The organism is Bacillus sp. YKCMOAS1, assembly GCF_030268125.1.
GTDB lineage: Bacteria > Bacillota > Bacilli > Bacillales > Bacillaceae > Bacillus > Bacillus safensis.
On record NZ_BSEI01000003.1, the window covers coordinates 114,310 to 171,449 of the forward strand.

The window sequence follows — 57,140 nt, forward strand, 5'->3', positions numbered from 1 at the left end:
GATTATTAGACAAAGAAACAGCTGTTCCGCCTAAGACAACGAGAACTGTACTTCCCGACGTATTGGACGCGTACATTGAGTTAGCCGTTACACTTGTTCCGGTTGGACCGGTTACTCCCGTCGAGCCGGTGGCTCCGGTTGGACCGGTTACTCCCGTTGAGCCTGTTACTCCCGTTGGGCCGGTTACTCCCGTTGAACCGGTTATTCCCGTCGAGCCGGTTACTCCCGTTGGGCCGGTTACTCCCGTTGGACCGGTTATTCCCGTTGGACCCGTTGCTCCCGTTGGGCCGGTTACTCCCGTTGGACCGGTTATTCCCGTCGAGCCGGTTACTCCCGTTGGACCGGTTATTCCCGTCGAGCCGGTGGCTCCGGTTGGACCCGTTGCTCCCGTTGGGCCTGTGGCTCCCGTTGAACCGGTTATTCCCGTCGAGCCGGTTACTCCCGTTGGACCGGTTATTCCCGTCGAGCCGGTTACTCCCGTTGGACCCGTTACTCCCGTTGGACCCGTTGCTCCCGTTGGGCCGGTTACTCCCGTTGGACCGGTTATTCCCGTTGGACCGGTTACTCCCGTTGGACCGGTTATTCCCGTCGAGCCGGTGGATCCGGTTGGACCCGTTGCTCCCGTTGGACCCGTTATACCTCCACACATATTAAGTTGGGCGCACATGTCTCTCACTACTTTCAATCTGTGGAATCTTCAAGACATACACACTAATACTGATAATTGAGAGAAAAAGAAACGACAATACTTCCAGTCGAGGTCCCGCCAGTAGCTACAATCCCAATGGAGTTCAGGTCATTAAGCGTAATGGATTGACTCTCCCCTGGAGGTACTGTGAAATCTGGAACAGCCGCACCGTTTACCTCTAATGTCACAGTAGGTGCTACAGCTGCGATCCCATTGTTTTCCACCATAATGGTCCCGTTTATGACAAATGGTGTTCCGTCTGTCCAGACAACAACTGCATCAGCAGCAGCTGCTAAATCGACCGTGAAGCATACTGCATCATTCACAAAGCCTGTTTGCTCATTACTACACCCGCCTAAAATAGCCATTATAACCCTCCTTCAACCTATTCTTGATAGACTATGATCTAGTGATCTACGAAGATTGTGCGATTATCCCAAACTTAAAGCCTTATTTTCTTCCTTTGTACCATGTTTAATTGTATTTCTAATCGCGCTTGCACGTTTTCAGCAGCTTGATTCTTTAAAATCAACATCATATCTTTCACCGTAACCGCCCGGCTTTCTCCCTTTTGGACATAGATGTCATGACATGTTTTTTTTGTTTGAATGGTGATAGAAACTGGCACATTTTGATCATCATGATGATGCAAAACCACTGTTGCTGTATTCAGTAATTTTGTTCCATTACGCCATATTTCAACCGAACTGGACGATGCTGAAAAATAAAGAAGGATGTGATGAGATTCAATGTTCTTTAATATGAGCGCATCATATACAGGCAGCTTCACTTTCATCAATCCGCATAAAAAAGACAGGTCGACAAGGATTTTTGAGCTAGATCGATACAAGACTTTCTGACAGCACGACGATCTCATGCAACACGGAACAAGAAGCTCTAACACCACACAATTCTGTTCTTCATTGATGGAAATCAAAGAAAAATAACAAGTCTTAAATATACTTCTCTCAAAGAACACCCATGAGTAGAAAGGTTCCCCATCTTCCATGATGAGCAAAAAAGGAGAACTCAATGAACGTTTGTGAGTAAAGCCATCATTTTTTTTTTGATTGTTTATCTCTTTCAGTTTACTCATCAACAGTTTTGTCACTTTCCATCAGCCCAATTCAATGCTGTATACAAATCCATATGGTCTTTTATCATATGTGCCTTTGACTATTTTGTGCGATTGCCTAAGGACCATCGGCACCAGTCATCAGCGCAGCTTTTCATTTATCCAGTTTCTTTATATAATATGATCAATCACTTACACGCCTCAGTAGCTCTAGAAGGGAAGAGCGCCGTAAAACAAATTGTAGCTGGCGGGTCGCAAGGCAAGGGTTTCAGAAGCACCGAAAAGCACATGAGCTGAGACAGGTGAGATTCCTGTCGGTGAAATTCCGTAGGGAAGCGTGTTGCCCCCTAGCCTATGCTTACGAAAGGAGTGCGGGTTCGAATCCCGTCTGAGGCTTATGAGGTCGATGGAAATGGAGGATAAACATCATGCATGTGTTTGAAGAATATATCAGCAACATCGGTAACCCCGAGCTGAAGCAGCGCACTCAAGACATCTTACAATGGGTAGAAGACACATTCCCTCAATTAGAGCCAAGAATTGCTTGGAATCAGCCTATGTTCACAGATCACGGCACATTTATTATTGGGTTTAGCGTGGCAAAACATCACATTTCTGTCGCACCAGAAGGAAAAGGAATTGATCAATTTTCAGCTGACATTGTACGAGCTGGGTACGATCATGGAAAAAAGATGTTTCGCATGAAAGAAAGCTTGCCAGTTGATTATCCTCTACTGAAAAAAATGATCGAATTTAATATCGAAGACAAAGCGGATTGTTCAACGTTTTGGCGAAAATAAACAGTACCCCGATCTCAGCCGTTAACAGATCGGGGTATTTTACTGCTTCATGTTATTTTGTTCTCTTCCCTACCAATTTCTGTTCAAGCCACTCATAACATGACAAGATGGAATTAACACTTTTTTGAAATATCGGCAAATATACAACAGCGGCTGCTGTTAAACACGCTATAGCAGCTCCTGCGAAGACATCAAATGGATAATGAACCCCTACCCAAATCCTTGAAAATCCAACAGCAAACGCAATGATCAGCCAATAAAAATGGTGTTTATGAAACAGCCAAAAGATCAGGCAAATCGAAAAAATAAAGATGGTATGATCACTCGGAAACGAGTTATTCACTTCCTTTTGAATCAAAAGATTGACGTGGCTCATTTCTGCAAAGGGCTGCTGATTGAAATAAAAGAGCCCTGCGATTTTTCCAAGTAACTCTGCCAATATGAAGGTCAGTCCAGCAGATACGACCATCGCCCTATTGTACCTGCTGCGATTTTGAAACCATACAAACAAACACATGAGCGCTGCTAGCAGCACTGTATATTCAGCTAGTCCAATAAATATCGGATTCAAGGAACCATAATCAATACTGAGCTGATTCACCCACCTAAATAAATCTTCATTAAATTCCCGCATCTCATTTCATCCCTTTTTACATGATTTATGATAAGGATAATTGAAATGAGATGTCTGCCTCCATCGATCGAACGAACAAACTATGGAATCATATAACAGGTTTGTCACTTCGCTGTCACTTGAACATCATGTACTAACTTGTTTAACGAGAGTGATGTTGCGCCCATTCTTTTTTTAGCAAAGCATATTGATATGTGTTTTCATATTTAGGTGTGCCGTCTTCATGGTTCGTAAATGAAATAAACTCAAGAAAAAGGCCTTCTTTCCGCATGCCTAATCGCTCACATAATGCCTGTGAACGGACATTATCATCCTCTACATAGGCATAAAGACGCCTTGCTCTCTTTTCTAAAAATAAATAGGATAAGAATGCTTCAGCACTCTCACGCGCATACCCTTTCCCTTCATATGCTGCATTAAAATTCCATCCAATTGCATACGTATCAGGCTCCTCTTTTAAATGAAACAATTCACCAATAACCTGCCCACTTTCTTTTAAACAAACCGCTACATATGAGTGATCTTCTTTTCTCTTTTGCACCTTAGCAGCCGCTTCCTCCAATGTAGAGATTCGATCATCAAGAAAACAATTGACTCTTGGATGAGCCAAGTACTCTAACATTCCTGCCGCATCTTCATCGCAAAACGGTCTAATCATTAACCGATTCGTTTCTAATAGATTCATATGTTACCCCTCACTGTTTCTGCTTGATTTCGCGTTTGTAGTCTCTCCATATTCTAGATGACATGTATCAACTTTGACAATCAGATTCATATTGAATTGTCTTCAAATAAACCCATCAAAAGCATTTTGGCTATTAAATAACATGATGACAACTGTTATAATAGAACATAGGTTTGCATTTTATCAAAAAGGGGTTACATCATATGATCAATACGGTGGATGGCAACATTTTAGAGGCAAGCGAAGACATCATCTGTCACCAGGTGAACTGTAAAGGAGTCATGGGCGCTGGATTAGCGAAACAGATCAAAAGCAAATATCCGAATGTGTACAAAGATTATAAACAGTTATGTACAGAACAAGGAGATGACTTGTTAAGCTCCGTTCAACTTATCACAACAAAAGACGGAAAAACAATTGCCAACCTATTTGCCCAAACTGGGTATGGAAGAACAAGAAAGCAAACCGACTACGATGCATTACGCAGCTGCTTTCAACACCTAAAGGATACAGTGACACATTCACCTGAAGAGAAAAACCAAACGTCCATCGCCATTCCATACGGGATTGGCTGCGGCTTGGCCGGCGGAGATTGGACGATTGTTGAAGAGATGATGGAAGAAGTATTGGGTGATTGTGAGGTGACGGTTTATCGGTTTAGATAATGGAAATGAGTTTCTTATAAAAAATATATAACAAATACCCTCCTTAATTCGGAGGGTATTCTGAGTTAGTTATCGTCTTTATTTTTTATATAATTTAATACGGCTTCTTTATCTTCTTCATCGTCGGGTAAAAATCCGAACGTTTCATATTCCCAAACTGCTATTCTTTGTACATTGTCTATGCCTAATGAATAAACATCATCATATCCATACTCAATAGAGAATTTCCCTTTATAATCTAATTGGAGGGTAGCTGTTGTCCAAGCACCTAAATCATTTTGTATATATGCCTTTTTCAATGCTTCAAAAATTTCACTAAGTTCGTATAATAAGTGGATGTATGTTGACTTACTTACACTATATTTATGAGGAATTTGATGTCCATTAACATATTCATTTCCATTTTGTTCTTTAAAATAAAACACTATCTCAGCCGAATCATCAAGTATTTCTGCATACATCCAAACTTTATCCCAATCACATGGTATTAATTCATTAATTGATTCTGCTATTTTTTTATAATTTATTTCTAATTCTTCCATTGGGTTTTAACCTCCAGGTTGATTCTTAATAAATACTTGAGAATAACGTTCTCCAATTTTATACTCCACAGAGAAACTAACAGGTCGTAATGAATCTCCCTTATAGATAGGTTCAATGCTCACTGCTACTTGTTTAGGTGGATTTGAATTCAAGGCTTTCAACCACCGTTGCTCCATGGTGTACCATTTCCCGCCGCTTCGATTAATCTGTGAATTCATTGGAAGTAGGTTATCAACATCGCCTGATCCTTTAAAAATAGACGCAATTAAATGACCTCCATCATCATCCAGTAATCGATCTGGCTTTCCTGAATTGGATTGGGCATATTGGTTTCTTTTGACCTCTCCGTATTTTAAATCACTTGCTTCGACTTTGACAATACGTCCGTAGTGATCGGTTGTGTAGGTGTAGCCTTGCTTTGTTGAATAAACAACATTTGGTTTTAACACTTTTTTACGTTTCCATCTCACATAGTGATCTCCGTAACTAACAACGGCTGGTGGCGATTTTGGTGCTGGTAATCGTCTGCCTGTTTTAGAGATTCCATATACAGGTTGATTGTCCAGGCGTTTTGCCATAGAGAGGAGTTTATTTTTGAGATTTTCTCCGTCAAACACGTTATACGGCAGCTTTGGGCCGCCAGCCAGTTGAAACTTTGGTGAGTATGGCAATAGATTCGGAATAGAAACTCTGTCTAATGATTTTGCTCCTTGCTCAAGGCCTTTCTTCACCGTCGTTTTGGCTGCTGTTGTCCCCGTTTTTGTAATGGCACCTGCCCCTTTAGAACCAAAGACGATTTCTGCTAGAGAACCAGTTGCATAGGCAAACCAGTGTGATCGAGAATATGCATCACCATCGATGACTTCTTTTTGGAATGAGTCTGAAATCGCCTTTCCAATCGCTTTCGACGTTTCAATTGGATGTGAAACAGCCGTTACGACCGATTCAACGGCACCTCCAGGATCTGTCACAAGATCATAGATGCCAACTACTGTATCTTTGGCCACATCATATAGACCAACTGCTGCACCTTTTACAACTTCAACGAACCCCTCTGATGCTTCTTCCTGCGCTTTGATCTGGAGAAGCTGGCTGTAATACATTTTTTGATCGTAAGAAAGATTTTCATATCCAATTTCGTCTACAATCTCAAAGTATTTCTCTTCTGATATACACGAAGGATCGTTGAGCTTTTCTTTCAATTCTTTGATTCTTCGTTTCTCTTTTTCTTCTTTTTTCACTTTTAAATATGTTTTCACCTGTGCATCGATTTTATCATGGTTCTTGTACACATCTGTCTCATGAAATGCTTTTGCATCGTAATACATGGGCTGCGCATTTTTTCCTTTTCCTGTAGCAGCCATCATTTTTGCATAAAAAGTTGAGAGGTGTTTTTCAATCGCTTCTGATTTTGCGTATTCTGTTTTTAGCTCATGATCTATTTTATGTACAGCATCAATTGCCTCTTTTCTTTTTTTGTTCGCATCATCTAAATGTTCATTGACCTCTTTACTTGAAAATACATTCAGTTCTATGAGATCACTGATGTCATCAAAAATAGTGGATAGAGCTTCTTTTTGTTCCTTAACCATATCTTTATTATTCTGAATGCCTTGTTTCAGTTGAGCGTCTAAAAAGTGCTCATCAATAAATGTAGTTCCGCCTAATGATTCGTCATCAAGCTTTCCTTTCACCCCATCTAAAAACGCTTTTTGCATATCGATAAAGTCAAGATAAGTGTCTGTGTAAAGCGCAAGATCCTCATAAAAGGCTTTGATATTGTCTGCACCTTTACCAGTAAATTCATCACCTAATCCTGACACACTTTTTAATGCTTTTTTCACATGCTGCATTTCGTCTCGAAGCTCCTGATAGACTTTTGACCTTTGTTCGACAGCTGACAGTAAAGATGGAGCATCTAATATTTTCATATAAAAAAGACTCCTTTTATGGAATATTCTTTTACTAGAATACCATAAGGAGTCTGACACTTTAATCCACTTTATCGTTTTTTAACCAATTATCCTCCGTAGTGTGGATTCCCTTTTATGATCCTGCACCTCTAGAGAAAAGCAACACTACCTCATTTTTAGCATCTGCCTGAGTTTGTTGTCCAGCAGGCATTCCAAGAATTGCACATAATAGCAAAGCAGTAGTAATCATCATCATTATTTTTTTCATGATCATATGACCTCCTTTCCTATTAGCGTACAAGATTTTAAAGCCAATTCCAAGAAGTAGTTACTTTCTTCATAAAGATTTAACTTCTTATAAATGGAGGCAACATCAGGAGCTAAAGCCTCTATATCAACATATGCTTTTCTTTCTTCCAAAAGACATAGCCCTTTCTTGATATCTTCATAGCTTTCCTGTGGTGTTGTATAACATTTCTCAAGGATATTGAATTTCAACATAAAGTTTGTGTTCTGCTGTTCTTTAGAAAAGTTTTTCCCCTCAGCAACCCAACTTATTGCCTGATCGAACTGATTTGATTTGTAGCTTGATCTTGCAAATTCATACGCACATTGTAAGTATGAAACAGGAGCTGACTGTTTTAGATCATCTGCCGAAATTGATTTGTTAAAATATTCAATTGCTTCTATATGGTGGTCATCTTGAATTTTGAGAAATCCCAAATCATAATAAGCCAACGCTAACAATCTCTTATCATTCTTTTCAATCAGTCTATCGACACAATCCAAAAGTATCCGTTCAGCTTTGTCTAGTCTACCGTCATCAATCAAATTCAGTGCCAACAACATATTACAGTTTATGGTCTGTATGCTGTAACCTTCATGACCTTTGTAGATGTCCTTTGCTGTTTGTAGATGATGGTGAGAAAGAAGCGTGACTTTATTGAAATAGTAGAGTGTGCCAATTTTATAATGGAACTCAGCCTTTTCAATTTCATCATGTACCTTGTCCAACTGTCTCTCAGCTACTCTGAATAGGACTAGGGCTTCTGAATAGTTATTCTTTGCACTCTCATACATACCTTTGAAAAGATAAAAGTAAAACCTTAGCATGTCATCTGTTTTGACTCTTTCATTTTCTGTTATTGTTGGTTGCCCCACTAAATCTTCCATCAGTACCTTAAATCTGTAATCAAGAATATTGAAATAGAGTAACACATCTTGATTTTCTTCCATTTCGCCTAACATTTCTTGAATCTCATCCCTCAGCTCTACTGCTTGTGAAACTTCCCTCTTTTTAATATGTAAATACCATTTGTTGAGCGTGTTTGCTACATCTACAGAAGAAATCAAATTCGACATCCCATTACCCCCTTGCTATCATTTCCTTTGTATAATTTTAACATGACATTTACAACATATGTAAAGACAAGGTGTTCATTTTAAAAGTTTTCGGTATCCCGCAAAATGCAAACATACTTATCTATAAAAGATATGTTTTATGTAGAGTGCTTTAAAGAGGAACGACATGCCAGTAGAGAATTAAACATAGGTATCCTGTAACACAAGAAGTAACAGAGTTTTCTAAAGGATATAATACAAAGAAGAAATGTTATTGAAGTTAGTAGCGTAGAAACAAATTTAAAACATTTTCTTTAGAATTCTCTTTTTGAACATAGATTTACATCTCGTTTTCTTCTTTGTGAATATAATTTGACCAAATTATCCCCCTGAAATCAATGGCCCTAAGGGGGTTGCTTTGTTATTACTGAGACAGATACTGATCGCGTTCCCATGGGTATTTTGCGTTCAATATTTTTTGATGCCCTTCTAAATCTTCCACTAGTATGACCTGTCTTTATATATTCTAGACATTCACTAATTCCACACTTACATTTGAATTCAGGAACTCAGCTCCTCTACTTTCATAGCAAGATGCTCCGAAACATTCACAACTTCGGGCATTTCGTGGTTTCCTAAAAATTTAATAATTTGTTGTAAAATTTCTATTAGCTCTACACTTTTTGGCATTCGTTTTTGATTTTGCAAGAGAAGAGAATCAATACTCGAAGCTATTTCATGTAGAGTAAGTTCATCTTTAACACTTGGAATATAGTCCCTTAGCTTTTTGAAAAACCACTCAATATCTTTTATTTCTAACATCGGATAACATTCAAGTTTATAAATGTCATATGTATGAGGCTCATCCATTTTTAAAATGGCTTCGAATTCCTCTTTACTCAAATAAACCTCAGGAAGCTCATATTCAACCTCTGTTGCTTCCTCATCAACAGCGTACTCAACTGTATAAAGCCCCTCAATGAATTCATCAAAGGAATCTGCTAATTTAAAGTCTTCTTCCATCTCAACATCAAAATAATGAATTGCAGGATTCTCTTTCGTTTTTCTATAATCCATCGCTACCCAAGTATGGCCATCCCCGTTAATCAAAACAAGCCCTTCTGGCAGCTCCCACTCTTTTATTAAATAGGCACTATCCATAATCCCCTCATCTTCTGCAATTCCCAAAAGATGATTAAATTGAATATGATCCTCAGCCCATGAATTAGAGTGAGTCGTTGGAAAAGCATTATGAATGGTATAACCACCATTCTGTTCTAATATGAGCTTTTTATATGTATCTGGCAAAGTGACTCCAAGTTTCTTTTCAGCTTTAGCTATTTCTTCTGCATTGATCTTTTTTAACGTATGGTAACCTTCTTCGTCTATTTCCCAAAAAGATTTCAAAATTTATTTCCTCCTAGTGTCATTTAACAAAACTCCCTTACGAACATATATTCTGTTAAACTATTTTTGGTGGTGATTGTATGTCTGATCTCGAAAGAAAGATCTATCGAATTATTTATAATATGAGTCGCTTCCGTAAGAATCCAACAATTGATGATCTGAAAAGAAAAACAGGTAAAGACGAGAAAACTGTAAGGCAAGTAGTCAAAAACCTCCTAGCAAATGAAGAATTGAAATGGGATAACAAGAAAAGAGAATGGCGGTTTTAACTTTAAGTTAGCCGTTCGTTTTTTATCAAATTACTAAAAGAAGCAATCTACAAGCCAGAAGCTGCCCTTTTTCTTAATCTTCAGGGTCCTCAAAGATACCGAGAATTTCATTCACATCGTACTGATAAAGTTCATACAGACTGTGATCTGTAATCTCGCCTCTTTTTATTCTTTGATTAAGAACAAACATCAGATCGATTGGTTCTCTTTCATAAGATATCATGTCATCATCTGCATCATTAAAATATAATACTGGCTTGTTTAAAAAGGAATGTGATTTAGGCTTAGTAAAGTATGTCCACTTCACTTGCGGATAGTTTCTCCTAATGGTTTCCCCATAATATATACCAATATCCATTGCTATTGCATAGTCCACTTTTGCAATTTCAACTGGATTAGCCAATAAACTCTTTTTTTCATCTTCATAAATAAAATCAGGATATTGCCTTAATTCTTCTAATTCTCTACCAATCTCTTCTTCTGATAATTTATAAATTTCAATCTGAGATAAAAACCAACTATAGATATCTATAAGTGATTCGGGAGTGAAATTAAAGTCCACCTCTTCATTAGTAACATTTTTCAAAACTTCAATCCGTAGTGGTATCTGATTAACAAACCAATCAAACAGAATTTTAGCCTCTTTTTTTGATAAAGTTTCAAAGGATTCCATTATAATTGGTGGTTCCATTAATACATACTCCATTAAATTTCTCCCTCATATTTTAATTATTTTCGAATATTGGCTATACTGCTCTAACTCAGTTGTATTTTATGATTTGCTTGCTCAATTCTACCAGTATTTGTACTTATAATGAAGTACTACTTTACTTTATCAATCATTTCAATTTTTTAATCGGAAATCTTTAACCACTTGTTTCCTTAAAAGAATGAGAAGTTCGTATAGCCTATATTTGATACATCGATACAATTCTGTTGCTCAATCAACCGCTGAATATCGATCCAAATTATTTGCAACTTGTGACCTAGACATCCCTAAAGCTGCGGCCATTTCTTTTTGCGATAGCTTCATCAATTTGTTTTTCTTGCGGATCAGGCTGACCTTTGCCTTCTCCTTTTTCAAGGTCATCCAGACGCTTTACAACCGGTGCAATTGTGTCATCTAGCATCTTTTGCAAATCTTCTTTGCTCACGTCTTCTTCCTCTTTCTTCTCTTCCGCTTGACTCAACAGATTGTCGATAGCGGCTCTTGCATTTTTTAGCTCATTCAGATTAGCTGCTGAAAACTTTTTACCTGCTTTTGCGACAGCTTCAGGTGGATCAGTTTGGATCCCAGCCAAGTCATCAGTAAGCAGAATCTCTTGGGTGATTTCAACAAAGTCTTCCAGTGCACCCCTCACCTTTTCAGTCTCCAAGTCTTCATCGGCGTAAGAATCCCATTTAAACAAAACGGAATTCAGTGCATCTTGTGCAGCCCAAAACTCACGACGCATGCGGCCTTTGTCGTATCGGTTCTTTACTTCTCCTTTTGATAAAAAGAAGTTTTTGAGCAAAGAAAAAAGCCCCATCTCTTCAGAAGCTGGCTCACGCTCTTGTTTTCCTATGTCTGCTGTTCCGGCCATTGAATATCCGGTGATCTCGCCCTTTTGAATCTGTTCCCAGATTTCATCTGATGCTTTTGTCACAAGGACCCACGATCCTTTCTTGATAACTTCACCGCCCATTTCAAATTCAGACCTAGCAATGTACGATTCAACGACTTCTCCGACATCGCCTTGGAAATCATGCTGCTTGTCGATCTCACGTGCATCCTTCAGGTACCCATGAGCGGCTTTTTCAATTTCTTCTGGTGTCATGAAATCTCCATGTGCATCTTCCACATGTGGCTCATATACAATACCGTACACAAGACGCTGTGCATCATCAGCCTTTGCAATGACCTTGATCTCTTTTTGAAAGTCATTTTCTTTTTCTGATTTCATAAAAAAGAACTGCTTTTGATTAGCAGCCTTGTCTACGTATGAAACGTGTGTGATTTTTGCATTTATCAATTCGCGTGGCAATTCATTCACCTCCTTCCAAAAGAAAAAACACCACTATTTAAATGGTGTTTTAAAAATTAATTTTCAGCGATTTCAATTTCCTTAATAAATTGTAAAGTTGAAAGAGTATATAATAGTCTGAGAGCATCTTCTTTCTTCCAAGCTAAAGGATCATCTCTACCATGTAAAATCCAATTTCTATTTAATAAAGGTAACCTTGCATGGGTAAAATCATGGGACTTAAATAAGTGTTCATCAAAGAAAAAATACGCAGAATAGGCCGCTATAGTTAGAAATTTCATCTTGTCATCCAATTTATTATGAAATTCGTCCACTAATCTTTTTCCATATTTACTACTTCCTATAATTGAGCTTAATTCCCCTTCTATTACTGATATAAGTGCAGGTATTGTTATCTTGTAACGCCCTTCCAAGTACAAATCTAGAGATTGATCTAGTATTTCACTCCATTTTTTACTCAATCCATTTTTCACATTTTTTATTAGAGTTTTTAATTGTACATACTCATCCTCTTCATAAAAGGCTATGAAAATCTTGTCTATCTCATCATGCTCCATGTCTAGATACTCGTCTCTTAGATAAAGGTTTATTGGCATATCACCAGTTAAAGTCCACCCTACACTGACATTATGACGTGTAATTCTTTCGAGCCTTTGTTCGTCAAATTCCAAGTAATCAAATTTCGGAAAACTCGGTAAATGTAAATCAAGTTTTATAGATGAAATAGTATCGAATGCCTTCTGAATTGAGTCGCTATTAATTATTTTTAATTGTCTAGTTAAGTTTTCAGTTGCCTTTGCCATCCTGAATGCTTCATCAGGGATATAGTTGCTAATCATTGCTACTCGAGATGCTTCCCTCAATATTTGCGAATTCTGTTGTTGAAACTTTTGGATTGAATTTAAAATCGGCTGTAAACTATCCATTTCTTCTCCTCACTTTTGAAGTATAGTGAGGATATTATACTATTTCATTCCATGTTTTGTAAGTGTCTATCTCAACTCTTTTATTAATCCCATCTGGGTACAATATTATTTAGCTTTACCCTCAGAGGATGTATCATTACTTATATTTAGAGCTAAGTTTGCCAAAGTTTCTTGTCTTTTGTTTTCATCACTTATTTGAGAGATTAGAAAGTTGCTCAAATAGAAATGATGTGTATTAACAATTCTATTATGAAACTCGGTTAAAGAGTTTATCGAATTAGTATGCATGTTCAAGTAAATAGCTCCAATAAAATTGGAGAGGATTCCTGCAAGAGCACCAGTTGCAGCTACTATTATTTTGTTTTGAGGATCACCCAATATATTGCCTGAAATTAAATACATTGTTAATCCTATAAATCCAAAACCTAAAACAATACAGCTAATCCCAACCCAAAACACAAAAGAGTTTTGCCTTAGATTAAGGTCATAATATCTTTTCAATTGTAGATCGTGTTGTTTGAATAGAGTCTCACTTATATTTTTTTGAGAAACCTCGCTTTGCAACAATTCTATTTCCCTTTCAATATCGAATATAAGTGCTCTTAATCTTTCTGGCTCCATAAGTGATGTTAAAATCAAACCCATGCCCACTAAAAGTAAAAATATTGCTGTCATATTGAATTGCCCTCTAATAAATATAAAAAGGCATAAAGCAATAATTAAATGCAATGCTCCTAATACAATTGAAAAAAATTTTCTCTTTTTTTCCCTAGATTCTAATAAGGATTTTCTCCTCTCAAGGTATTTAAGGTTTGATGTTAAATGCCTATCTATTGCCTCAGTAGAAATTATTGAACTATTCATTTTGATAACCTCTTTACTTTTAATATAAAGTAAAGATATCACAAAACAGAATGATTACATAATAATTTTTAGCATTTTATACATTAATTTCATGTTAGGTAATCCTCTCTTCTAATCTCTTCTTTTTCCTCAGCTGACAACTCAAGAATAACAGGATCAACCACAGGACCAACCGCACAATGACAATTTACTCGCTCTTTTGGCGTGAGCTGTGTATCTCTTGGAAACATGCACCGCTCTCCGCTGCCTGGTATCTCACAAATTCTTCATCCAAAGGGATAATAGTTCCATCCAGCTGCACATGACTTTCTCTCGACTGATTCTTTTTCCCGCCGCTATGCTTCCACTTCTTCCCCGTTACTGCCGTGGATTGGACATAGGATTCATGTTGAGCAACAGAAGAAGCGGTCAACACTTCAGTTACGGCTGTTACACGTGCACGCTTGCGACTAAATTCAGGAAGGTCCTTCAGTTCCAGTTCAATCTCCTGGATAGAGCGACCTTCTTTTATACCTTCTTTCAGCGTTTGTTCAATAGCCTCATGAGTATTCAGCTTCATCAGCTGTGCCAACTCCTGTGACCATGATTCAATCCACTCAGCGGTTCTTTCAGATAAAACCTTGAATGGAATATCTGCATCGATGGAATGCATGATCTTCTCAGCCAGCTGCGTGACGGTAAGTGTTAGAAAGACAGCCGTTTCTTTTCCGAACAGCTCTGCAAACTCATCTGAAATGAATAAATCATTATTAAAAAACGCTAAAATTGCTTCTAACGTCTCCGAATCGTCCTTGGATATAAAAACCATTCAGTGCATTCAAAAACGTCCTGCGTTGCAATCTGAGAAGTTTTGCGGTGGTTTTCTCGTACTCTTCCACTAAAGATGGAATGTCTTTCAGTTCAGGAAAATCAGTTACAGCTGCTTCTAGTTCCTCGACCTCATCCGATTCCGCTTTTTTGCACAAAGGCATTGATGTTTTTTATCAGCTGATCGATTCTGCTCATTTGCGGATCTCCTCTAGTTCATCCCTAAGGTCTTTGAGGATAGATACCAATTCATTGTTAGTACCCGCAGACTTTTGAAGAACCGTATCAAGTAAGCTAGTTGATGCCTTTGGCTTCGCCTCAATTGGATTGAAACTCGTATTCTTCTTCCTCAATATCGGTAGAATCTGAAACGACTGATTTTTTCTTTTTCAGCTCTTTGCTCATTTCGTCTTTGTTTTTTCTGTGCCCTCACAATGGCTGTGAATTGAATTTGTATCTGCTCCCAAAGTAAATCAACTGGCGAAAACTTCTGAATATCCTGCATGATTTCAAACGCTTCAGCTGGCATGTGCTTTGAGTATAAGCCGTGTGTCTTTGCGTTTTGATTACGTAGTGGTGCTACGCCCCCGCTATTACCTAGCGCATTAACATTACCGGGTTGACCACCTTTTTTTGTGTGCACCCTTTTTTCTTTCTCAACCATGCCGCTTTTTCCACGATTTTATGGTGTTGATCGACACCCCGTATTTCTTTGGCAAGGTCCTTGTATTTCATGCCTTTGACTTAATCTTTCTCCACCTGAATGAGTTTGGATTCCATCTACATTCATCTGCCGCCTTCTTCTGATTCGTGTTTTTGGGAATTTTTATTTCCTCTAAACTGCTGCCGCACTCTACCTTTAAGCCGATGCTTGGTGTAAAGAATTATCGGGAGCAGTTTACAGGGAACAAAAAAAAACCTTCATTCAGAAGAGTTCTTTTCTTTGTTCGTATTCAAATTAAGATAGTTCCATCCCATATTCTTATTTTTTGAACTTTGTGTTTTCCAGTAGAATAATCGAAATTTTTTTACACTATGACTATCTCTAATCGTTGTCTCATTGCCTGCACGAAATGTCCTTATACTTTTAAATTTCATCCGCTGTCCTGTTTGCAATTGGTATGAAATATCTATTCTTTTGATTCCATATTTGCGCCCGTGTACATCACCATAATTTATATCCAATGGTATGTACACCTCATCATTAGGGCTCATAAATGGCAAAGATGTCTCAATTATACTCTTATCAGAGTTATCTAATTATACTTTTTCCAATAGTCTTTATCTGTAAATAGTTAAATCTCGAAGCACCAGTGAAATCGCTGTCTAAATGGAGCCTATTATCTGTTATAAATTTCTCTAAACCATCGTAGCTTTTTGGAAGTAATAATTTTGCACCTCTTTTTACCAATGGATGATTCCTAAGTTGATAACCTCCAGTTATTTCATCTAACACTACATAAGTTCTGTATTCAAATTTAACTTTAAGATCTTCATTGATTCTACCTAAAATAAATGTAATAAATGGGACTATAATAGCTGCCGCTGCTGTTAATGCAGTGGGCAGCACACCAAAAGTTTTTATAATTTCATCCAAACTCATGCTCGTTCACCTCCTATCTTTATATATCGGCAGAAAGTGAGCATATGGAACTACCCGCAGAATTTGTCGAATGAAATTTACTCGTTTTCTTTCTGTTTCCTAGCGTGGACTTGCTCAAATGTTCTTAACATTGAGACAGCCACACTTCTAGCTCTTTTTTCTTTAATTATTATTCTTATAATGAAAATAAGTGATATGGCTGTGCCAATGAATGCTAAAATTTTACTTGTATTAATATTAAATGCCATAGTGAAATATACAGCCAATAAAGGGACAAATGCTGGATAGTACTTAGAGACATCTCTTATGTTCTCAATATGCGCAAACCTCGATATAGCAAACTCTAGACATTCAATATCTAAATTATAGAGAGTTGCTACACTTTTTTTATAATGTTCCTTCTTTTGACCATATATAAATTCTTTTAAAAAGTACGCAAGTAACTCTTTTTCTGAATATGTGTAGATGACATCTTCTAACTCCATTAATTTCTTTGAGTATATTTCATTATCTAATTTCTTAATTTTTTCATATTGTCCTTTATTTTTAATTGCACGTTTATTTTTTTTACCCAACTCTACTCACTCCTCAATTTTTAATATCGGATATAAATATTAATATTGAGGTAAATGCAAAATTTGTCGAACGAAAAAAGCGACCTCCGTAACGGAAGCCGCTCTCAATTTATATCATAACCACTCTAGAATAAAATGCTTTGCCAAGATCGAGCCAAAAGTGTGCCATTTATAAATTGTTATAATTCAGCTTCAAATTCATAGACTATCCTCAACAACATTTCCAAAAAATCAATTAATTTTTGAGTTTCTTCTTTAGTTGATTTTTCTATATTATGAGCAGCAATATTACCATTTAATCTCACAGCATCAAGCCACTTTTTAGCACTTTTTGGAACTATTCCTTCATTTACTAAGAATTCTACATACTGTATAAAACTCTTGTCTTTTTTATCTCCCTTTTCAACTGCTATATTCATAATCATCTTTCTAGCCAAAATACTTGCACCTGTAAACGCATTGACTGAAAACGAATCACAGACTTCCTTATACAGATCTTGTATATTTTCTGGAAGATGCCTAATACCTTTTACAATACTTATAGATGGAAATTGCTGCCCTATTCCATTTATATGTGTTGGGTTTCGACAATTAGGACATATAAGTATTTTAGAACCACTCTTCCTTTCGCTCTCTATATATTCATGAGTTAAATATCCATAAGTTGGTGCAGCTAAAGAATTACAGTAACCACAAGTATATTTTTCTTTTTCTACATCATGTGAATCTGCCCAAAAATAATTTTCATAATAAAATGATTTCATACTATCCCTACCTTATCTAAATTATCTATATATACCATTATCCACATTATCCAACCATTCACCATAAATATTATTATGTTCAACTATCGGAATCGCTGAACCTCTTCCTCTCTTGCTTTTCGACCATACGCCCAAAAGACGACTGTTCCCATCAAATCAGCGTTTTCTTCGAATACGGCAGCCTTGTCTTTGATACGTTTCGCGTCTCGTTCCCATGATTTCTTCCCAATCCCTATTCGTAATGGGATCAGCATCGTTCTCCTTCTTACTAATAGAACTAGGAGAAATGCTTTTAAATTTCTTTAAGGTCTGTTTAGAAACTGATTCCCTGATCTTCATTTCACTCGCTCCTTTCCGTATAAGCACCACCTTACGCTATTCGCTTAAATAGATTTTGCAATGATGACTACACTCCGAGAGGATGCCAAGTACAGTCAATCATCAAATAAAATGAAAAACTATCCTCGATACGGCCGCCGCAGACCAGCTGCTATCCAGGCTCAGAATGTCCCTCTCGTATGGCCACATTCCTCAACACCTTTGTTCCGTATCCAGATACGCCATTGATAAGGGAAAGACGCGTCTCCCAATAAAAAAAGCGGACACCAATCAAGGCACTTAAAGTGCTCAATGATCAGCGTCCGCAGATTCTTCCTTCTGGACAAAATATTCACGTTCGTTTTGCTTGTCTCTATCATACGATGATCCACTTAGGAAAAAAGGTCCCCTTTTTATCCCCCTTTTCCTCGGTTTTTTCTCGGCATTACAAATAAAAAAAGTGCCCATAAACATGGACACTTTGGTTCTATTATTCCCAAAACGCATCGCCTTCAGAATTAATATACTTCTGAAGAAAAGTTTCAAAATCTACATCAAGCAGCCTATATTCTAAACCGTCTTCAAATAGATAAAGGTTTGAATTTCCCTTATTTAGAATCAAGTAGCACCCTTCAAAAAGAGCGGCAATAGCTATTCCATCAACCTGATCAAAAAAATCATTAGACAACTCGGATTCGATCTCTTCTAAACTGAAAACGTGTAATCCTCCACCCACCTTGTTCCCAAAAACTATGTCTTCAAATATTCTTGCGCCATTATGTAGACATAAAAACTCTTTGTGATCGTCAGGCAATGCATGGTGTTTCTTTTCAAATTGTTTTATATTTTCTTGATCGGCTGGGGCATTGAAGGTACAGCACTTTTCATAGACTTCACCGTCTACCGAGAATTTGATGATGTTCTTCTCATCTAATTGATTTGCAGGCTTTTCTAATATCTGCACGATCCTACTCAATCTTTCACCTTCTATCTATATCCTCTCCATCAAGGAGAAACCTCTTGTTGATGCAGTGTTCTTGTTAGTGCATATAAATTACCCATTTTATTATCTCCACCATATTCTAAAGGAATAACATAGTGAATGTCTAAACCAGACCAATCCCATTTAGGATCGCCGTATTTACCAATATACCATCTGATATATTTATTTCGGATGTCCTTATCTCTCTTTACTCTATCTTCAGGCTTATACCATTTCATATTTGCTTTTGTTGGTGATAGTAAAGATTTACCACTATGATTTCTCATCAATCTCTTGAAGTAAACACAATTGTTAAGATTTCATCCTACCACTCCTTGAAAGTTCATATTGAAATTTTCTTATAATCTATCTAACTCTGAAAATCGTTCGTATTTTACAAAAATACCCTTGAATTTTTTATAAAATATAGGATAATTAAGGATGTCAAAATAAACTAGGGAGTGTTTTAAATGAGATTAAAGAAAGTTATAACTTGTTCCGCATTATCCTTTGCTTTACTGGTTTCTGGATCTCCTGCATTCGCTTCAACTTCTAATGCAGACAGCAACATGAGTCAAAAGATTATAACTCCTCAAGTTGAGCTGAAAACTATTCATCTAAAAGCCAATACACAAAAAGAATCTATCATTTGTCTCTTTCCTCCTAAAAGATGCAAAAGAGGGTGATGGTACTCGGACAGGCAAATATCAAGGTTGGTATTAAAAGTGAGATACCCCTATCTCACTTTTTAATTAGCTAACTTTAAAATTTATAGTTGCCATCACTATGCCTGTTTTAATAATTTCAGAATCATTAGCAATTAACTTATTTTGACTGTTTCCTGCAGGTGGAAGCCTCCTGCTTTTTTATTTTGTGTGAACTTTAGTATTTAACTTTGTAAATTGGCCGTCACGTGTAGTGATTTCCCTTTTCCCGTAAATAGATGCTTCAGCTAAAAACGCTTGGTTGGAATGGCCATCTAGAATAATGACTTTCACTTCTCCTTTGGTCATAAAGTTATTAATGGAGATGGTTGAATTTGTAACTTTGTAAGGATTATTCATGCGCACAAGTCTCCTTCTGTAAATTTGTTTTTCATCTGATATTCCTCTTCCTTTCCTAATTAGACACTCTGTATTTGCAAATATAGCGAACAATATCGCTTCACTGGGACTTCGTACCAATCATTTCAGCAAGGTTTTGAATACGTTTTTGAGACCTTCGTTGAAATTTCAAAGTCGCCTTTTTTGTGGGTGATGGCTTCCTCAAAACAAAAACCCCCTGAAGCCAATGGCTTCAAGGGGTTTTCTTTATTAATACTGAGACATATACTGATCGCGTTCCCATGGGTGTACTTGGGTTCTGAACATATCCCATTCGATTTCTTTTGATTCGATGAAGTGCTCGAATAGGTGATCGCCTAGTGCGTTGATCATCACTTCGTTTGATTTCAGCAGCTCGAGTGCTTCTGCAAGTGTTGCAGGTAGGTCAGCGATGCCGTTTTCAAGGCGTTCTTCTTTGTCCATGACATAGATGTTTCTGTCGATTGGTGCTGGTGCTTCTAGTTTGTTTTTGATTCCGTCTAGACCTGCTGCAAGTAATACGCTTAGTGCAAGGTATGGGTTTGCAGATGGGTCTACGCTGCGTACTTCTACACGTGTGCTGATGCCGCGTGATGCCGGGATACGGATCAATGGGCTGCGGTTTTGTGCACTCCATGCTACATAGCAAGGTGCTTCATAGCCAGGTACAAGACGCTTGTATGAGTTAACCGTTGGGTTTGTGACTGCTGTAAAGCTTGTTGCGTGCTTGACGATACCTGCGATAAAGTGTCTAGCAGTCTCGCTTAATTGTAAATCTGCTTTTTCATCAAAGAATGCGTTTTTACCATTTTTGAATAATGATAGGTTACAGTGCATACCAGATCCGTTTACACCGAACAATGGTTTTGGCATGAATGTCGCATGAAGACCGTGTTTTCTCGCAATGGTTTTGACAACGAGTTTGAATGTTTGAATGTCATCACAAGAACGGATTGCGCCTGCATATTTGAAATCAATTTCGTGCTGACCTGGTGCTACTTCGTGGTGAGATGCTTCAATTTCAAAGCCCATTTCTTCAAGCTCTAGCACGATATCACGGCGGCAGTTTTCACCTAGATCTGTTGGTGCAAGGTCAAAGTATCCACCTTTATCGTTTAGTTCAAGCGTTGGCTCGCCTTTTTCATCTAATTTAAATAAGAAGAATTCTGGCTCAGGTCCAAGGTTGAAATCACTAAATCCTAGTTCTTCCATTTCCTTTAAGATACGCTTTAAGTTGTTACGCGGGTCTCCATCAAACGGTGTCCCGTCTGGCTTATAAATGTCACAAATAAAGCGTGCAACTTTACCTTTTTCTGCTGTCCAAGGGAAAATAACAAATGTGTTTAGATCTGGGTATAGGTACATATCTGATTCTTCGATACGTACGAATCCTTCAATAGATGAACCGTCAAACATACATTTGTTATCGAGAGCTTTTTCTAACTGGCTCACAGGAATCTCAACATTTTTAATCGTTCCGAGAATGTCTGTAAATTGCAGACGGATGTACTTTACGTTTTCCTCATTTACTAATTTTACGATATCTTCTCTTGTGTACTTTGCCATTTCGTAAAACTCCTCCCCTACAAAAGGTAAAATGTGTATAGCAATGCTTTTGCTAATTGGTTAACGGAAGAACCTTGACATATCCCCCTGCCTAAAGGTCGTCCCTTGTTGGAAACGTCCAGCCTGAATGAGTTCCTTCTTCAGTAGCTTCCTGAGTTCATCATCTGACAAGTTGTGCTTAGCTGTGGTTTTTTCCTCCGTCTTTTTATCAGACGATGGATTTTCTGCCTCAGCTTTGGCAAAAAGCTTTTTGATTCCTGCCATGTTTACACCTTGTTCGATGAGGTTTTTAATTTCTAGTAATTTATCAACATCATGAAAAGAAAATAATCGGCGATTCCCATCACTTCTTGCTGGAAATACTAAACCATTTTCCTCATAATAGCGAATTTGTCTTGCAGATAATTCTGTTAGCTGCATGACAATCCCAATTGGGAATAAAGGCATTGAGCGGCGAATGTTATCACTCATCTCAACTGTCTCCTCCTCTTTGCTTAAATTTATTATATGTCATGTTATATTATGTGTCAACACCATGTTAGGAATATTAACATGATTTTTTTATTGAGCAGGCACTTCAATAAAACCTTGATCCAATAAGGCATCGACAGCACTGCAAATCGCATTTTTCACATGGGCATACGTGAGACCACCTTGCACGTAGGCAGTATAAGGCGGTCTGATCGGACCATCGGCTGATAATTCGATACTGGCTCCTTGTACAAATGTGCCCGCTGCCATAATGACATCATCCTCGTAGCCCGGCATATAGCTTGCATGTGGTGTGACGTGACTGTTAATCGGAGATGCATACTGGATTGCCTGACAGAACGCAATCATTTTTTTAGGATCTCCAAATTCGACAGATTGAATCAAATCCGTTCTTTTCGCATTCCATGCTGGGTTTGTTTGGAATCCGAGCTTCTCAAGAAAACGAGCCGTAAATACTGCGCCTTTTAAGCTTTGAGCCACAACATGCGGCGCCAAGAAAAAGCCTTGATACATTTCCTGGAGCGCATACAGCGATGCACCCGCTTCACTGCCGATGCCCGGAGATGTCATTCGATAAGAGCAAGCTTCGACCCATTTTTCTTTTCCAACGATGTAGCCGCCTGTTTTGGCAAGGCCTCCGCCTGGGTTTTTAATAAGCGAACCGGCCATGAGATCAGCTCCGACATGACACGGCTCTTGTAATTCAGTAAATTCACCATAACAGTTGTCTACAAACACAATGATTTCTTCATTTATCTCTTTCACAAATGAAATCATTTGCTCAATTTCTTCTATTGTAAAGGATGGCCTTGACGCATAGCCTTTTGAACGCTGAATGCCGATCACTTTTGTTTTAGAAGAAATCGACTCTTTTACTTTGTCGTAATCGACTGATCCATCTTGAAGCAAATCAATGGCTTTGTAGTCAATGTGGAAGTCTTTTAATGAGCCTGTCCCTTCTTTGCCGCGAATCCCGACAATTTCTTCTAGCGTATCGTATGGTTTTCCCGTCATGTAGATCAATTCATCGCCAGGTCTCAGCACACCAAATAAAGCAATGGAAATCGCGTGTGTGCCAGAAATGATCTGCGGACGGACAAGGCCGCTTTCTCCACCGAAGACATCCGCATAAATCTTTTCTAACGTGTCTCTCCCCATATCATCGTAGCCATATCCAGTTGTTGGATTAAAGTGAGAGTCACTGACTTTGTGCTTTCGATAGCTTTCAAGAACCCGCCACTCATTTTGTTCGCTCGTTTGATCAATTTGCTGATGTACGTGTAATATCTCTTGTTCTGTTTCTGCTGCTGCTTTTTCTAAAATACTGCCGTGTTTTAATGTGTGAAACATCTTGATTTAATTCCTTTCCAACATATACTTCTTGATTTGACCTAAGATGGTCTGATCCTCACCACTATATCCGGTGATGTCGTAAATCTCTGCTTCTTTTTGAAATTCTAGTGATTCCACAAGCGTTTCTGATTTTAATGCAGAGATGAGCTTCCCTTCATACGCTGGAATCTTCACATGATATGGCTTTAAAAAGGCTTTTTTCAGCTCAGCCATAATATCCGCTTTTAACCTTTTTACATCTTCTTTGCGTCTAGCACTGATTAATATGTGGCGATGCTTTGAAGATGGGATGAAATCTGGTCTAATTTGATCTTCCTTGTTATAAACAGTCAGCATTGGAATACGGTCCGCTTCTAATTCTTCTAAAAGCTCATGAACCGTTCGTTCGTGCCCTTCATAATCCTCATTAGAAGAGTCGATGACATGAAGCAAATAATCGGCTTCCTTCACCTCTTCAAGTGTGGAACGAAATGCGGCGATCAGTGTTGTCGGAAGGTCTTGGATAAAGCCAACCGTATCCGAAATGAGCACACTGTAGCCAGATTCTAATGTCATCTTACGCGTCATTGGGTCAAGTGTCGCAAACAGCAGATCCTCTTCATGACTATCTGCTTCTGTTAATTGATTAAACAAAGTTGATTTTCCGGCATTCGTATACCCGACAATGGCAATTTGGAACACACCATTTTTCTTTCGGCGTTCCCGGTATCTTGTTCGATGTTCTTTGACTGCAGATAACTGCCCGTTAATTTCGTGAATGCGGTTCCGAATATGACGTCTGTCTGTTTCAAGTTTTGTTTCACCTGGGCCTCTTGCGCCAATTCCGCCTCCTTGTCTTGAGAGGCTGATCCCTTGTCCACTTAGTCTCGGCAGGGCATACTGAAGCTGGGCAAGCTCTATTTGCAGCTTCCCCTCTCTTGTACGGGCTCTTTTTGCAAAGATATCTAAAATCAATTGCGTACGATCAATAATTTTTACATCTAAAGCAGTCGCCAAAGCTTTTAGCTGGCTTGGAGAAAGCTCGTCGTTAAAAATAATGACATCACATTCGAGTTCTTCGCAAAGCACCTCAAGTTCTTCTACTTTCCCTTTACCGATATACGTTGCGCTGTCTTGTCTATTTCTCTTCTGCGTCATCACGCTGACAGCTTCACCGCCAGCCGTTTTGGTTAAGGAAGCTAATTCTTCCATTGAGTATTGAAAGCGTTCATCCGTTACATGCGGCAATTGACAGCCGACAAGGATCGCTTTTTCAGTCATTTCATGTTCATTCAACGTCAGTTGTTTCCTTTCTGTACTTAAGTTTTCAGTAGTACCATCATACCAAACAGATCACACGTATACCACTATTCGGATGGTTTATTTTAGTGACTCTTTATAAAAAGGATACGCCATTTCAAGAAGGCGTATCCTCTTTCATTTGAAGATCGTGACTTTTAATGGTCAGCAGATCTTTTTTATCATAATGATCCACAAGAAGCAGTCTCATCGCCTGGGTTCGTATGGCCTTTTCAATGGTGTTTCGTACAAACCGGCCATTGCTGAATTTTGCCGGGCTTGTGGTACTTTTAATGTGCATTAAATAATCCCGCAGCTTCCATTCAGCTTCTTGTGTAAATACATATTCTCTGTCCGCCATCATTCGTTTTGCAATATCCATGAGCTGATCGACTGTATAATCAGGAAAGCTGATGTTGATTGGAAATCTTGATTGCAGACCAGGGTTTAAAGAAAGAAAATGATCCATTTCCTTGGAGTAGCCAGCAAGAATCAGAATGAATTCGTGCTGTTTGTCCTCCATATGTTTTACAAGGGTATCAATCGCCTCTTTTCCAAAATCTTTTTCTCCTCCGCGTGCAAGAGAATAGGCTTCGTCAATGAACAAAATACCGCCTAGTGATTTTTTAATTAAATCCCTTGTTTTTTGCGCTGTATGACCAATGTACTCTCCAACAAGATCACCGCGTTCTGCTTCAATTAAATGACCTTTTGAGAGCACATTCATTTCAAAGAAAAGCTTCCCGACAAGTCTTGCAACTGTGGTTTTCCCTGTGCCAGGATTCCCTTTGAACATCATATGAAGCGCTTGTTTTCCTACCTTTAACCCTTGTTCCTGCCGTTTTTGATTAACAAAAATCCAGGCATAAATCTCTTTTATGTTTCGTTTCATTTCATCCATACCGACAAGGCTGTTCATTTCACGCTCTATTTCCCGTAAGATGCTGTGTTTTGCCTCATTTTTCTGCAAGGCTTCTAGGTATTCTGCCTCTGAGTCTGCATCAACCAATACTTGCTTTTGTCCGTTAAGTATAATATTGATTTGGCCGTTGTTTTTATATGTGACAGCTCGCTCCAACGTATTCACCTCTCGCTCTTCTCTCTTTATTCTATTCGGGTGGAGCTGTAATCGTGACAATCGCCCGCTTAAGCCCAAGTTTGCTGTCAAAATGACCCGAGATACCGAATATTGTAGGGATTTGTGCGGTTTCCCAGGAAATGATGTGCTATTTCCATTGTATTCATCCCGTTTAGGCGGACAAACCAACAATTTGCTTTTTCTTAGAAAAATGTAGCTTTTTGATCACAAATGATGCAGAAAAGAGTCTCAATGATTTCCGCATTTTGTACAGGCAATTCTTCTATTTTCTCATAAAATAAAGACGAGGTGATGAATAGATGGTGAAAATTTTTATTGATCCTGGCCACGGAGGAACAGATTCTGGAGCTAGTGCTAATGGACTTTTGGAGAAAAATATAACACTTCAAATCGCGCTTTTACTGAGAGACATTTTGATTAGTGAATATGATGGGGTTTCTGTCCGCTTAAGTCGTTCAACTGACCAATCCGTCACTTTGTCCCAGCGTACGAATGCAGCAAACAGCTGGGGAGCTGACTATTTCGTATCTATTCATATTAATGCTGGCGGAGGCACAGGGTTTGAAAGCTATGTGTATCCTGGCGTTTCAGCACCGACCACCACGTATCGCAACGCCCTTCATGATGAAATTGTCCGCTCAGTTGATTTTGCTAACCGCGGCAAGAAAACTGCGAACTTCCACGTTCTTCGAGAAACTTCTATGCCCGCTATTTTAACAGAGAATGGTTTCATTGATACGACAGCTGATGCTAATAAGCTCCGCAACGCAACCTTCCTTCAAGGCATCGCTCGCGCTCATGCGACTGGTCTAGAAGAAGCCTTTCAATTGAAAAAAAAAGCAAGTAATCTTTATAAAGTGCAGGCAGGAGCTTTTAAAGTGAAAGCCAATGCAGATGAATTAGCAGCCACACTTAAATCCAAAGGCTTTGACGCATTTGTTGTATTAGACGGAGGTATGTTCCGAGTACAAGCCGGGGCTTTCCGTACAAAGCAAAATGCAGATGACCTCGTCGCAAGATTGAAGCAGGCCGGTCATGACGCATTCGTTTTCCAATAATTTTAAGCTGTTGTAACGAAACAAACCGGCTCAAGTCTTCTACTGAGCCGGTTTGTTGTGTATTTATTTACGCTAGGATATTGACGACAAATTGAGACCATGTTTCAAGACGATCGAAGTACTCAGGCTTTTTCAAATCGGCTGTTTTCATCCATTTTCCTGAAATTTGATCTGTTTCTTTTACTTCTACATGAGCACCCGGAGATAGTTCAAGCGCTGATAACAGTCCAATGTGCACACGGCCGACACTGTTGTCATCGTCATTGATTAATCCAAGGGTTTTCATTTCAAGTTTGTCTTCTTCTTGAATTGAAAGTTCTTCGTCCAGCTCACGATCCGTATTTTCTTTTAGAATCTCAGCAAAGTTTTTTCCTTCAATGAAATTCATATGCCCCCCAAAGCCAAGAGATAACTTATGATGTAAGCGAGTCTCTCCTCCGCCTTGAAGTCTTTCGTATACATACACTTCGTCCTCACGCTTAATCACGACATAAGGAATCGGCTGCTTGAAGTCAGGATTTTCTTCTGCATCGCCTCTTCGCATCTGCTCGAAGTGCTCTTCGATTTCTTTCATAATGGTGCTGATTGTTTTCTCTTCACTGTTCACACCATTAAACGCAAGTGTTTCGTTTTGGAACACTTGCGTACGCGGTGCAACTAAAATGATTTCGTCCATTTTTCCCATGTTCGGTAACCTCCAGTATGTAATACATTGTTAGAAATGGCAAAAAGCCAAAACGAGTGATGCGTTTTGACTTTTACGCTTTCCTTATGATTCATCTCCAAAGAAGAAGTCGTCATCTTTTAACGGCTCAACTGTTGCTTTTTTGTAGCCGTTCCCTTTCATTGAGAAGAAGTCATGCGATTTTGTTTTTGTATTGAGTCCGTTCAATACAATAGGGTTAATCTCTTCTTCTTCAAAATAAGGGGCAAATCCAAGGTTCATTAACGCTTTATTGGCATTGTAACGAATGAACTTTTTCACATCATGCGATAAATTGACTTGGTCATAAATATCTTCAGTGTAATGAAGTTCATTTTCATAAAGCTCGTTTAAAAGGTCAATAGAGAAATCATACAGCTCTTTTTGCACTTCAGGTGTTTGTTTGTTGTAAATTTCTTGTGCTAATAATCCAACGTACACACCATGAATCGCTTCATCACGCAAAATTAAGTTGATGATTTCACCGCTTTGCATGAGCTTTCCTTGCCCATAGAAATATAGCGGGTAGTAAAAACCACTATAAAATAGGAAGCTTTCTAAATAAACAGAAGCAACCATTGCTTTAAAGAGAGAAATAGGATCGTCCTTTTGAATCGAACGGTATAAACTGACAATCATATCTGCTTTCTTTTGCAGGAATTTATTCTTCTTGACCCATTCAAACACTTCACTGATCGTTTCAGTTGGTGCGAGTGTCATGAAGATATTGGAGTATGATTTCGCATGTACCGCATTTTCCATCATTGCCATAAAGTTGAGTACAGCTTTACGTTGATGGCCGTCCACATGTTCTGCAACAATCGGCATCCCTGTATTTCCTTGTTCTGTATCAAGTAAAGTCAGTCCAGCAAGTACCTTCATGTACGTATCTCGCTCTTTTTCACCTAAGTATTTCCATGTTAAGAGATCTCCGTTTAAGGAAATCTCTTCTGGAAGCCAAAACTGCTTCACATTTTGGTTGTAAAACATTTGTGTAAAATCGTCTTCGTGTTTTGACCAGTTGGCTGCATCATAAATTTTTGTCACGTTAAACTCTCCTTTAATCAAACAACACAAGAAAGACAGCCTTCCTGCCCTGTATCCTTCGTTCTTGCATAATAAAGTGTCTTAATGCCTTTATGGTGTGCATAAAGATCGATGCGGTTTAAATCACGCGTTGTCATCGTATCTTTTAGGAATAGTGTAAAGCTGATTCCTTGATCGACGTGCTGCTGAATCGTTGCGATCATATCGACCACTTTAAACATGTCCATATCGTACGCTTCTTTATAGAAGAACCAGTTTTGCGCTGAAAGACCCGGCATTGGGTAATAGGTTTTGCTGTTACCGTATGTTCTTTCTTCGATACGTTCCATAATTGGCATCACAGAGGCTGTTGCCGATTGAACATAAGAAATGGAACCTGTTGGTGCAATACATAAACGATAGCTATGATACATGCCATTTTCCGCTACAAATTCTTTGAGTGCTGCCCAGTCTTCTTTTGTTGGAATGTGCATGCCTTCAAATAGTGCTGCTGCTTTTTCTGTTTTTGGTGTGAAATCATTTTCCACGTATTTATTGAAGTACTCACCAGTTGCATAGCCAGAGCCTTCATAACGATGGAATGTTTCTCCTTTTTCTTTCGCAAGCTCACTTGAGCGTTTAATTGAATAATAGTTCACCATCATAAAGAACGTATTTGCGAAATCTCTTGCTTCTTCACTTTCATAGGCAATTTGGTTTTGAGCTAAATACCCATGAAGGTTCATCGCACCAAGTCCAATTGACTTCATCGCTTTGTTCGCTTTTCGAACAGCCGGTGCATTGCGAATGTCTGTTGTTTCAGACACAAGCGTTAGTGAGTCTGTTGCAAGCTTAACCGTTTTTTCGATCGATTTGTTTTTCATGACATTCATGATATTTAATGAACCAAGGTTACAAGAAATATCAAGACCGATTTCATCTTCTTGATCATAGTCCGTGTAAGAAGAAACCTCTGACGCCTGAAGCACTTCTGAGCAAAGGTTTGAGAATTTCACTCGTGAAATATGGTTCAAAGCATGCTCTCTGTTTACATTATCTTGGAACATGATATATGGATAGCCTGATTCTGAGCGTAGAACAGCCAATTTTTCAAGAAGCTTTCTCGGATTGACTTTTTCTTTTTTAACTTTCGGGTTTTCTACAAGCTCGTCATACATTTCTTCCATGTCCATCTCATCAAGATGCTGTCCATATTCTTTATAGACTGTGTGCGGATAGAAAGTGTAAGCTGTTTTATCTTCTCTAGCAAGCTCGATAAATTTATCCGGGATGACGACTCCAATGGACAGAGTCTTCACGCGAACATCTTCATCTGCAGAGATTTTTTTCGTATCTAAGAAATCATTGATATCTCTGTGGAAAATATTCAGGTAGGCACTGCCTGATCCTTGTCTTTGCCCCATTTGATCTGCATATCTGAATGCATTATCAAGAAGCTTCATCACGCCGACGACACCTTTTGTCGCATTTTCTACATCTTTGATTGCTTCGCCTTTTGCACGAAGTTTTGACAGGTTCAAACTGACGCCGCCGCCTAGTTTTGACAGCTGCATGGAAATATCAATCGCTCTTGAAATATCGTTTAGTGAGTCATTCACTTCAAGCAAGAAGCAGCTCACAAGCTCACCGCGTCTTTTACGTCCAGCGTTCAAGAAGGTTGGTGTACTTGGCTGGTACTCTTGATTGATCATCAATTCTACAAACTCAAGTGCTTTTTCTTTATCCCCACCCGCAAAGAAAAGTGCTACAACTGAAATGCGGTCTTCATAGCGTTCAAGGATTTTCTTTTTATCATTTGTTTTCAGTGCATAGTCATTGTAAAACTTAAATGCACTCATAAATGATGGGAATCTAAATTTTTTGGCATATGCAGCTTCAAAAACTTCTTTAATATCTGCCATGCTGTATTGTCTTAAAAATTCTTCCTCATAGTAGTCGTTTTCTATTAAGTAATCAATCTTCTCTTCTAGATTGTGAAAAAAGACCGTGTTTTGATTAATGTAATCTACGAAATAACTATGTACAGCTTCTTTGTCCTTATCGAACTGAAACTTTCCTTCTTTTTGAATCATAATTTCGTTATTTAATTGTATCCACTTTGGAACCTGATTTTGTGACAATTCTTTCTACCTCCTGTGTAAACAATTCAACATCCCTTTTTGTTCCGCTTAGTTCAAAGGTGTGCAAAATAGGAACTTGATATTGTTTAGAAATCGTATCGGCGCTTTTTGCAAAATTATCTCCCCACACTTTGTTGCCACTCACCGCAACACCTAGTAAAAGGTGAGCATTTTTTTCTAAAAAAGACTGAGTGGTACTAGGGACTTGTCCAAATCCTGTCGTAAAGGTGACGAGAATAAACGGCGTATCCAAAAACTCTTCTCCAGTCAATTTTCGTTTGTCTGTAAAAGGGGTCTTGTCCAAAAAGCGTTGAACATTTCCTGTTTTTGAATCAAATACGATTTGAATCAATTCCATCACGACCTAGTTTTTAGTATTGTTGATCATTTCGCTATTCACTATATATAGTATACTATGTTTTTTCAAAACACAACATATAGATGTTCAAAACGAAAAAAATCAACCAACCCGGCCGAACCTTCATAGCCGAACTCGTACGTTCAAATAAATAGAGCAGAACAGGATCTAAAAATAGACTGCTCTACTCCCTATTCAACTGAAACCGAAATCTATCATAACACGAAAAAAAATCGCTTAGTAGACTAGACTTTTTGTTTTATTTTTTGTAGGCATCGCACTGTAAATCTTCTGACACTTCTGTAATTTCCACTTCAACACCTAATTCTTTTAGCACCGCTTCAAGCGCAGAGGCGATTGAAGCTTCTCTCACTAATTCTTTCCCATTTACAGAAACACTTGTTCCATATTCGAAACAGGAATCGTCTTCACAAGTTTGTTCCCAATGATTAATTTTAATTTTATGTGTCATGAACTCATCCTTTTCTGTCTAGATGTCTGATACATGATTATAGTGTAGCGGCTTCACATTCATTTGTAAATTTACGTGCTTACTCTTCATCATCAAGGCCATCATCATATTCTTCTTCATCCCATTCATCTATGTATTTCGTTGTAACGAGCGTCAGTTCTCCTTCTTTTTCATCAAATCGGTACACATGTACTTGATCATCTTTCACAACAGCAAAGTGATTATTTTTTAGTGCAGCAGATGATGGTAAAACGCCATCTGCATTTTCATGAGAATGGTTATTCCAACTTTCTTGTCTCGTTTCAATGTTTGAGATAGCGCACGATCCAAACAAGACTACAATTCCAATCAAAAGGAGGATTACTCTAATCCTTCTTAATTCAAGCTCTGCATTTTCCATACGAATCCCCTCACCCTTCTAATATCCAATAAGGAATTATACGAAAAATTGGCAGAAAAGTTTCATTGCATACAAAATAGCCCCTCTGCACTGACAAAAAACGTAGCGGGTTCGGCCGGTTTATTCGCAGAGGCATGGGGCTATTCAATACAACCTATACTATTCTAATTCCAGATTTACATTCTTTTGAGGTGCAAATGTAGAAATGGCGTGTTTATAAATAAGCTGCTGCTTTCCTTCTGTTTCAAGCAGCACCGTGAAATTGTCAAATCCTTTCACTTGACCGCGAAGCTGAAAGCCATTCAGTAAGAATACTGTGACAAATGTATTGTCTTTGCGGATCTGATTCAAAAACTGCTCCTGAATATTAATCGGTTTCATGTTTCGTCCTCCTTGATTCTGATAACTACAGTTTCGCTTTAAGTCCAAGCTTTCCTGCTATATATGCGAAAATTTCCTCTTTTTTGTCTGAAAAGTGGCAAGGCGGTGTCATATCAAACCAAGTGACCGCCATTTTATTACGGAACCACGTGAACTGACGCTTCGCATATCTACGGGAATTTTGCTTTAATTGCTGGATGGCTTCATCAAGTGAGCAGTCACCTTGAAAATAGGCATACAGCTCTTTATAACCAATGGCTTGAACAGACTGACAATCCTTCAAGCCTGATTGATAAAGTGCTCTCACTTCTTCAATTAAGCCCTCATCTATCATCATATCAATTCTTTGATGAATGCGCTCGTACAAAAGCTCTCGATCCATTTTCAGCCCAATGAAGGCTGTATCATAAAGAGGAACTTCTTGATGCCCGTTTTGCATTTCCGACATTTTCTGACCTGTTGTATGGATCACTTCCAGCGCCCGGATCACGCGGCGGACGTTATTCGGATGAATAGCATTTGCCGCATCAGGATCTACTGCCTTTAGCTTTTCGTGCAGCAAAATCGCGCCGTGTTGCTGTTCAAACAGCGCCATTTCTTCTCTAAAAACAGGGTCACTTTTCTCATCCGTAAATGTGTAATCATATAAAACAGATTGGATATAGAGGCCTGTTCCGCCGACAATCATTGGCGTTTTCCCTCTAGCGGCAATCTCTTTGATCTTCGAACGGACCAGCTGCTGAAATTCAGCTGTCGAAAAGGATTCGTCCGGCTGTTTAATATCAATTAAATGGTGCGGGATGCCATTCATTTCTTCGGGGGTGATTTTAGCTGTTCCAATGTCCATTCCTTTATAAATCTGCATAGAATCCCCGCTGATAATCTCTCCATTAAATGCTTTGGCTATATCAATGCTCAATTTGGTTTTGCCGACAGCCGTCGGCCCTACTAATACGATTACTGGCTGCTTCGCTTTATTCATAACATCACTCTCTTTTACAAAACTGCCTACAGTATAGCATAACTTTTCTTACTCTCCTATATCCTGGCCATCACCAGCCAAGCGGTTCATTTCCAACCACTTCATATGTTTTTCCTTTTAAACGATGCTTATGTGTTGGCCGCTTCTCATCTGGACTATAGACGACACCTCCGTATGGGATGGGTACAGAATCGAGATAGGCTGAATAGGTGACTTCCTCGATCTCGTGATAATGTGTTCCATCCACTCTTGGAATTGCAGGTCCTGTAATTCCATAGTACCTGTGGAAATGCCCTCTTTCAAAGGAGGTGATCCCGCGATAAAAATGAGTATGCCGGTCGGTACTGCTTCCATTTACAGGCTGAGAAATACCTTCTATTAAATGATAATGCCCCTCTGTTACATCCGTACGTGCTTTATATGCATGAGCATGCGGCGGACACTTTGCCCAATCAGATGGATACAGGCCCATTTCTAACATTCCTCCTTATATTAGGCGTTCACCCAAACATATGTAGGCAATCGGAATACACTGATGTCAGTTACAGTGATTTTATGAGAAAGGAGCCTTTTATTATGAATTATTTTGACACACCTCCATTTATTCAAGAAGACATGAGAAGACCTTTTGGCTTCGGATTTGGACGTCCTGGTTTTGGGTTTGGGAGACCCGGATTTGGATTTGGACGCCCTGGTTTTGGGTTTGGGAGACCTGGATTCTTTGGACCTCCATTTTTAGGTGGTTTTGCTGGAGGCTTGCTTGCTGGATCTCTGCTTGCGCCAGGATATGGTTATGGATACCCTTACCCGCCTCCATACCCGCCGTACGGACCATACCCTTGGTATTAAATATGACGTTTAAGTGAAAACATCCGTTCATAAAATGAATCGATTGACACACTCTTTTTTCATGGGTTAACATTTACTTTACCGACTGTTCAGTAAAGTAGGTGTTTTTTTTATGCCTAAAACCACAAAATAGCCATTTTGATGCAGCTGCCCGTATGATATTAAAAGAAGGAGTAAGACATCTCACCCTTCAGCAGATGGCAGAGCATGCTGGTTTTCAGAAATATTTCAGCTTGAACCGCTGAAAAGAGAGGATAAAAACCCTTTTACTTCATCGGATTTTATACCTATTAGAGGAGGGATGATCATGATCCTCGGTTATCTTTTTTTGGCAGTGGCCATTTTTTCTGAAGCCATTGGCGCCGCGATGTTAAAATTATCTAATGGTTTTACACGCTGGAAGCCAAGCGCTGTCGTTGTGGCTGGCTATTCACTTGCTTTTTATATGCTGTCATTGACACTGAACATTATTCCACTTAGCATGTCTTATGCAACATGGTCTGGGGTTGGTACGGTCCTCACGGCTATTTTTGGCGTGCTCTTTTTCAAAGAAACCTTGAACCAAAAAGCAGTCATTGGGATGGCGATGCTTGTCTCAGGGGTCGTACTATTAAATATGTCATAAAGGATGTGAGAGAGCATGAAAGGAATGCTCTACTTAACAGGAGCCATTTTAACGGAGGTTTTTGGCAGTACAATGCTGAAGCTTTCTCAAGGCTTTTCGCAGCTGCTGCCGAGTATCGGGGTACTGATCGGATTTGGATGCGCCTTTACTTTCCTCAGTTTAGCACTTAAAACCATTGAGCTCTCATCTGCCTATGCAACATGGTCTGGTGTTGGAACAGCTCTCACTGCTCTTGTAGGACTTTTCCTGTTTAACGAAACAATCAGCACGAAAGGCTTCATTGGCCTTGCACTTGTCATCTGCGGCGTGATTGTCTTAAATCAGTCCAAGAAGCAAAAGAACGAAACCAAAGCACAACTCGATCAAACCGAATGGACGTCATAAAAAAAGTCATTTTCTCCATATTTCAAGAGAAAATGACTTTTTTGTTTTAACGGCCGGCTTGAATGGTTTCTTCTAAGGAAATGTTCACATTACCCTGAACAGCTCTTGAGATCATACATGAGCTTTCGGCTTTATGCGCAAGCTTTCGGGCCAGCTCAATATCTTGTGCGGAAGCGGTCTCTTTGAGGATGATAACAGGTCGATGAATGATTTCCTCATAAGTAAACACACCATTTGTCACATCTACGACAGCTTCAGAGCTCATCGATAGATCCTCTTTCTCTAATTGACTCCGCTCCATCATGGCTGCAAGTGTAATGATATAACACGTAGCGGCTGCACCTAAGAGCATCTCATCTGGATTGGTTCCAATACCTGGACCGTCCATTTCCTTTGGAATCGAAATCTTTGTTTTTAATTGTTCACATGCGATTGTACCCACATCGTTACGCAGACCAGGCCAGCTTGCCTGAAGATGAAAATGATGACGCGTCATATCCGTCTCTCCTTTTGTTATCACTGTTCATAGTGTAACAAGAATTCCCCTGCTTGTCTTAACATGTGCACGGTCCTTATGTATATTCTTCATCAAGCACTGTGCGAATTGCCCTGACATAACGATAGAACGCCTCGTTTTTTGTACTCGACCGCCTTCGAAAGTCGAAACTGTCAAATAAAGCTTCACGCTGACTTCTGCTAATCTCAAGCTGCACACTTTGCCCTGTTTTTGTAAGATTATTAATATTATGATTGCTTGTCCCGCTCAGGGTTGCGTGTGCGACAGCTAGTTCAGCAGAAAACCCGTTCCGCTCTAATGAGCTCACAATTTTCTCTGCACGGTCGTAATCTGTTCCGCCGACGAGAGTATGGTCAATTCCTTCCTCGCCTTTGTATCCATGCACTGCTAACACGTAATCATGTGCTTTTGCCTGCGCGACGCCGATTGGCTCATCAAAGTTTGTACTTGTAATATGAAGTTCTGATGCATTCTCTCTTAGACCTTCAAATAAATACGTCGAAAAATCGTTGTCAAAAAAATGGACAATCTCGCTCACGCCGCCTTCAATCCTCCCGCCATGAGGTGACATCACAAGAAGGCGGCTGCCGGGCACTGGGTTAGCTGTAATGTTGTAGCTGCTTGTTGATTCGTTTTCTTCCAGTTCTTTAAAATTTCGATAAATATCATTTGAACCGCTTTCGTCTTCCCCACCTGATGACACTGGCTCATCATGTTCCTGTGCTTGCATGGTATAATAAACGCCCCATCCGATCGCAAGCAGGAGAAGCAAAGCAAAAAACTTCTTCATTCCCGTTCTCCTTTAACAGATTTCTAAGCCGTTTCTATGATTTATATTGAATCATCATTTCTTATTCATTTTTTCCACATTTTCTCTTCACGTTTGATCATAACACTCTAGATCATGAGATTCCTCAAAAATAAGATAATTGCATTTATATACACAGAAACGCCTCTCCTCTTTGAAAACAGAGTTAGAATAGTATGACAAAGAAATGACGTTATGTTTAATATGACCTAGTCCTATCCAGTCTGTTTTCTTTAATTCGGCTTTTTTTGATAAGGATTTGATTTTTTCCATCTGTCACGCATCACATTTATATGAGCATTGACCCTGTCTACACCCCTCCTTTTTCTGCAAAATCCTTTGATTCGCTGGTTCTCTTAGAAGAACTCTCCCACCTATCATCGGCAGATTCTACATGATTTCCACCTTTTTCTATTATTTTACAAAATGTAAGCGCTTTTCTTTTTTGGAAGGCATAAGCAAGCCGCCAATATGAAGAAAAGAAGGGACAAGAATCCGAACCAAGCAGTTCTCAATCACATAACGTAAGAGTGTACGAGAATGGATAGCTGGAATGGAGGGCATCACATGTTTGGATTTTCTATGGTGCAAATGGTCAGAACACATGCTAGTAAACTAGATCAGCCTTTAAGAGAGACCGTTCTTCACCTTTATAAACCTTTTAAATGGACGCCATGCTTTCTTCATCGTTTTTTCGAAGGCAGACTGAAGAAGAAAAAGAAGCTTCGTGTGATCATTGAATTTAAGGAAGGTGCAGCCGAGGCAGGAATTCAAAGCACGAAACAATTAATGAAAAAAAGCAGAAAAACAAATATAAAACGACATTTTTCACATATCGACTGCTGCGCTGCTGATTTAACGCCTGCTGCTTTAGAGGAGCTATTAGCAAACGGTGAGCATATTCGTAAAATTTATTTAGACCGGAAAGTACATGCGCTGCTGGACGTAGCCACACAAGCAAGTCATGCTGAAGAAGTCATCCGAAACGGGACAACTTTAACCGGTGAAGGCATTACGGTCGCTGTCATTGACACGGGAATTTATCCGCATGAAGATTTAGATGGAAGAATTCGTGATTTTGTGGATTTAGTCAAACAAAAAACAAAGCCTTATGATGATAATGGCCACGGTACACACTGCGCGGGAGATGTCGCGGGAGATGGATCCGCTTCAGACGGCCTATACAAAGGACCTGCCCCAAAAGCAAATCTGATTGGTGTGAAAGTGTTAAATAAACAAGGGGCTGGATCACTTTCTACTATTATAGAAGGTGTTGAATGGTGCATGCAGTTCAACCAAGACCACCCTGATGATCCGATTCATATTATCAGCATGTCGCTAGGCGGAGCTGCGCAGCGTTATGATGACGAACAGGACGATCCAATGGTGCGTGCTGTCAATGCGGCTTGGGATCAAGGGATTGTTGTATGCGTCGCTGCCGGTAACTCTGGTCCTAACAGCCAGACGATTGCAAGCCCTGCTGTCAGCCAAAAAGTCATTACGGTCGGAGCCTATGATGACAGGAATACACCTGAATCAAGTGACGATATCGTAGCACCGTTTTCAAGCAGAGGGCCTACTGTTTACGGGGAAGCAAAGCCTGATATCCTCGCACCAGGAGTAAACATCGTTTCTCTCAGATCACCAAGATCCTTTCTGGATAAACTCGACAAATCAAGCAGAGTAGACGATGATTATACAACGTTATCTGGCACATCGATGGCAACACCAATTTGTGCTGGTATTTGCGCTCTACTATTAGAGCATTCACCAGATTTAACGCCAGATGAAGTCAAAACCCTGTTAAAAGAAAATACAAGCAAGTGGTCTGGAGATGATCCGATGATTTATGGAGCAGGTGCAATTGACGCAGAAAAAGCAATCAAAGAATAAAGAAAAAAGCCCTTTACGTTTATGCGTAAAGGGTGTTGTTTGTCTCATTTTTAAGTGTGAAGTCTTTCATCTACTTGAGCAGCTGACATGTTATGCTTCGTTCTCATACATCTCATCTCCTTTTTGAATGTGCGTACGCGCTTCGATCACAATCTCAAAAAAAGTGGAGGATTCCTTGTACATGTCGCGTTCCTTATAATAATTAGCCGCATCAAGTGCTAATTCCTCTAAATCAGCAAACATTTTTTTATTTCTCAGACCAAAAAGGGCCGACCTCAATTGCTCACAACCGTCTTTCTCTATATAGAGCGCCTGTAAAAATTGAAATTTTAACTGATAAATTTCATCTTCCAATACACAAGCCTCTTTCATTCCTGTAGATATGGCCTCGCCCGCCCGCTGAATATCTCCGAGTTTAAAACAAGTAAGGGCAAGTGAAAACAACGATTTGATCATCGTGGATGCTTGATCTTTCTGATAAAGTGAAATGGCTTGTTCAAAAAAGACAGTCGCTGTATGGTACGTTCCCATACTATAATGACAAGTGCCTAGGTTATTAAGAGCCATTGCTTTAAAGTAAGATGTGCATTCTTTTTGTTCCATCGCTTCACAGACTTTTAACGCTTTTTCTAAATAAGGAAGCGCTTTTTGATACTGATTGACATCAATCCAATTACCTGCCATGACAAAATCACATTGAATGCTTCTTTTTCCATAAAGCTGATGTTTCTTATAGATGTCTCTCGCCTTTTTAGCATAGTGCATGGAGAAATAAGTTTGTTTCATATGATAGTATACTTCTGCGATTTTATAGTAGAATTCTGCTTTTTCAATCTCATCTGTCACTAAAATCAGTTGATGTTCCGCATGCTTGTAATATGAAATGGCCTCGATATACCGGCGCTGGATAAACGCATACATTCCATGAAAAAAATGAAAATAATAGCCTAGTAAGCCTGTCATCTCATCTTCTGCATCGTCAATTTCTTTAGGAAAGGACACTGCTTGAAGCGTTTCATTCCCCGCATGGACGGGCGCTAAGTGCTGAAGCATCATTTGATGGCGAAAATCCATTAGGGAATAATATAGGAGTAAATCTTGATCCTCTTCCATATCATGAATTTCTTCTTCAACAAGGCGCTTCATGCCGTTTGCCTGTTCAACTTCAAATTTGCAAATATGTGTGTACCATTGATTGATCTTTACACCTACTTCGGAAGATGGTATTTTGTGTGCCATCCACTTCAGCCCCATTCTATCATATCAAACTGATAACTATTATTTTACATAATTTATGTTTTTAAGGCAAATTGTAAGTTATTACATATTTTATGTTCAAATCGCATATTCCTATCTTTTTTACCAAGTTTAAATAGAGTACTTTTGCCCATCAAAACTTTTTTTACGAAGACGGGTCGAATTCTCTTAGTACTTCTTTTAACGCATTGATATAACGTCTGAATGCTTTTTTCTTTCCTTTTCTCGTATCAAAATTGTCAAAAAAAGCTTCTCTTTGCGCTGTACTAATTTCTAGTTGAACACTTTCACCACTTGCATTTTGATTATTTATATTTTTAGGATCTGTACCAGAAAGCCGTTCGCCTTTTTGTACCATTTCTGCGGAAAATCCTCGATCTTTTAGTTCTCGCACAACCGCTCTTTGCATTTTTTCATTTGTGCCGCCAACGAGCGTGTGTCTTTTATCACTTTTATAGCCGTGGATGGAAATTGAAAAAGGATACGTTTTAATCATTTGAACCAAAACGGGTTCATCAAAATTAGTACTCGTGATATGCAGGTCCCGGTTATTGTCTTGCTTTGTACCTTCGAACAAATACGTAGAGTAGCTTTCTTGAAAGGCTTCTACAATTTCACTTGTTCCTGGTTCAATCTCTCCTCCATGAGGAGAAAATACGAGTAAATCACTTCCGCCCTTTTCGTGAAATTCTATCTCGTACCCTTCTTTTTCATGTCGTATGAGCTGTTTAAAGCTTTCGTATTGATCACCTTGTTTTCGCTCTTTTTGATACTTTTCTACCTCTTGATAATGCTTCTTTTGCTCTTTTTTTTCTTGAACAGAATGGCTGCATTTCACCATTAAAAGAGTACACAGAATAAGAAAGATGAATCCACTTATTAGTAACCTTTTCATTTCACCGCTCCTTTTTTCTCTTAGGTGTCATCTTACCGCAATATTTTACTATCAATGGCTTAAAAAATTCAAAGGTTGTCCGGCTCATTTAAATGAATCAGGAAAACTTACCTGTTTTTAATGTCATCTAGGTATATCAGAGGTCTTTGAATTTTTGTTGTCCGCGTAAAAACTAAATCGTATGACCTCATTTCAATATTAGTTAAAACCACCTACAAAAATGCCAATATTACTCTTTTTTTCAAAACAAAAAAGCTGTAAACAAAGGAGTCTCCTCTTCTGTTTACAGCTAGTCTCTGTATATCATCATTACATTCTTAATTCATTCTCTAAAACTGTCATCACTTCATCTTGCGACAGTCCCTGCGCAAGTGAAATCTCACTCACTAACATGCCTCTTGCATCTTCAAGCATCTTCTTTTCACTTGAATTTAATGCTTTCTTCTGATTTCGTCTCATCAGATCTTTAACAACGTCTGCACCATCTTCGATCGCACCTGTTTTTAGCTTTTTCAGATTTTCATCATATCTTTGCTTCCAAGTAAGCGTGTCGTCGTTTGTTTCTTCTGCAAAATTGTTCATCACAACTTTCAGCGTTGCTTGATCTGCTACCGGACGTATACCTAGTTGATTGATTCTGCCTTTTGGGACCATCATCTGCATATTCGGCATTTGAATCAGAAAATATTCCTGCGTCTTACCTAAAATCTCTTTTTCTTCCATTCCTTCAATCACACCGGCTCCATGCATTGGATAAACAATTTTATCACCTATTTGAAACAAATCCGCCACCTCCGAAAGTATTCACAAAATCATTATAACACATTTCATCAGAGGATAAAAATTTATATTTTATCATGTTATTTTAGCACTAGTCAATTCTTTTTATTTGAGTTTTTTTAGAAAAAGCCTTTTTTATAAAAGAAGTGAGAGCATCCAGTCCTCATGACTCTTTCTTGCATATACTAGCATTGAGTCACATTTAGGAGGGATGACAATGTGCAAATGCAAGTGCAAACATTCCCACTCAAACTGTCATAAAAAGCATGACGATCATCACCACGAGGATCCATGTAAAGAAAAAAAGTTTTGTCATAAAAAAGATAAATGGTTTGAGAGCGATTTTTGGGATACCTCTCGAAGCTACGATCCCTGTTATTTTCCTAAAAGTGTCTGCAGCAGATGTAAAAAGCGTCGTAGAAGAAGACATCGCTACGAAATTTAAGGCTTGACGCTTTACCTGCTTTTCTTTTTCCCGGCTGAAAAGCCGGTTTTTTTCTTTCATATGGATAGGCTCATGAAGCAAATCTGTCTCATAGGATATGGCAACCTGACATAAAGGATGAGATATACATGAACGATATGAACAGCCAAATGAATCATTATCACCAAGAAAATCCCTATCACACATTTGAAAATGTGTATACAGCCAATCATGAGCATATGATTGCGCCAAACATGCATGATCATATGAATATGCCAAACCATTATCATAGCGGCAAAAAAGATATGTATAATGCGCACCATCCACATCATCATTCACCCTATTCAACGTTTCCCAATCAGCATGATTACTTTTCAAAGCATGTTCCAATGAAGGATCACCATCATCTAGGCCATTATGGTGGATATGGGATGATGCCGCACCATCCATACGGTTATCAAGATATGCATATGATGATGCCAACAAACCAGCAAATGCCTGGCCATTTTTACGGAATGAATCAACCAAATGCGCTATTCCCCCGCTATTACTAAAGAATGACAAAATAAGGGTATAATATACCATTTAATACCATATGGTAATATGGTAACATTATAGGTAAATAATGGGTGTAATCATCTATTATTTACCTATATTCAACAAGGGGGAAGGAAAAAATGAAAAAAACATGGACGATTCTTATGATGGGGATGCTCACATTGGTTATGGCGCTGTCAGTACCACTTTCTGCATCTGCTGAAGGAGCCGAAAGCAAAGCATCAACCAATGTAAAGCCAGCTGCTCTTTACGCTAAAATTACAGGAGCTAGTAAGCAGGAATGGTCTTATTCTGACATTGAGCTGACGTACAGCCCAAATTCAGTTCTAAGTCTTGGTGCAGTTGAGTTCACACTGCCAAAGGGTTTCCAAGCAACAACAAAAGACATCTTGAACGGTAAAGCATTAAAGGACAGCTACATTTTGAACAACGGACAAACCGTTCGTATTCCGCTCAGACTGGATTTACTTGGAATTTCCAAATATACATTAAAGCTTTCACATAAAGTACTTCCTGCTGCAGGTACATATACGTTCCGCGCAGAAAATCGAGCAATCAGCATTGGTTCCAAATTTTATGCAGAAGATACGATTGATATTAATACACGACCAGTTGTGGTCACACCGCCAGATCCTTGCGGATGCTAAAGAAAAAAGCGCTCTGTTAAGAGCGCTTCAGATTGTTGACAAAGGGCTAAAATGATCTTAATTTTAGCCCTTTGTCTTTTTTTCAGCGTGATAGAAACCCTTTGCAGTCTAGGAAGGAAGAGCATCGGAGCGGAGTGAATTTGACATTCGTGAGCACCGAAGCGCAGGACTGACAACGAATGCGAGGGTTTGTCTACACGCTGAGCGCTCTGTTAAGAGCGCTTTTTTTATATCACATCACCCGTTTAAACATTTTCTCCATTTCATAAGTGGAGTGATGAATAATGATCGGCCGGCCGTGCGGACAGGTGAATGGATCCTTCGTTGTCCGGAGTTCATCTAATAAGGCTTTGATTTCATCATGACGCAAATGACGATTTGCTTTGATTGAGCCTTTGCAGCTCATCATAATCGCCGCTTCTTCTCTCAGTTTCTTGATATCAACACGCTTTTCATCAAGCACTTGCTCTATAATCTCTTCGATCAGTTCAGCCTCTTCACCTTTCGGAAACCACTGTGGATGCGAACGAACGATGTAGCTTCCTGAACCAAAGGGCTCTAAGAAGACACCCACTTTCGCTAGAATATCCTTATGCTCTTCAATGATCAGCATATCGTTTTTAGAGTAGTGAAATGTTAAGGGGACGAGCATTTCTTGCACTTCCTGTTCGATCTCTCCCACCTTCTCACGATAATACTCATACTTGATTCGCTCTTGAGCTGCATGCTGGTCAATGATATAAAGTCCTCGTTCATTTTGAGCTAAAATATATGTGCCGTGCATTTGCCCAATTGGATACATCACAGGGACGCGTTCGTTTTCAGGCATCGTCTCTGTCACATCTTCATATAGTACCGTCTCTTCATCTTCAAATGAAGCGGCGGATTCCTCTAAATGAATACGCTCAGATGATACTTCTTCATAAGATACTGGTGATGATGCTTCTGTCTTCTCTTGTTTAGGCATCCCATATGCATCGGTATAACTTGTCTCGTATATGACCGACTCGTGCGGATCCGGCTGATAGGTTAGCGGTGTTTCTGGTTGGCTTTGGTTTCCTTGTTTCGCATCAAAGGTTAAGGATTGTTGCTCATTTTTCACAGCTGGTATTGGTGCTTTTTTTGGTACTGAGGCACTTGGAATGAGCTGCTGCTTTTGAAATACTTCCTTAATTCCTTGTTTAATCAGCTCATGAAGTTCCTGTTCTTTACTTAGTCTCACTTCAAGCTTCGAAGGATGAACGTTCACATCTACTAAAATTGGATCCATCTTCATCTCAATAAATGTAATTGGATGACGACCAATCGGAAGCAGTGTGTGATATCCTTCATGGATCGCTTTCACGAGCGGAAAATGTTTGACATATCGGCCGTTTACAACAGAAGACATATAATTCCGTGATGCCCTCGTCACTTCTGGTAAGGAAATATACCCTTTCACTTCAAAATCAAGTGATTGTACGTGGAGCGGCAGCATTTTTTTCGCCACGGCTGTCCCGTAAATGGCCGCAAGTACATGACGCACATCTCCGTTTCCATTCGTTTGGAGGAGAACTTTCCCTTGATGACGCAAACGGATTGATACTTCGGGATGAGCTAGCGCAATTCGGTTGACCACATCCGATATATTACCAAGCTCCGTATGAACGGTTTTCATATATTTCAGGCGAGCTGGCGTATTGTAAAATAAGTTGGTGACCACAATCTCAGTGCCGCGGCGGCCAGAGGTTTTTTTCTCTGAAATAATCTTCCCGCCTTGCAAAGCTAGGTGTGTCCCAGCTCCTTCGCCAGTACTTGTTTTCATTTCTAAATGAGAGACAGATGCAATACTTGGCAGTGCCTCTCCCCTGAATCCAAGGGTTCTGACACGGAACAGATCATTTTCGTCTTTGATTTTGCTCGTTGCATGACGCTGGAAGGCGAGCTTACAATCTTCAGCATCGATTCCAACACCATTATCAATAATCCTTATAGAAGAAAGACCTGCTTCTTCTACATCGATTTCAATCACTGTACTTTTTGCATCGATCGCATTTTCCACAAGCTCCTTTACAACAGAAGCTGGGCGCTCGACCACTTCACCTGCAGCAATTTTATTGGATAGGTCATCGGATAACTGAATAATCTTTGCCATTTCTGCTCACCTCACCTTACATTATAATTTCTTTTGCAATTCATACAGCTTTGTCATAGCTTCAAGCGGAGTCATATCCATTAGGTTGTATGATTTTAATTCATCGATGACCGCTTGATCTTTCTGTTTTAGAGCAGCTTTTGGCTGCGGTTTTTCTTCTACTTCAAAGAAAGATAGCTGCTGTTTTTCTTCAGTCTTTTCTACTTTTGGTGCTGGAGATACGTTCGGGGTCACGTCATGTGATCCGCTCTCAAGCTCCGTTAAAATGGTCTGGGCTCTATTGATGATGGCATCAGGCAATTCAGCTAGCTGCGCTACATGAATACCATAGCTTTTATCAGCTGCACCTTCTTTGATTTGATGTAAGAAAACGACTGTGCCTTCATGCTCTTCAGCTCGCACATGAACATTTTTCAGCTCGCTTAATTGAGATTCAAGAACCGTCAGCTCATGGTAATGTGTAGAGAATAGGGTTTTGGCCCCAATATGATCATGAACAAATTCAATGATCGCCTGCGCAAGCGCCATTCCATCATAGGTGCTTGTCCCACGTCCAATTTCATCGAATAAAATCAAGCTGTTTTTCGTTGCGTGCACCATCGCATTTTTTGCTTCGAGCATCTCTACCATAAAAGTACTTTGACCAGAAATCAAATCATCTGCTGCACCAATACGGGTAAAGATTTGATCGAAGATTGGTAGCGTCGCCTTTGACGCAGGCACAAAGCAGCCAATCTGCGCAAGAATCGAGATGAGAGCCATTTGTCTCATATACGTACTTTTCCCTGACATATTCGGTCCAGTGATGAGTAAGGTTTGTCTGCCTTTTCCCATATGGCAGTCATTCGGTACATATTCCTGGTGATCCAGCACTTTTTCAACGACAGGGTGACGGCCATCTTTGACATCCACGTCATCCTCTGAGAATTCCGGACGGATATAACGGCGCTTTTCACTAACAGTCGCAAAGCATTGAAGCGCATCCAGCTCACTCATTTGTTTTGCGAGCAGCTGTAATCTAGGAATATAGCCTTTTACTTGCTCCCTGAGAGCTGTAAATAGTTCATATTCCAATTCGTTAATATTTGATTCTGCTTCAAGAATCAGTGCTTCTTTTTCTTTTAATTCAGGTGTGATATACCGCTCTGCATTGGCAAGCGTTTGTTTTCTTTCATAACGCCCTTCCTCAAGCAGATGTGTATTTGCACGTGTCACTTCGATATAATAACCAAACACTTTATTAAACCCGACTTTTAATGAGCGAATGCCGGTATATTCTCTTTCCTGCTGTTCGAGACGTGCAATCCAGTCCTTTCCGTTTCGGCTGGCATCACGGTATTCATCTAATTTTGCATTGTAGCCATCTTTAATCAAATTGCCTTCTTTTATCGTCATCGGCGGATTTTCATAAAGTGCATCTTCTAATAAATCAAGCAGGTCGCCGCAAGGATCAATCTCATTCGCTCTTGATTTTGCCATTTCCTCTGGTAATGATTGAACGAGTTGTTTAATATCCGGTACTTGTTTTAAGGATTCCTTGAGCTGGATGAGATCACGGGCATTCACGTTGCCAAATGCCACGCGGCCCGCTAGACGCTCAAGATCATATACTTGCTTTAATCGTTCGCGCAGATCCTCGCGCTCAAAGAAATGATCCATCAGAATTTGCACCATTTCCTGGCGCTCGTTAATTTGCGAAAGACGAATGAGCGGCCGGTAGATCCATTGCTTGAGCAGTCTGCCGCCCATCGCTGTTTTTGTTTCATCTAACAGCCATAATAAAGAGCCTTTTTTGCTTTTTGAACGAATCGTTTCTGTTAATTCAAGGTTTCGTTTTGAGTAAAGATCAATTTTCATCGTTTGTTCAAGCTCAAACACTTGAACTTGCTGAAGGTGATCCAAGCTTCTTTTTTGCGTTCTTCTTAAGTAGGCATATAGTGTTAAAAATGCCGTTTTTAACTTGTCGTCAAGATGGGAAACGAGCTGTTCAGCTTCCTCTAATAGTTCATCACTATCTTCGTATGAAATAGTTGCTTGGCAGCGTTCTTTAAGGGTTTTGATTGTTTCCTCATCCAGCTGCTTTGACACCACAATTTCTTTTGCACCAACAGAATAAATTTCTGATACGACTTCATCTAATCGATCGATGAAAGCCGCCATGTTTTCACCTGTTGATAAATCAGACAGCGCAAGACCGTATCCATTTTGAAAGCTGGTAACAGACGCAATGAAGTTGTTCTCGTTTTCACTTAAACCTTTACCATCCATGACGGTACCTGGTGTAATCAGTTGAACAACTTCTCTTTTGACTACACCTTTTGCCGTTTTAGGGTCTTCCACCTGCTCACAAATGGCGACCTTGTAGCCTTTTGAAATCAACTGTTCTATGTATGCAGAAGCAGAATGATATGGAACGCCGCACATTGGAATTGTGCCGCCGTCTCTGCTTGTTAACGTAATTTCTAGTTCTTGCGCCGCTTCTTTCGCATCATCAAAAAACATCTCATAAAAATCGCCTAAGCGAAAAAATAAAAAGGCATCTTGATAATCTGCCTTGATCTTTAAATATTGCTGTATCATGGGCGTATAACTTGCCATATTTCTAATCCCTCACTATATTACTTTCGAATTCATACCATCTTCAATTATAGCATAAAAAATCACCTTTTTTCTCCTAGATCAGGCACAAAAAAACTAGGGGGATATGCGCCCTAGTCATTCCTTACTCTTCTGGATCACCTGCTAGGAACTCTGGATGAATATCCTCTAACTCCTCATCCACTTCTTCTTCCCACTCGTGATCATCTTTTTCTTTCCAGTCTGAATTGACCTCTACAACAATTTTTGTTTCACCGACTACCTCAGCAATGAACTCTCGCTCTGCCTGAACGATAATTTTATTGCCATTTGGAGAAATAGTCACTTCTAAGCAATTGGGCTGCTGCAAAACTTTCGCAATCACTTCGTGCTCATCATCAAGAAAATTTTTATCTTTATATCTCAGTTTAATGATGTCTACATACTTCACACGCTCTGTGACGACTTCTGTTTTCGTGTTGTCAGCGTAAGAGTACCATACGTTAATATCAAATGTTCCTTCGATCTCAACCGTTTTACCGACCTTTTCAGCATCATACTTATGATTAATGATCCAACCACCTAGGATACTGGTTGGTTTTTGCGATGGAGAAATGGTGTGTGTGCTTTGGGTGAATTTCCTCCCTTTTGCAACCACCGCTTTTGTAATAATTTCTCTGTATTCAGACATTCCGGCATGCCTCCTTGTTCTTGATCGTTTTATCTTATGCTGGGCATTCGTCTAGTGTGTCACGATTTTGAACTTCATGTTCAATTAAATTCATTTCTGTTTCAGTGTATGCATGGTCGCCCATAAACTTGCCTTGAAAATTGGAAAAGTTGGAGAGTGAGAGATTTGGAGTTGATGAAGCATGAAGAGAATGGGTAGTGCATTTCAATAGGAAAACAAAAAAACCCCGCATCTGCGGGGTTTTCTCATTTAATGGAGCAACTTGGTGATGAGTTTTTTACTTTTGAACCGGTTTCTCCTAATAAAAGGTCACCGCCGGTTGAAAGAATGATTTCATCTGTTACTTGATTCGAAATCGTGTGCGCTACAAGCTGAAGCAGGGAATTGACTTCTGTTTGTGATTCTTTGAATTCTTGAATGACTGGGATGTCATCCAGTTCTTCCTGCAGGGCATCGATTTTTTCTTCGACTTGTTTTAATGCTTCATGTTTGCCGTAATGCTTTAAATTTACAGCTTGTTTTTGAAGCGCCTTAATTTGATTAATGATCGTTGAAATTTTTGTATTTTCATTGATTTGCGCTTCTGCTTTTTTGAAGAAATCAACTTCTTCCGTTTCAGAAATCATTTTAGCGAGCTCTCTTGCGCGCTCAACAATCTCTTTCTTTGAATAAAGTGTCATTTTAATTCACCTCGATAGCTTCTCCAACCATTTCTCCGTCAAGAGACCAAGTTTTGGCTTGTGTGATTTTCACTTTGACGATGTTGCCAATCGCTTCTTTTGGTGCTTTAAAATTCACAAGCTTGCTTTTACTTGTATATCCGGCTAGGATCTCAGGGTTGTTTTTACTTTCACCCTCTACTAATACTTCGACAATCTGTCCTTCATATTCCTTCATTTTTTTCGCAGAAATTTCATTCACAAGTGCATTTAGGCGTTGCAGACGTTCTTTTTTCACACGCATTGGCACGTTGTCTTTCATTTTCGCTGCCGGCGTTCCTTCTCTTGGAGAATAAATGAACGTATAAGCGGCATCAAACTCAACCTCGCGATAAAGCGAAAGTGTTTCTTCAAACTGCTCATCTGTTTCATTTGGGAACCCAACAATAATGTCCGTTGTTAATGAAGCATTCGGCATAGCTTCTTTGATTTTGCGCACAAGATCAAGGTAACGCTCACGGTCATATTTTCTCGCCATAAGCTTCAGCACAGAAGAACTTCCGGATTGAACTGGCAGGTGAATATGATCGAGAAGGTTTCCGCCCTTGGCTAGCACTTCAATTAAGTGATCATCAAAATCACGCGGGTGACTTGTTGTAAAACGGATACGTGGAATATCAATTTTTCGCAGCTCATCCATAAGGTGGCCAAGACCATATTCCATATCTTCAAAATCTTTTCCATATGCATTCACGTTTTGACCAAGAAGGGTAATTTCCTTATATCCTTCTGCTGCTAAACGTCTGACCTCTTGAATAATTTCATCTGGGCGGCGGCTTCTTTCCTTGCCGCGCGTATAAGGCACGATACAGTATGTACAGAATTTATCACAGCCGTACATAATATTCACCCAGCCCTTGATTTTACCTTGACGGGCTCTCGGAAGGTTCTCAATCACATCGCCTTCTTTTGACCAAACCTCAATGACCATTTCTTTTGAAAGGTAGCATTCAGATAACAGCTCTGGCAGGCGGTGAATGTTGTGCGTGCCGAAGATTAAGTCAACAAATGGATGTTTCTTCAAAATACGGCTCACGACAGATTCTTCTTGGGACATACATCCGCAGACACCTAAAATTAAATCTGGCTTTTCACGCTTTAATGCTTTTAAATGACCAAGCTCTCCAAACACTTTGTTTTCCGCATTCTCACGAATCGCACAAGTGTTTAATAAAATGACATTCGCATCTTCAGTTGAGTTTGTTGGTTCATAGCCTAGCGCCATAAAAATACCAGCCATCACTTCTGTGTCATGCTCATTCATTTGACAGCCGTATGTGCGAATATAAAACTTGCGGCCGTTCCCTAACCCTTGAAACTGCTCGTCAATTTGAAATTGATTGTATTCGACTTCTTCTTTACCCCGTTTTTTTGCATCTTTTAAGGAAGGCGGAATGTACACAGCTTCAAAATATTTGCTGTAGTCCTTCTCGGATTTTTTGTCCGATGAACTTACTTGTCCGCTCGCTTTTCTCTGCTCTTCATTCATGAATTTGTACTCCTTTCAAACCAAGTTCCACCCTACAGTATAGACTATTTTGTGATGAATTGAAAATAAATCATATACGGTTCTTCTATGAAAATTGTCTATTAGTCATAACCATTTTTCATAAAAAGAAAAAGAGAGCCTGCGCTCTCTCAATCAAGTATGTTTAGTTTTTTTGCTTCTTCTTCAATGATTGTCAGTGCCCGGTCTAGTTCTTCTTTTGTGTGCTCGGCTGTGATGATGGCTCTAATTCTTGCCTTGCCTTTTGCTACTGTTGGGAAGGCGATGCCTTGAGCAAACACACCTCGTTCTATTAAAGCTTTTGAGAAACGAAAAGTAAGTGCTTCGTCTCCAATCATGATTGGGATAATCGGTGTCTCTGTTGGGGCAACTTGAAATCCAAGGCTGATGACCTTTTCTTTAAAATAAGCGGCGTTCTCCCAAAGTGTATCGATTCGCTCCGGTTCATCTAACAGCACTTCAATCGCTTCTTCACACGCTCTAGTCACAGCTGGCGGATGTGAGGTGCTGAATAAAAACGGTCTTGCTTTATGTTTTAAATAATCAATTAAAACCGCTGAACCAGCTACGTAACCGCCGAGCACTCCGACAGCCTTACTAAGTGTCCCGACCTGAATGTGCACTCTGCCGTCGAGTTTAAAATGGTTGACTGTCCCGCGGCCATTCTCGCCAAGCACGCCCGAGGCATGCGCATCGTCTACCATGACAAATGCATCATATGCTTCTGCTAGCCTGACGATTTCAGGAAGTGGCGCGATATCACCATCCATTGAGAAAACACCGTCTGTTACGATGAGACGGACGCGATAATTCATTGATTTTTTCAAAATCTTCTCCAGCTCTTCCATATTGGAATGACTGTATACCTTTTTATCTGCTTTGGTTAATCGGATTCCATCAATAATTGAGGCATGATTCAGTTCATCCGAAATGACAATATCATCTTTTGTCAGGATACTCGATAAAACCCCTTGGTTGGTCGTAAAGCCTGATTGGAACACAAGGGCTGCCTCTGTCTTTTTAAATGCAGCAAGCTTTTTTTCAAGACGTTCATGCATTGTCATTGTGCCGGCGATGGTTCGAACGGATCCTGTACCCGCTCCGAATTCATCAATCGCCTCTTTTGCTGCTTTCATCAGCCTTGGGTGCGAGGTGAGGCCTAAGTAGTTATTTGAGGAGAGTTGTATAACAGGTTGTTCATTTAATGTTACAGTGGATGATTGTTTTGAGTCGATCTCTTTCAAGGTTTGGTGGGTGCCCTGCTGCTTCATTGTTTCCAATTCATCTTGTAAATACGTGAATTCCTTCATCATTTCTTCCCCCTTTGATATGATGGCATCATCAGTACGACTTTTCCGCACGTACCGCTTTGCATAAGTTCAAATCCCTTTTCGAACTCTTCAAATGGCAGTGTATGAGTGACAACTGGCTTTACATCAATGGTATTCGTTCTTAACAGCTCAGATACTTGACGCCACGTCTCAAACATTTTTCTCCCCGTGATCCCTTGCACGGTTAATCCCCTAAAAACAATTTGGTTCGTAATATCAATTGTCACTGGCCGTTCTGGCAAGCTTAGTATATTGACCTTTCCTCCATTTGCACAAGCTTCGAGTGCTTGATTAATGGCAGCTGGATGACCTGACATCTCACACATTACGTCTGCCCCTTCCATCCGGGTGAGCTGCTTAATCATCGCGACTGGATTATCTTTTCCAATATCCACAATATGATCTGCACCCATTTTTCGGGCAAGATCGAGCCTGTATTCATTTTTATCAACGGCGAACACTTGAACAGCTCCAGAAGCTTTTGCGACAGCGATTGCCATTAAGCCGATTGGTCCGCAGCCAAAAATCGCCACAGATTTACCTGAAACAGGTGTGTGCAGTACTGTATGGACAGCATTTCCTAGCGGCTCTTGTATAGAGGCAAGTTCAACTGGCATTTGAGCCGGATTATGCCACACATTTTGTTCAGGTATTTTGACATATTCAGCAAAACAGCCATCAATGTCTACCCCTAAAATTTTCGTTTCACTGCACAAATGCTGCTGCCCTGTTAAGCACATATAACATTGATTACATACAACATGCGTCTCAGCTGATACAAAGTCCCCTACTTTTGCTCGTGAGACCTGCTTCCCCACTTTGACAACTTCCCCTGTAAATTCATGTCCAAAAATGTAGGGCGCTTTGACTCGCCCCTTAGCCCAGTCATCCCAATTATAAATATGCACGTCTGTTCCGCATATCGAAGTGGCTTTCACTTGGATCAAGACTTCATGATCTTTGATTTCTGGAATCGGCATCTCCATCAGCACCGCTCCGTAAGCGCTTTCTTTTTTAACAATTGCTTTCATCGTTCCACACATGACGTACAACCCCTTTGTTAAAAAACTTCTCCCAATCAGATTTTAACACGACTTATTTTAGTCGTAAACACCACTGTCTACTAGATAAAGACAAATGAACACCCCACATATTTTTTTAGATATTTTTCTAAAAAAAAGCAAATCTCCGGTTGAAAGGAGATTTACTTTCATCGTCAGCGTTTCTTTGAAACGGCAACATATAGGGCTGGCACAATAAATAATGTCAGAATCGTTGAGAAAAAGACACCCGATACAATGCAGATGGCCAGCGGCTTAAAGAGTGGATCATGACTTAATGCAACAGGCATTAATGCAACTAGTGCCGTAAATGCTGTTAAAAGTATCGGTCTAATCCTTGCTCTTCCCGCTTCAATGACAGCTGTCTGTTGATCAAATCCTTGCTTGCGCCGCTGTTCAATAAATTCGAATAAGACGACCGCATTTCGAACGACAATACCAGCCAATGAGACAATTCCCATTGTTGCCATAAAGCTGAATGGCGTTTGTGTGACAAACAGTCCGATAATGGCTCCTGATACGGCTAAGTAAACCGTTCCTAGAACTAACAGTGGAAGCATCAATGAATTGAACTGGAATGCGATGGTCACGTAAATGAGCAGCAGGACAACCGCAAATAAGAGACTAATTTCAATAAAGAACTGGGTCTGATTTTCATTTTCTCCACCTTGTGAAATGGTCAAATCCTTCGCTGCCGCGCTTTTCCCCACTTGATTAACGACTTCTTTCATATCGTCTTTAAACGAATCTGATGCGCCGGGATACGCCTTTAGCGTAATGGTTGGAACTCCATTTTCATGTGGAATGCTTTCATACTGCTCTGTTTCTTTTTCTGTTACATATCGGCTAAGCGGCTCAAGTTGAGGCATACCACCCTCGTTTGTCTTCACAGGCACTTTCAATTCTTTTAGCTTTAAACCATTTTGATGTGTACCTGTATCCTGTTTCACCACTAAATCGATATCATTTGTTCCTTGTTTAAAGGTACCTAATGGAATCCCTTCTGTCACAAGCCCAAGCTGTCTGCTGACAAATTGAGCACTGAGCCCATCCTCTGCCATTCGCTCACGGTTTAATTCAAAGGAAATCGTTTTCGCCGGCTTATTGACATCATCTGTAATCAAGCTTGCTCCTTTGTCTTTCATTTCATTTGTCAGCGTTTCTTTGACATCAATGAGCTTTGTAAAAGAGTCACCTGCAACTGTTACTGTCACTGGCGCTCCAGTTGGCGGTCCTTGAACAATGGTTTTCATAAAGAGATCAGCCTCTTTGAATTTCTCTCGCAAAGGCTCGGTCATACGATCAATCAATGCCTTACTTGTCATCTGATCATTGTCTACTCTTACAACAATCTGACCGGTGTGGTCACTTGCATTTGAAATACTTTCATTAAACAGATTCGGCACCCCGCCGCCTGCAAAAATCGCCGTTTCTTCAATGCCTTTTTGCTGCTTAATTTCTTGTTCTATTTTCTTTAGTGTTTCATTTGTTTTGTCTAATGTTGTTTCACTTGGAAGCGTGACAGTGACGACCACTTCTTTCTTATTTGCCGCAGGGAAAAATTCAAATGGTGTGACGAAAATAAGTAAAAAAGCAAGCGTTGCAACAAGCAAGCCACTTAGTCCAATAACGAGCGGCCGCTTCACAATGTTTTTCAGCACACGGTCTGCATAGAAATCCGCCAGACTTTTTAATGGTTTTCCTAGGAAGCCCGGCTCTTTTTGACTCTTCTTGTTCTTTCTTTTCCTGTTCACAGTATATTGATAGACCGGCACAAGTGTCAGCGAAATCACCATGGACGCAAGCACAGTCGTTACTAGAACAGACGGTAATGCCCGAATAAATGAACCGTTTGCACCTGATAAGAAAAGAAGCGGCAGGAAAGCAAATACAACAGCAAGAGTTGATGTCAAAATAGACCCTGCAACTTCTTTTACGCCAGCAATTGTTCCTTTAAGCGGACTTTCGTATTTTTTCATTTGTCTTAAAATATTATCATTGACGACAATCGCATCATCGACAAGTATCCCTAAGGCAATGATAAAGCCGATGATCGAAATTTGATTGAGATCCACTTGTAAAAATGGCAGCGGAATGGTTCCAATTGTAATGGATAGCGGAATGGCGAGTGAAACGATAAACGCCCCGCCAATCGTGAGTCCAAGTGTAGTAACGATAATGACCGCGATGACTGCAACAATGGCTTCTTTTATTAAATCATTGAAAATGGCATCCACTTCACTTTTTTGTGAATAGTAGTCTACCCACTCCACCCCATTTGGCAGCTGCTTTTCTTTCTCAATGACATCATTGACTTTGTCATACATTTTAGGAATATCAAGCCGTGGTTTAATATTCACTGTAAATGAATAGGCGGGCTTTCCGTTATAGGACACAATATCACTTTTCTCTTTTTCTACTTCTTTTAAGCTGCCAAGCTGACTAATTTTGACCGGCTCTCGTTTTGTTTTTGAGAAAAGCTCAATTTTTTTGACTTGATCTAAGCGGTCATATGTATCGATGGACAGCTTGACCTTCTCTTTACCTGCCCGAATATCGCCTAGTGGAGATGTATCAAATTCCTGATTGATGGCATTTGTGACATCAGTTACATTGAACCCTTCACCCTCCAGCTTGTTTGAATCTAAGTTTAATATCGCTTGTTTGTCATTGAAGCCTTTGATAACGACATTGTCTACCCCTTTGATGTCCTCTACTTTTTTCTTTAATGCACGCAGCGATTTCTGACTCTTTGCTAAGTCCGATGATTGACTCGACACAATCATATAAGAACCAACGGGTACGCTGCCGAACTCATCCTTTACATCCGGCTCCATCACTCCGTCAGGAAAAGATGACGCAGCACTTGTCGTTTCATTCTTAATTTGACTTGCCACCTTTTGAAAGTCGGCTTGATCCTCAATTTCAAGCACAACATTTGAGAAACCAATGGCAGAAACCGAGCTCGTTTTCTCTACACCATTGATATCAGATAAAGCTGATTCCAGCTTATTGGTGACGTCTCTTTCCACCTGTTTTGCATCTGCACCAGGAAAAACGGTAGAAATCGTGACGAGATTCGCCTCGAATTCTGGAAGTTCTCGTTTAGGAAGCTGCGCGAATAAATAGCCGCCAGCAATGAGAACGATAAAAAATAAAATAAAAACAAGCTTTCCTCTTTTCAAAAAAGCTTCGAACATTATTTCACCTACTTAAATATTTATTTTTGATGAAGTAAATTCAACTTAACCTTAATTTATCATCATGGTGAAAAAATGCAAGCTCTAATATGTCATTTTTATCTATTTCACGAACTGAATATGTTATATAAGAAATGTATAGCGGTAAACAAAAACAACCTGCTTACATGATGTAAGCAGGTTGAAAATAATAAAATTAGAATTATCGTGGCTCAACAATCAATTTGATGGCTGTTCTTTCTTCTCCATCGATCAGAATGTCAGTAAAGGCTGGAATGCATATCAAATCCACTCCGCTTGGCGCAACAAATCCCCTTGCAATGGCGACAGCCTTAACCGCCTGATTCAGTGCTCCAGCGCCGATTGCTTGTATTTCTGCTGCACCGCGTTCACGTAAAACGCCCGCTAATGCTCCTGCTACTGAATTCGGATTTGACTTTGCTGAAACTTTTAAAATTTCCATTTCTGCTCCCCCTTAAATTTACAATGGATAAGTGAGTGTTCATTAGAACAATCTTTGTTAGATGATGCTATTTTTTTGAAAATCCATCCCCAAAATGTTTTTCAAAAATAGCAGGCTACCTACCATTTTTACTATATTCACGATAGAGGGCGCATATTCCTTCTTTCTGATTAATATTTTTCTGAAATAAATATGTGAACATTTATTCAAAGAAAATATGGTCATCATTTATCAAAATTCGATCAATTTTGACAGCTTTTTTCGACTGTTCGTCAATTTCTACTATTACTGCACTCAACGTTGTGCGGCCTTCTGCAATTTCAAACCGGACTGGGAGACTTGTTTTGAATCGTTTAATAATCGTTTCTCGGTCAACACCTAAAATGCCATCATAAGGTCCTGTCATCCCAACATCTGAAATATACGCAGTTCCTTTTGGCAATACGCGGTTATCTGCTGTTTGAACATGTGTATGCGTTCCAACGACACATGATGCACGGCCGTCTGTATACCAGCCCATTGCTTGCTTTTCACTTGTGGCTTCAC

General features: G+C 39.6%; 62 protein-coding genes and 3 pseudogenes (2 of these 65 only partly in view). 11 read left to right on the forward strand and 54 right to left on the reverse strand.

What is annotated here, in order from left to right; genetic code table 11:
• The 3 genes from QSJ46_RS09650 to QSJ46_RS09660 all read right to left on the reverse strand — a co-directional run.
• A protein-coding gene (locus tag QSJ46_RS09650) for a BclA C-terminal domain-containing protein (RefSeq protein WP_060697775.1) crosses the window boundary here: on the reverse strand, window positions 1-76 show its 5' portion. The gene continues 317 nt to the left of window position 1, outside the view; the window shows 76 of its 393 coding nt (coding positions 1-76); the start codon lies at window positions 74-76; its stop codon lies off the left edge, out of view.
• A 635-nt stretch (window positions 77-711) separates the two neighbouring features.
• Complete coding sequence (locus tag QSJ46_RS09655; RefSeq protein WP_047203956.1) at window positions 712-1,056, reverse strand: DUF3992 domain-containing protein; 345 nt, start codon at window positions 1,054-1,056, stop codon at window positions 712-714.
• A 74-nt stretch (window positions 1,057-1,130) separates the two neighbouring features.
• Complete coding sequence (locus QSJ46_RS09660; protein ID WP_047203955.1) at window positions 1,131-1,784, reverse strand: CotZ-related putative spore coat protein; 654 nt, start codon at window positions 1,782-1,784, stop codon at window positions 1,131-1,133.
• A gap of 407 nt (window positions 1,785-2,191) precedes the next feature.
• Here QSJ46_RS09660 and QSJ46_RS09665 point away from each other — a divergent pair, with 407 nt between their 5' ends.
• Window positions 2,192-2,563, forward strand: a complete 372-nt coding sequence (locus QSJ46_RS09665; RefSeq protein ID WP_047203954.1) for an iron chaperone — start codon at window positions 2,192-2,194, stop codon at window positions 2,561-2,563.
• Between the two features lie 52 nt (window positions 2,564-2,615).
• Here QSJ46_RS09665 and QSJ46_RS09670 read toward each other — a convergent pair whose 3' ends face one another.
• The gene (locus QSJ46_RS09670) at window positions 2,616-3,197 is read right to left on the reverse strand and encodes an undecaprenyl-diphosphatase (protein ID WP_285604655.1); all 582 of its coding nucleotides are present in this window, start codon (window positions 3,195-3,197) and stop codon (window positions 2,616-2,618) included.
• A gap of 142 nt (window positions 3,198-3,339) precedes the next feature.
• On the reverse strand, window positions 3,340-3,882 hold the full coding sequence (locus QSJ46_RS09675; protein WP_047203952.1) for a GNAT family N-acetyltransferase: 543 nt from the start codon (window positions 3,880-3,882) through the stop codon (window positions 3,340-3,342).
• Window positions 3,883-4,085: 203 nt separating this feature from the next.
• Here QSJ46_RS09675 and QSJ46_RS09680 point away from each other — a divergent pair, with 203 nt between their 5' ends.
• Window positions 4,086-4,547: a macro domain-containing protein gene (locus tag QSJ46_RS09680; protein WP_285604656.1), complete on the forward strand. Its 462-nt coding sequence runs from the start codon at window positions 4,086-4,088 to the stop codon at window positions 4,545-4,547.
• A gap of 65 nt (window positions 4,548-4,612) precedes the next feature.
• Here QSJ46_RS09680 and QSJ46_RS09685 read toward each other — a convergent pair whose 3' ends face one another.
• The 5 genes from QSJ46_RS09685 to QSJ46_RS09705 all read right to left on the reverse strand — a co-directional run bounded on the left by QSJ46_RS09685 (window position 4,613) and on the right by QSJ46_RS09705 (window position 9,751).
• On the reverse strand, window positions 4,613-5,089 hold the full coding sequence (locus QSJ46_RS09685) for an immunity protein YezG family protein (RefSeq protein ID WP_041109174.1): 477 nt from the start codon (window positions 5,087-5,089) through the stop codon (window positions 4,613-4,615).
• Between the two features lie 6 nt (window positions 5,090-5,095).
• Complete coding sequence (locus QSJ46_RS09690; protein ID WP_285604657.1) at window positions 5,096-7,021, reverse strand: T7SS effector LXG polymorphic toxin; 1,926 nt, start codon at window positions 7,019-7,021, stop codon at window positions 5,096-5,098.
• 115 nt (window positions 7,022-7,136) lie between these two features.
• On the reverse strand, window positions 7,137-7,271 hold the full coding sequence (locus QSJ46_RS09695; protein ID WP_258182627.1) for a hypothetical protein: 135 nt from the start codon (window positions 7,269-7,271) through the stop codon (window positions 7,137-7,139).
• Between the two features lie 2 nt (window positions 7,272-7,273).
• Window positions 7,274-8,365, reverse strand: coding sequence for a Rap family tetratricopeptide repeat protein (locus QSJ46_RS09700; protein WP_285604658.1), 1,092 nt, complete (start codon window positions 8,363-8,365; stop codon window positions 7,274-7,276).
• Window positions 8,366-8,905: 540 nt separating this feature from the next.
• Window positions 8,906-9,751, reverse strand: coding sequence for an SMI1/KNR4 family protein (locus QSJ46_RS09705; RefSeq protein ID WP_285604659.1), 846 nt, complete (start codon window positions 9,749-9,751; stop codon window positions 8,906-8,908).
• Window positions 9,752-9,831: 80 nt separating this feature from the next.
• Here QSJ46_RS09705 and QSJ46_RS09710 point away from each other — a divergent pair, with 80 nt between their 5' ends.
• Window positions 9,832-10,020: a hypothetical protein gene (locus tag QSJ46_RS09710; RefSeq protein WP_047203920.1), complete on the forward strand. Its 189-nt coding sequence runs from the start codon at window positions 9,832-9,834 to the stop codon at window positions 10,018-10,020.
• A gap of 73 nt (window positions 10,021-10,093) precedes the next feature.
• On the opposite strand, the gene QSJ46_RS09715 is transcribed toward QSJ46_RS09710, so the two are convergent.
• The 13 genes and pseudogenes from QSJ46_RS09715 to QSJ46_RS09770 all read right to left on the reverse strand — a co-directional run bounded on the left by QSJ46_RS09715 (window position 10,094) and on the right by QSJ46_RS09770 (window position 19,170).
• Entirely contained in the window at window positions 10,094-10,711 is a 618-nt protein-coding gene (locus QSJ46_RS09715; protein ID WP_285604660.1) for a hypothetical protein, read from the reverse strand.
• Between the two features lie 249 nt (window positions 10,712-10,960).
• A pseudogene (locus QSJ46_RS19595) lies at window positions 10,961-11,038 on the reverse strand (hypothetical protein); the annotation flags it as partial.
• Complete coding sequence (locus tag QSJ46_RS09720) at window positions 11,007-12,044, reverse strand: XkdF-like putative serine protease domain-containing protein (protein ID WP_285604661.1); 1,038 nt, start codon at window positions 12,042-12,044, stop codon at window positions 11,007-11,009. The pseudogene QSJ46_RS19595 and the gene QSJ46_RS09720, both read right to left, overlap by 32 nt.
• A 56-nt stretch (window positions 12,045-12,100) precedes the next feature.
• Entirely contained in the window at window positions 12,101-12,970 is an 870-nt protein-coding gene (locus QSJ46_RS09725) for a hypothetical protein (RefSeq protein WP_285604662.1), read from the reverse strand.
• 105 nt (window positions 12,971-13,075) lie between these two features.
• Window positions 13,076-13,834, reverse strand: coding sequence for a TRADD-N-associated membrane domain-containing protein (locus tag QSJ46_RS09730; protein WP_285604663.1), 759 nt, complete (start codon window positions 13,832-13,834; stop codon window positions 13,076-13,078).
• Window positions 13,835-13,923: 89 nt separating this feature from the next.
• Window positions 13,924-14,839, reverse strand: a pseudogene (locus QSJ46_RS09735) (phage minor head protein).
• A gap of 129 nt (window positions 14,840-14,968) precedes the next feature.
• Window positions 14,969-15,376 (reverse strand): annotated as a pseudogene (locus tag QSJ46_RS09740) (phage terminase small subunit); the annotation flags it as partial.
• A 517-nt stretch (window positions 15,377-15,893) separates the two neighbouring features.
• Window positions 15,894-16,244, reverse strand: coding sequence for a hypothetical protein (locus QSJ46_RS09745; RefSeq protein ID WP_285604664.1), 351 nt, complete (start codon window positions 16,242-16,244; stop codon window positions 15,894-15,896).
• 77 nt (window positions 16,245-16,321) lie between these two features.
• The gene (locus tag QSJ46_RS09750; RefSeq protein ID WP_205184811.1) at window positions 16,322-16,819 is read right to left on the reverse strand and encodes a hypothetical protein; all 498 of its coding nucleotides are present in this window, start codon (window positions 16,817-16,819) and stop codon (window positions 16,322-16,324) included.
• Window positions 16,820-16,998: 179 nt separating this feature from the next.
• Complete coding sequence (locus QSJ46_RS09755) at window positions 16,999-17,583, reverse strand: DUF4145 domain-containing protein (RefSeq protein WP_285604665.1); 585 nt, start codon at window positions 17,581-17,583, stop codon at window positions 16,999-17,001.
• A gap of 83 nt (window positions 17,584-17,666) precedes the next feature.
• Window positions 17,667-17,837: a hypothetical protein gene (locus QSJ46_RS09760; protein ID WP_285604666.1), complete on the reverse strand. Its 171-nt coding sequence runs from the start codon at window positions 17,835-17,837 to the stop codon at window positions 17,667-17,669.
• A gap of 554 nt (window positions 17,838-18,391) precedes the next feature.
• Window positions 18,392-18,877, reverse strand: coding sequence for an SMI1/KNR4 family protein (locus QSJ46_RS09765; RefSeq protein ID WP_285604667.1), 486 nt, complete (start codon window positions 18,875-18,877; stop codon window positions 18,392-18,394).
• A gap of 29 nt (window positions 18,878-18,906) precedes the next feature.
• Complete coding sequence (locus QSJ46_RS09770; RefSeq protein WP_285604668.1) at window positions 18,907-19,170, reverse strand: HNH endonuclease signature motif containing protein; 264 nt, start codon at window positions 19,168-19,170, stop codon at window positions 18,907-18,909.
• 183 nt (window positions 19,171-19,353) lie between these two features.
• On the opposite strand from QSJ46_RS09770, the gene QSJ46_RS09775 reads away from it, so the two are divergent.
• On the forward strand, window positions 19,354-19,569 hold the full coding sequence (locus QSJ46_RS09775; RefSeq protein ID WP_242056701.1) for a hypothetical protein: 216 nt from the start codon (window positions 19,354-19,356) through the stop codon (window positions 19,567-19,569).
• A 180-nt stretch (window positions 19,570-19,749) separates the two neighbouring features.
• Here QSJ46_RS09775 and QSJ46_RS09780 read toward each other — a convergent pair whose 3' ends face one another.
• The 6 genes from QSJ46_RS09780 to spoVK all read right to left on the reverse strand — a co-directional run bounded on the left by QSJ46_RS09780 (window position 19,750) and on the right by spoVK (window position 25,732).
• On the reverse strand, window positions 19,750-19,947 hold the full coding sequence (locus QSJ46_RS09780; RefSeq protein ID WP_285604669.1) for an XtrA/YqaO family protein: 198 nt from the start codon (window positions 19,945-19,947) through the stop codon (window positions 19,750-19,752).
• 249 nt (window positions 19,948-20,196) lie between these two features.
• Complete coding sequence (gene glnA, locus QSJ46_RS09785) at window positions 20,197-21,531, reverse strand: type I glutamate--ammonia ligase (RefSeq protein WP_025093273.1); 1,335 nt, start codon at window positions 21,529-21,531, stop codon at window positions 20,197-20,199.
• Window positions 21,532-21,591: 60 nt separating this feature from the next.
• A complete protein-coding gene (locus QSJ46_RS09790) occupies window positions 21,592-22,002 on the reverse strand; it encodes a MerR family transcriptional regulator (RefSeq protein ID WP_039178801.1) in 411 nt (136 codons plus the stop codon).
• 90 nt (window positions 22,003-22,092) lie between these two features.
• Window positions 22,093-23,373, reverse strand: coding sequence for a methionine gamma-lyase family protein (locus QSJ46_RS09795; RefSeq protein WP_285604670.1), 1,281 nt, complete (start codon window positions 23,371-23,373; stop codon window positions 22,093-22,095).
• Window positions 23,374-23,379: 6 nt separating this feature from the next.
• Window positions 23,380-24,651: a GTPase HflX gene (gene hflX, locus QSJ46_RS09800; RefSeq protein WP_041084763.1), complete on the reverse strand. Its 1,272-nt coding sequence runs from the start codon at window positions 24,649-24,651 to the stop codon at window positions 23,380-23,382.
• 121 nt (window positions 24,652-24,772) lie between these two features.
• On the reverse strand, window positions 24,773-25,732 hold the full coding sequence (gene spoVK, locus QSJ46_RS09805; RefSeq protein ID WP_024424083.1) for a stage V sporulation protein K: 960 nt from the start codon (window positions 25,730-25,732) through the stop codon (window positions 24,773-24,775).
• A gap of 320 nt (window positions 25,733-26,052) precedes the next feature.
• On the opposite strand from spoVK, the gene QSJ46_RS09810 reads away from it, so the two are divergent.
• Window positions 26,053-26,811: an N-acetylmuramoyl-L-alanine amidase gene (locus QSJ46_RS09810; RefSeq protein WP_047203907.1), complete on the forward strand. Its 759-nt coding sequence runs from the start codon at window positions 26,053-26,055 to the stop codon at window positions 26,809-26,811.
• 67 nt (window positions 26,812-26,878) lie between these two features.
• On the opposite strand, the gene QSJ46_RS09815 is transcribed toward QSJ46_RS09810, so the two are convergent.
• The 9 genes from QSJ46_RS09815 to QSJ46_RS09855 form a co-directional block, all read right to left on the reverse strand.
• Entirely contained in the window at window positions 26,879-27,496 is a 618-nt protein-coding gene (locus QSJ46_RS09815; protein WP_039178787.1) for a hypothetical protein, read from the reverse strand.
• A gap of 84 nt (window positions 27,497-27,580) precedes the next feature.
• On the reverse strand, window positions 27,581-28,561 hold the full coding sequence (nrdF, locus tag QSJ46_RS09820) for a class 1b ribonucleoside-diphosphate reductase subunit beta (protein WP_034662137.1): 981 nt from the start codon (window positions 28,559-28,561) through the stop codon (window positions 27,581-27,583).
• 17 nt (window positions 28,562-28,578) lie between these two features.
• A complete protein-coding gene (gene nrdE / locus QSJ46_RS09825; RefSeq protein ID WP_034281935.1) occupies window positions 28,579-30,681 on the reverse strand; it encodes a class 1b ribonucleoside-diphosphate reductase subunit alpha in 2,103 nt (700 codons plus the stop codon).
• Entirely contained in the window at window positions 30,641-31,033 is a 393-nt protein-coding gene (gene nrdI / locus QSJ46_RS09830; protein ID WP_008360380.1) for a class Ib ribonucleoside-diphosphate reductase assembly flavoprotein NrdI, read from the reverse strand. The genes nrdE and nrdI overlap by 41 nt, the downstream gene beginning before the upstream one ends.
• 265 nt (window positions 31,034-31,298) lie before the next feature.
• Window positions 31,299-31,511: a hypothetical protein gene (locus QSJ46_RS09835; RefSeq protein WP_039178783.1), complete on the reverse strand. Its 213-nt coding sequence runs from the start codon at window positions 31,509-31,511 to the stop codon at window positions 31,299-31,301.
• 79 nt (window positions 31,512-31,590) lie between these two features.
• Window positions 31,591-31,911, reverse strand: a complete 321-nt coding sequence (locus tag QSJ46_RS09840; protein WP_039178780.1) for a YmzC family protein — start codon at window positions 31,909-31,911, stop codon at window positions 31,591-31,593.
• 159 nt (window positions 31,912-32,070) lie between these two features.
• Window positions 32,071-32,292, reverse strand: a complete 222-nt coding sequence (gene hfq, locus QSJ46_RS09845) for an RNA chaperone Hfq (protein ID WP_024424088.1) — start codon at window positions 32,290-32,292, stop codon at window positions 32,071-32,073.
• A 25-nt stretch (window positions 32,293-32,317) separates the two neighbouring features.
• Window positions 32,318-33,274, reverse strand: a complete 957-nt coding sequence (miaA, locus tag QSJ46_RS09850; RefSeq protein WP_058837643.1) for a tRNA (adenosine(37)-N6)-dimethylallyltransferase MiaA — start codon at window positions 33,272-33,274, stop codon at window positions 32,318-32,320.
• Between the two features lie 70 nt (window positions 33,275-33,344).
• Window positions 33,345-33,746 carry a YmaF family protein gene (locus tag QSJ46_RS09855; protein WP_034623557.1) on the reverse strand — a complete coding sequence of 134 codons (402 nt, stop codon included), beginning with the start codon at window positions 33,744-33,746 and terminating at the stop codon, window positions 33,345-33,347.
• A gap of 104 nt (window positions 33,747-33,850) precedes the next feature.
• Between QSJ46_RS09855 and QSJ46_RS09860 the strand changes: the two genes are divergently transcribed.
• The 3 genes from QSJ46_RS09860 to erbB all read left to right on the forward strand — a co-directional run bounded on the left by QSJ46_RS09860 (window position 33,851) and on the right by erbB (window position 35,132).
• Entirely contained in the window at window positions 33,851-34,123 is a 273-nt protein-coding gene (locus tag QSJ46_RS09860) for a hypothetical protein (RefSeq protein ID WP_047203904.1), read from the forward strand.
• A gap of 307 nt (window positions 34,124-34,430) precedes the next feature.
• Entirely contained in the window at window positions 34,431-34,748 is a 318-nt protein-coding gene (gene erbA, locus QSJ46_RS09865) for an SMR family multidrug efflux transporter EbrA (protein ID WP_039178769.1), read from the forward strand.
• A 15-nt stretch (window positions 34,749-34,763) separates the two neighbouring features.
• Window positions 34,764-35,132, forward strand: coding sequence for an SMR family multidrug efflux transporter EbrB (gene erbB / locus QSJ46_RS09870; RefSeq protein ID WP_058837646.1), 369 nt, complete (start codon window positions 34,764-34,766; stop codon window positions 35,130-35,132).
• A gap of 46 nt (window positions 35,133-35,178) precedes the next feature.
• Here the strand turns inward: erbB and QSJ46_RS09875 are convergent, their stop codons facing one another.
• Window positions 35,179-35,628, reverse strand: coding sequence for an OsmC family protein (locus tag QSJ46_RS09875; protein ID WP_039178763.1), 450 nt, complete (start codon window positions 35,626-35,628; stop codon window positions 35,179-35,181).
• 76 nt (window positions 35,629-35,704) lie between these two features.
• Window positions 35,705-36,439, reverse strand: a complete 735-nt coding sequence (locus tag QSJ46_RS09880) for a poly-gamma-glutamate hydrolase family protein (protein WP_047203902.1) — start codon at window positions 36,437-36,439, stop codon at window positions 35,705-35,707.
• Window positions 36,440-37,024: 585 nt separating this feature from the next.
• Here QSJ46_RS09880 and QSJ46_RS09885 point away from each other — a divergent pair.
• Window positions 37,025-38,350: a S8 family peptidase gene (locus tag QSJ46_RS09885; RefSeq protein WP_064498491.1), complete on the forward strand. Its 1,326-nt coding sequence runs from the start codon at window positions 37,025-37,027 to the stop codon at window positions 38,348-38,350.
• Window positions 38,351-38,440: 90 nt separating this feature from the next.
• Here QSJ46_RS09885 and QSJ46_RS09890 read toward each other — a convergent pair whose 3' ends face one another.
• The 4 genes from QSJ46_RS09890 to QSJ46_RS09905 form a co-directional block, all read right to left on the reverse strand.
• A complete protein-coding gene (locus tag QSJ46_RS09890; protein ID WP_107163711.1) occupies window positions 38,441-39,589 on the reverse strand; it encodes a Rap family tetratricopeptide repeat protein in 1,149 nt (382 codons plus the stop codon).
• A 163-nt stretch (window positions 39,590-39,752) separates the two neighbouring features.
• Window positions 39,753-40,502 carry a poly-gamma-glutamate hydrolase family protein gene (locus tag QSJ46_RS09895; protein WP_047203899.1) on the reverse strand — a complete coding sequence of 250 codons (750 nt, stop codon included), beginning with the start codon at window positions 40,500-40,502 and terminating at the stop codon, window positions 39,753-39,755.
• 309 nt (window positions 40,503-40,811) lie between these two features.
• On the reverse strand, window positions 40,812-41,285 hold the full coding sequence (locus QSJ46_RS09900; RefSeq protein ID WP_047203898.1) for a CarD family transcriptional regulator: 474 nt from the start codon (window positions 41,283-41,285) through the stop codon (window positions 40,812-40,814).
• Window positions 41,286-41,529: 244 nt separating this feature from the next.
• Complete coding sequence (locus QSJ46_RS09905; protein WP_047203897.1) at window positions 41,530-41,787, reverse strand: hypothetical protein; 258 nt, start codon at window positions 41,785-41,787, stop codon at window positions 41,530-41,532.
• A gap of 68 nt (window positions 41,788-41,855) precedes the next feature.
• On the opposite strand from QSJ46_RS09905, the gene QSJ46_RS09910 reads away from it, so the two are divergent.
• Together QSJ46_RS09910 and bslA are read left to right on the forward strand one after the other, a co-directional pair.
• Window positions 41,856-42,260 carry a hypothetical protein gene (locus tag QSJ46_RS09910; protein WP_047203896.1) on the forward strand — a complete coding sequence of 135 codons (405 nt, stop codon included), beginning with the start codon at window positions 41,856-41,858 and terminating at the stop codon, window positions 42,258-42,260.
• A gap of 123 nt (window positions 42,261-42,383) precedes the next feature.
• A complete protein-coding gene (bslA, locus tag QSJ46_RS09915) occupies window positions 42,384-42,911 on the forward strand; it encodes a biofilm surface layer hydrophobin BslA (RefSeq protein ID WP_260775952.1) in 528 nt (175 codons plus the stop codon).
• 232 nt (window positions 42,912-43,143) lie between these two features.
• Here the strand turns inward: bslA and mutL are convergent, their stop codons facing one another.
• From mutL to QSJ46_RS09965, 10 genes are all read right to left on the reverse strand, one after another.
• On the reverse strand, window positions 43,144-45,045 hold the full coding sequence (gene mutL / locus QSJ46_RS09920; protein ID WP_047202218.1) for a DNA mismatch repair endonuclease MutL: 1,902 nt from the start codon (window positions 45,043-45,045) through the stop codon (window positions 43,144-43,146).
• A 21-nt stretch (window positions 45,046-45,066) separates the two neighbouring features.
• On the reverse strand, window positions 45,067-47,643 hold the full coding sequence (mutS, locus tag QSJ46_RS09925) for a DNA mismatch repair protein MutS (RefSeq protein ID WP_285604671.1): 2,577 nt from the start codon (window positions 47,641-47,643) through the stop codon (window positions 45,067-45,069).
• Between the two features lie 124 nt (window positions 47,644-47,767).
• A complete protein-coding gene (gene cotE, locus QSJ46_RS09930; protein WP_039178732.1) occupies window positions 47,768-48,313 on the reverse strand; it encodes an outer spore coat protein CotE in 546 nt (181 codons plus the stop codon).
• A 245-nt stretch (window positions 48,314-48,558) separates the two neighbouring features.
• Window positions 48,559-48,993: a regulatory iron-sulfur-containing complex subunit RicA gene (ricA, locus tag QSJ46_RS09935; protein ID WP_047202216.1), complete on the reverse strand. Its 435-nt coding sequence runs from the start codon at window positions 48,991-48,993 to the stop codon at window positions 48,559-48,561.
• Window position 48,994: 1 nt separating this feature from the next.
• On the reverse strand, window positions 48,995-50,521 hold the full coding sequence (gene miaB / locus QSJ46_RS09940; protein ID WP_034281907.1) for a tRNA (N6-isopentenyl adenosine(37)-C2)-methylthiotransferase MiaB: 1,527 nt from the start codon (window positions 50,519-50,521) through the stop codon (window positions 48,995-48,997).
• A 149-nt stretch (window positions 50,522-50,670) separates the two neighbouring features.
• On the reverse strand, window positions 50,671-51,852 hold the full coding sequence (locus QSJ46_RS09945; protein ID WP_212039853.1) for a glycine C-acetyltransferase: 1,182 nt from the start codon (window positions 51,850-51,852) through the stop codon (window positions 50,671-50,673).
• Window positions 51,849-52,913, reverse strand: coding sequence for an L-threonine 3-dehydrogenase (gene tdh, locus QSJ46_RS09950; protein WP_285604672.1), 1,065 nt, complete (start codon window positions 52,911-52,913; stop codon window positions 51,849-51,851). The genes QSJ46_RS09945 and tdh overlap by 4 nt, the downstream gene beginning before the upstream one ends.
• Before the next feature lie 173 nt (window positions 52,914-53,086).
• The gene (locus QSJ46_RS09955) at window positions 53,087-56,131 is read right to left on the reverse strand and encodes an efflux RND transporter permease subunit (protein ID WP_285604673.1); all 3,045 of its coding nucleotides are present in this window, start codon (window positions 56,129-56,131) and stop codon (window positions 53,087-53,089) included.
• Window positions 56,132-56,333: 202 nt separating this feature from the next.
• Window positions 56,334-56,594, reverse strand: coding sequence for a stage V sporulation protein SpoVS (gene spoVS / locus QSJ46_RS09960; RefSeq protein ID WP_003211281.1), 261 nt, complete (start codon window positions 56,592-56,594; stop codon window positions 56,334-56,336).
• 202 nt (window positions 56,595-56,796) lie between these two features.
• Window positions 56,797-57,140, reverse strand: the final stretch of a protein-coding gene (locus tag QSJ46_RS09965; protein ID WP_047202212.1) for a TIGR00282 family metallophosphoesterase. It continues 451 nt past the right edge of the window; the window shows 344 of its 795 coding nt (coding positions 452-795); its start codon lies off the right edge, out of view — the gene reads right to left on this strand; its stop codon occupies window positions 56,797-56,799.

Coding starts and splice junctions, on each gene's coding strand:
- QSJ46_RS09955 (WP_285604673.1), bottom strand. CDS start 56,131: ATGTTCGAAGCTTTTTTGAAAAGAGGAAAGCTTGTTTTTATTTTATTT.
- QSJ46_RS09810 (WP_047203907.1), top strand. CDS start 26,053: ATGGTGAAAATTTTTATTGATCCTGGCCACGGAGGAACAGATTCTGGA.
- QSJ46_RS09840 (WP_039178780.1), bottom strand. CDS start 31,911: ATGGAAAATGCAGAGCTTGAATTAAGAAGGATTAGAGTAATCCTCCTT.
- QSJ46_RS09725 (WP_285604662.1), bottom strand. CDS start 12,970: ATGGATAGTTTACAGCCGATTTTAAATTCAATCCAAAAGTTTCAACAA.
- QSJ46_RS09695 (WP_258182627.1), bottom strand. CDS start 7,271: ATGAAAAAAATAATGATGATGATTACTACTGCTTTGCTATTATGTGCA.
- QSJ46_RS09890 (WP_107163711.1), bottom strand. CDS start 39,589: ATGGCACACAAAATACCATCTTCCGAAGTAGGTGTAAAGATCAATCAA.
- QSJ46_RS09745 (WP_285604664.1), bottom strand. CDS start 16,244: ATGAGTTTGGATGAAATTATAAAAACTTTTGGTGTGCTGCCCACTGCA.
- QSJ46_RS09760 (WP_285604666.1), bottom strand. CDS start 17,837: ATGCTGATCCCATTACGAATAGGGATTGGGAAGAAATCATGGGAACGA.
- QSJ46_RS09795 (WP_285604670.1), bottom strand. CDS start 23,373: ATGTTTCACACATTAAAACACGGCAGTATTTTAGAAAAAGCAGCAGCA.
- QSJ46_RS09945 (WP_212039853.1), bottom strand. CDS start 51,852: ATGATGAAGGAATTCACGTATTTACAAGATGAATTGGAAACAATGAAG.
- QSJ46_RS09855 (WP_034623557.1), bottom strand. CDS start 33,746: ATGGGCCTGTATCCATCTGATTGGGCAAAGTGTCCGCCGCATGCTCAT.
- QSJ46_RS09880 (WP_047203902.1), bottom strand. CDS start 36,439: ATGAAGAAGTTTTTTGCTTTGCTTCTCCTGCTTGCGATCGGATGGGGC.
- QSJ46_RS09710 (WP_047203920.1), top strand. CDS start 9,832: ATGTCTGATCTCGAAAGAAAGATCTATCGAATTATTTATAATATGAGT.
- QSJ46_RS09660 (WP_047203955.1), bottom strand. CDS start 1,784: ATGAGTAAACTGAAAGAGATAAACAATCAAAAAAAAAATGATGGCTTT.
- QSJ46_RS09885 (WP_064498491.1), top strand. CDS start 37,025: ATGTTTGGATTTTCTATGGTGCAAATGGTCAGAACACATGCTAGTAAA.
- QSJ46_RS09875 (WP_039178763.1), bottom strand. CDS start 35,628: ATGACGCGTCATCATTTTCATCTTCAGGCAAGCTGGCCTGGTCTGCGT.
- spoVS (WP_003211281.1), bottom strand. CDS start 56,594: ATGGAAATTTTAAAAGTTTCAGCAAAGTCAAATCCGAATTCAGTAGCA.
- mutL (WP_047202218.1), bottom strand. CDS start 45,045: ATGGCAAAGATTATTCAGTTATCCGATGACCTATCCAATAAAATTGCT.
- QSJ46_RS09790 (WP_039178801.1), bottom strand. CDS start 22,002: ATGAGTGATAACATTCGCCGCTCAATGCCTTTATTCCCAATTGGGATT.
- QSJ46_RS09895 (WP_047203899.1), bottom strand. CDS start 40,502: ATGAAAAGGTTACTAATAAGTGGATTCATCTTTCTTATTCTGTGTACT.
- QSJ46_RS09905 (WP_047203897.1), bottom strand. CDS start 41,787: ATGAAAGAAAAAAACCGGCTTTTCAGCCGGGAAAAAGAAAAGCAGGTA.
- bslA (WP_260775952.1), top strand. CDS start 42,384: ATGAAAAAAACATGGACGATTCTTATGATGGGGATGCTCACATTGGTT.
- QSJ46_RS09815 (WP_039178787.1), bottom strand. CDS start 27,496: ATGGGAAAAATGGACGAAATCATTTTAGTTGCACCGCGTACGCAAGTG.
- QSJ46_RS09910 (WP_047203896.1), top strand. CDS start 41,856: ATGAACGATATGAACAGCCAAATGAATCATTATCACCAAGAAAATCCC.
- QSJ46_RS09730 (WP_285604663.1), bottom strand. CDS start 13,834: ATGAATAGTTCAATAATTTCTACTGAGGCAATAGATAGGCATTTAACA.
- mutS (WP_285604671.1), bottom strand. CDS start 47,643: ATGGCAAGTTATACGCCCATGATACAGCAATATTTAAAGATCAAGGCA.
- miaA (WP_058837643.1), bottom strand. CDS start 33,274: ATGAATAAAGCGAAGCAGCCAGTAATCGTATTAGTAGGGCCGACGGCT.
- erbA (WP_039178769.1), top strand. CDS start 34,431: ATGATCCTCGGTTATCTTTTTTTGGCAGTGGCCATTTTTTCTGAAGCC.
- QSJ46_RS09780 (WP_285604669.1), bottom strand. CDS start 19,947: ATGAATAATCCTTACAAAGTTACAAATTCAACCATCTCCATTAATAAC.
- QSJ46_RS09675 (WP_047203952.1), bottom strand. CDS start 3,882: ATGAATCTATTAGAAACGAATCGGTTAATGATTAGACCGTTTTGCGAT.
- QSJ46_RS09775 (WP_242056701.1), top strand. CDS start 19,354: ATGAGATTAAAGAAAGTTATAACTTGTTCCGCATTATCCTTTGCTTTA.
- QSJ46_RS09685 (WP_041109174.1), bottom strand. CDS start 5,089: ATGGAAGAATTAGAAATAAATTATAAAAAAATAGCAGAATCAATTAAT.
- ricA (WP_047202216.1), bottom strand. CDS start 48,993: ATGACACTTTATTCAAAGAAAGAGATTGTTGAGCGCGCAAGAGAGCTC.
- QSJ46_RS09755 (WP_285604665.1), bottom strand. CDS start 17,583: ATGAAATCATTTTATTATGAAAATTATTTTTGGGCAGATTCACATGAT.
- QSJ46_RS09690 (WP_285604657.1), bottom strand. CDS start 7,021: ATGAAAATATTAGATGCTCCATCTTTACTGTCAGCTGTCGAACAAAGG.
- QSJ46_RS09680 (WP_285604656.1), top strand. CDS start 4,086: ATGATCAATACGGTGGATGGCAACATTTTAGAGGCAAGCGAAGACATC.
- hfq (WP_024424088.1), bottom strand. CDS start 32,292: ATGAAACCGATTAATATTCAGGAGCAGTTTTTGAATCAGATCCGCAAA.
- QSJ46_RS09715 (WP_285604660.1), bottom strand. CDS start 10,711: ATGGAACCACCAATTATAATGGAATCCTTTGAAACTTTATCAAAAAAA.
- QSJ46_RS09665 (WP_047203954.1), top strand. CDS start 2,192: ATGCATGTGTTTGAAGAATATATCAGCAACATCGGTAACCCCGAGCTG.
- QSJ46_RS09655 (WP_047203956.1), bottom strand. CDS start 1,056: ATGGCTATTTTAGGCGGGTGTAGTAATGAGCAAACAGGCTTTGTGAAT.
- glnA (WP_025093273.1), bottom strand. CDS start 21,531: ATGGCAAAGTACACAAGAGAAGATATCGTAAAATTAGTAAATGAGGAA.
- erbB (WP_058837646.1), top strand. CDS start 34,764: ATGAAAGGAATGCTCTACTTAACAGGAGCCATTTTAACGGAGGTTTTT.
- QSJ46_RS09700 (WP_285604658.1), bottom strand. CDS start 8,365: ATGTCGAATTTGATTTCTTCTGTAGATGTAGCAAACACGCTCAACAAA.
- QSJ46_RS09770 (WP_285604668.1), bottom strand. CDS start 19,170: ATGAGAAATCATAGTGGTAAATCTTTACTATCACCAACAAAAGCAAAT.
- QSJ46_RS09835 (WP_039178783.1), bottom strand. CDS start 31,511: ATGACACATAAAATTAAAATTAATCATTGGGAACAAACTTGTGAAGAC.
- QSJ46_RS09860 (WP_047203904.1), top strand. CDS start 33,851: ATGAATTATTTTGACACACCTCCATTTATTCAAGAAGACATGAGAAGA.
- miaB (WP_034281907.1), bottom strand. CDS start 50,521: ATGAATGAAGAGCAGAGAAAAGCGAGCGGACAAGTAAGTTCATCGGAC.
- tdh (WP_285604672.1), bottom strand. CDS start 52,913: ATGTGTGGAACGATGAAAGCAATTGTTAAAAAAGAAAGCGCTTACGGA.
- QSJ46_RS09670 (WP_285604655.1), bottom strand. CDS start 3,197: ATGCGGGAATTTAATGAAGATTTATTTAGGTGGGTGAATCAGCTCAGT.
- cotE (WP_039178732.1), bottom strand. CDS start 48,313: ATGTCTGAATACAGAGAAATTATTACAAAAGCGGTGGTTGCAAAAGGG.